The following is a 57,671-nucleotide window of genomic DNA, read 5'->3' as shown; positions in this document are numbered from 1 at the left end:
GAGGACGAAAGTTACCGACTGTGAGCGATACGGCAGTGGGCGCTCCGCCCAAGCGCCACCCCGACGACGGGCTGTCCGCGGCCGAGCTGGCCGCCAAGTACGGCCTCTCGGTGAGCGGCGCACGCCCCGGTCTGCCCGAATACGTGCGGCAGCTCTGGGCGCGACGCCACTTCATCATGACCTTCTCGCGCGCCAAGCTCACCGCGCAGTACAGCAAGGCGAAGCTGGGCCAGTTGTGGCAGGTGCTGACACCGCTGCTGAACGCCACGGTGTTCTTCTTCATCTTCGGCATCCTGCTCGGCGGCCGGGGCAACATGTCGAAGAGCGAGTACATCCCGTTCCTGGTGACCGGGGTGTTCGTGTGGACGTTCACGCAGCAGTCGGTGATGTCCGGCGTCCGTTCCATCTCCGGGAACCTCGGACTGGTGCGCGCGCTGCACTTCCCGCGGGCCGCGCTGCCGATCTCCTTCTCGCTGCAGCAACTGCAGCAGTTGCTCTACTCGATGATCGTGATGGCCGGGTTCCTGCTGGGCTTCGGCTACTACCCCCGCTGGTCCTGGCTGCTGGTGCCGGCGATCCTCGCGCTGCAGTACCTCTTCAACGCCGGGCTGGCGATGGTTTTCGCCAGACTCGGCAGCGACTCGCCGGACCTCGCCCAGGTGATGCCGTTCATCCTGCGCACCTGGATGTACGCCTCCGGCGTGATGTTCCCGCTGCACTTCATGCTGGTGGACCGGGCGGACGCCCCGCAGTGGGCCGCCGACCTCATCGCGATGAACCCGGCCGCGGTGTACATGGACCTCATGAGGTACGTCCTCATGGGCGACTACTCCGCGAACAACCTGCCGCCGTTCGTCTGGCTGCTCGGGCTGGGCTGGGCCGTCGTGATCGCGGCGCTCGGGTTCGTGTTCTTCTGGAAGGCTGAGGAGCGATATGGCCGTGGCTGAACATCCGACGAGCCGCGCCGAGGCCGCCGTCCCCGACGACGGGCGGGTGCCGACGGTCATCGCGGACGACGTGCACATCGTCTACCGGGTGCTGGGCGGGGCCCGGCGCGGCAAGGGCAGCGGCGCCGCCGCCCTGAACCGCATCCTGCGCCGGGAGAAGGACGACCGGGTGCGCGAGGTGCACGCGGTGCGCGGGGTGAGTTTCACGGCGTACCGCGGCCAGGCCATCGGCCTGATCGGCTCCAACGGCTCCGGCAAGTCGACGCTGCTGAAGGCCATCGCCGGCGTGCTGCCCGCGCACAGCGGCAAGGTGTACACCAACGGCCAGCCCTCGCTCCTCGGCGTCAACGCCGCGCTGATGAACGACCTCACGGGCGAGCGGAACGTGATGCTCGGGGGGCTGGCGATGGGCATGACCCGCGAGCAGATCCGCGAGCGGTACCAGAGCATCGTCGACTTCTCCGGCATCAACGAGAAGGGCGACTTCATCACCCTGCCCATGCGGACGTACTCCTCCGGCATGGCGGCGCGGCTGCGGTTCTCCATCGCCGCGGCCAAGGACCACGAGGTGCTGATGATCGACGAGGCCCTGGCCACCGGCGACCTGAGGTTCCGCAAGCGCTCCGAGGCCCGGCTGCGCGAGCTGCGCAAGCACGCCGGCACGGTGTTCCTGGTCAGCCACACCAACAAGTCCATCCGCGACACCTGCGACCGGGTGCTGTGGCTGGAGAAGGGCGAGTTGGTGCGGGACGGGCCGACGGACGAGGTGCTGAAGGAGTATCAGGAGTTCTCCAAGCGGTAGTCCTCCTGCGTGCCCAAGGGCCCCGCCGCGTGTCGCGGCGGGGCCCTTGGCGTACGTGCAGCGTGCTCACACCCCGGCCGGGGTGCGCTCCGGCTCCCGGCCGGGCGCCGCGCCCGGACCGGCCTCGCTCAGCCCCACGCGCCCGTGCACCCGGCGCAGCCAGCGCGGCGCGTACCAGGCGTGCGCGCCCAGCAGCCGCATCGCGGCCGGCACCAGCACACCGCGTACCGCGATCGCGTCGATGAGGATGGCCAGGCCGCTGCCCAGGCCGAACATCTGCAGGAAGCTGACCTCGCCGGTGCCGAAGGCGAAGAAGCTGACGGCCAGCAGCCCCGCGGCCATCGTCACGATCCGGCCGGTGCGCGCCAGCCCGTTCGTCACCGCCGTGGCCGGGTCCGCGCCCGCGTCGTGCAGCTCCTTGATCCGGCTGGTGAGGAAGACCTCGTAGTCCATCGACAGGCCGAAGGCGATGCAGAACATCAGCACGGTCATCGCCGTGTCCATCGGCTGCGGTGTGAAGCCCAGCAGCCCGCTGAGGTGGCCGTCCTGGAAGATCCACACCATCGCGCCCATGGCCGCGGCCAGGCTGACGGCGTTGAGGACGACCGCGCGCAGCGGCTGGACGACGCTGCCGGTGAAGAGGAACAGCAGCACGAACGTCGTGAGCAGCACCATCCCGACGGCCAGCGGCAGCCGGCTGCCGATGCTGTCCTTGGCGTCGACCAGCTCCGCGTCGGTGCCGCCGACCAGGGCCTCCACCCCGTCGGGCGCGGGCACCGCGCGGATGTCCCGCACCAGTTGCTGCGCGGGCCCCGACGCGGGCGCCGGCTCGACGGAGACCGTCAGCCGCTGGGCGCCGGGCCGGCCGAGCCCCGCGGCGGCCGGGCTCGCGGGCCCGGCGGCGCCGTCGGCGTACGAGCCGTTGCTCGCGTCGACCCGGACGACGCCGTCCAGCCGGGAGAGTCCGGTGGCGTAACGAGCGAGGTCGGGCCCGGCGACGGCGCCGGTGGTGACGACGTGGACGGCGCTGCTGTCGTCCACGGCGAAGTCCTCGCGCAGCGCGGTGGCGACCTGCCGGCTCTGGGCGGTCTCGGGGAGCACCCGTTCGTCCGGGGTGCCGTAGCTGACGCCCAGCAGCGGGGAGGCGGCCAGCAGCAGCACGCCGAGCACCGGCAGCGCGGTGAGCGCGGGCCGGCGCATGACGGCGCCGGCGACCCGGCCCCACAGCGGCGCGTCGGTGCGCCGCATGGCCCGGCCGGCGGGCACCCGGCCGCGGTTGACGCGGTGGCCGAGGACGGCGAGCAGCGCGGGGATGATCACCAGCGCACTTACCGCGGCGATGGCCACGACGCCGATGCCGGCGTACGCGAAGGAGCGCAGGAAGTACTGCGGGAAGACCAGCAGCGCGGCGAGTGCGGCGACGATCGTCGCGGAGGAGAACGCGATCGTGCGGCCCGCGGTCGCCACCGTGCGCCGGACCGCCTCCGGCACCTCGTCGCCCGCGGCCAACTGCTCGCGGAACCGGCTGACCAGCAGCAGCCCGTAGTCGATGCCGAGGCCGAGGCCCAGCGCGACGGTGAGGTTGACCGAGAAGACCGAGACGTGGGTGAGGCTGCCCAGCACCCACAGCTCGGCGAACGTGCCGAAGACGGCGACCAGGCCGATCGCCAGCGGCAGCAGCGCCGCGACGACGCTGCCGAAGGCGAGGACCAGCAGCACGAGGGTGACGGGTACGGCGATCGACTCGGCCAGCGCCAGGTCGGCGGCGACCTGCGTGGACACGTCGTTGCTCACCGCGGCGTTGCCGCCGGCCCGCACGGTGACGCCGTCGCGGGTGCCGGTGTACTCCTCGGTCAGCGTCCTGGCGTGGTCGGCCTCCTTCTCGTCGCCGCCGGTGACGTGGGCGAGGACGAGGGCCTGGCTGCCGTCCGTCGAGGTGAGCCCCTCGCCGCCGCGGTCCCAGTACGACGTGACGCCGCTGACGGTGGACTCCGCCCGCAGCCCTTCGGTCACCTCGAGCCCGCGCTCGCGGGCAGCGTCCCCGTCGAGTCCCCCGGACTCGGCGGAGACGAGCAGGACCAGGTTCGTATCGCCCCCGAATCTGTCGTCGATCACCTCCTGCGCCTTGCTCGACGGTGACCCCGGATCGCTGAAGCCGCCGCCGCTGAGCTTGCCGAAGGCCCCGAAGCCGAGCGCCGCCATGGCGACGACCGCGACGACGGCGAGCGTGAGCACGAGCCGGGTCCTGCGCAGGACGAGCTCCGCAATGCGTGTCAGCACGGGTGCCCCCCTTTCCATGTTTATAGCGTTAACATTGACCCTTGCAGGTGATGTTAATGCTGTCAACATGAGGCATGATGCGACTATGAGCGAGGTCAGGGGCTCGAAGGCGGGATACCACCACGGCGACCTGCGGAACGCGCTGGTCGACGCGGCATCGGAGCTGGCCCGCAGCGGCGGGCCCGAGGCGGTCGTGCTGCGTGAGGCTGCCCGGCGCGTCGGCGTGTCGCCGACGGCCGCGTACCGCCACTTCGCCAACCAGGCCGACTTGCTGCAGGCAGTCAAGGACGAGGGCCAGCGGCGGCTGGCGGACTCCATGGAGGAGGTGATCGCCGAGGCCGGACGGCCCTCCGGCGGCGAGCCCGCTGCGCCTGCCGGTCCCGCCGATGCCGCCGATGCCGCGGATCCCGCGGGGGCCGCCAAGGCCCGGCTGACGGCGCTCGGCCTCGGCTACGTCCGCTTCGCCGTCGCCGAGCCCGGCATGTACCGCGCGGCCTTCTGCCGGGTGGGGGCGGCCCCGGAGGCGTGGACCCAGGGCGACGGCGCCGGGGACCGCGGCCCGGGCGACGTCCGTTCCTTCCGGATGCTCGTCGGGGCCATGGACGCCCTCGACGCCGCGGGCGTGCTGCGACCAGGCGTACGGGACGGCGCGGAGTTCGCCGCCTGGTCCGCGGTGCACGGGCTGGCCATGCTCATCCTCGACGGGCCGCTGAGCGGCCTGCCGCCTGCGCAGCGGGACGCGATCGTCACCCGCACGCTCGCCATGGTCCTGGACGGCCTCACCGTATGACCCGGTAAATCTCTTGCGCACGAGGGCGTTTCGCCGTACTTCTCGTGCGTGCGAATTGAGGTGACCACCACATGCCGCGTCTTCGTCCTGTACGGCGTACGCTGGACCGGTGCTGTTTGGCGGCATGTGGGCGATAAGGGAGCTTGGGGGTCGCCCCGGACCTGCTCAGGGACACGACGCCGGCGGCGGCGTGTCCGGAATGGGCACATCTGGGTACGCGGTGTAGAACGGGAGGCGTGACGGCTTTGGCGAAGACGAAACCCCAGCTCGAAGTCGCGCCCGCCGTCTGCGCCCCGGGAGCCGCGGCCCAGGGCAGTCGCCGGTGACCGCGGCGGACGACGCTCCGTCGCGCGCCGTACTCGGCCAGGCCGCTGACGAGAACTTCCCCGTGGCCCCGTTCTTCCTGCCCCGTGCCTGGCGCGCCGACCTCATGGCGCTCTACGGCTACGCCCGCCTCGTCGACGACATCGGCGACGGCGACCTCGCCCCCGGCGGCGCGGACGCCGCCGCGCTGGGCCTCGGCCCGGACCAGGCCGACGACCCGCTCGCGCTCCTCGACGCGCTGGAGGCCGACCTGGACCGCGTATTCGCCGTCGGCACCACCGCTGTCCCCGGCCACCCCCTGCTGCGCCGGCTGCGTGTCACCGTCCGCCGCCACGGGCTGTCCCCGCAGCCGTTCCACGGCCTGCTCCAGGCCAACCGGCAGGACCAGAAGGTCCGGCGCTACGAGACGTACGCGGAGCTGGAGGGCTACTGCGAGCTGTCCGCCAACCCGGTCGGCCGGCTCGTCCTCGCCGTGACCGGCACCGAGAGTCCCGAGCGCATCCGGCGCTCGGACGCGATCTGCACCGCTCTGCAGATCGTCGAGCACATCCAGGACGTCGCCGAGGACCTCGGCCGGGACCGCATCTACCTCCCGGCCGAGGACATGCGCCGCTTCAGCGTCACCGAAGCGGACCTCGCCCGGCCCCGCGCCGGCGAGCCGGTGCGCGCCCTGATCCGGTACGAAGCCGACCGCGCCGCGCGGCTCCTCGACGAGGGCGCGCCCCTCGTCGCCAGCGTGCGCGGCCGGCTGCGGCTGCTGCTCGCCGGCTTCGTGGCCGGCGGGCGCGCGGCGCTCGCCGCCGTCGCCGACGCCGGCCACGACGTGCTCCCCGGACCCCCGAAGCCCACCCGGCGCAGGCTGCTGCGCGAGGTGGGGGCGATCCTGCGACGAGAGGGGTGACCGCACCGTGACCACACCGTCACGCGCGGCCTACGCATCCGCACAGGTGCTCTCCGCGTACCGGTACTGCGAGGCCGTCACCGGCCACCAGGCCCGGAACTTCGCGTACGGCATCAGACTCCTGCCGTACGACAAGCGGCTGGCGATGTCCGCGCTGTACGCGTTCTCGCGCCGCGTGGACGACATCGGCGACGGCGAGCTGCCACCCGAGACCAAGCTCGCCCGGCTGGAGGACACCCGGCGCCAGCTCGACCGCATCCGGGCGGGCCGCGTGGCCGAGGACGACACCGACCCCGTCGCCGTGGCCCTCGCGCACGCCGCGCACCGGTTCCCGATCCCGCTCGGCGGGCTCGACGAGCTGATCGACGGTGTCCTCGCGGACGTGCGCGGCCAGGAGTACGAGACCTGGGAGGACCTGAAGGACTACTGCCGCTGCGTGGCCGGCGCCATCGGGCGGCTCTCCCTGGGCGTGTTCGGCACCGTGCCCGGCGCGCGGGACTCCGAGCGCGCGCCCCTCTACGCCGATACGCTCGGGCTCGCGCTGCAACTGACGAACATCCTGCGCGATCTGCGCGAGGACGCCGACGAGGGCCGCAGCTACCTGCCCGCCGTCGACCTCGCCAAGTTCGGCTGCTCCGAAGGCTTCCACGGCGCCACGCCGCCGCCCGGCTCGGACTTCCCCGGGCTGGTGCAGTTCGAGGTGCGCCGCGCCCGCGCGCTCTTCGCCGACGGCTACCGGCTGCTGCCCATGCTCGACCGGCGCAGCGGCGCCTGCGTCGCGGCGATGGCCGGCATCTACCACCGGCTGCTGGCGCGGATCGCCGCCGACCCCGAGGCCGTGCTGCGCGGGCGGGTGTCGCTGCCGGGCCGGGAGAAGGCGTACGTCGCGCTCCGCGGCCTGGCCGGCGTCGACGCCCGGCAGGCGAGCCGGAGGTCCCGGTGAGCCCCGCGGCTGCGGCCCCCGCGGCGCTGCCGTACCTACGGGCCGCCCCTTCCGCACCCGCGGTGCGCGAGCGGGACCGGGAGCGCCCGGGGGCGTGCGCTGTGGCGTACGCGGCGCAGGGGTGTGCGCCGTGGCCCGGCAAGGTGTGCGGCGCGACGCGGCGGGCCAGACATAGTGGGGACCGAGACGGGTGGGGAGGTGGCCGGGATGGCTGACCCCGGCCCGGGGGGACGGCCGCGGGCCGTGGTCGTCGGCGGCGGTCTTGCCGGGATGACCGCCGCGATGGGACTCGCCGACGCCGGCGTCGACGTCACGCTCCTCGAAGGCCGGCCGCGCCTGGGCGGGCTCGCCTTCTCCTTCCGCCGCGGCGACCTCACCGTCGACAACGGCCAGCACGTCTACCTGCGTTGCTGCACCGCGTACCGGTGGTTCCTCGACGAGGTCGGCGGCAGCGGGCTCGCGCCGCTGCAGGAGCGTCTGGACGTGCCCGTGCTGGACGCCGCCACGCCGGCGCGCAGGGGACCGGGCCCGCGCTCCGGGCGGCTCGGCCGCACCGACCTGCCGGTGCCGCTGCACCTCGCCGCCGGCCTCGCCCGGTACCCGCACCTGTCGCTCGCCGAGCGCGCGAGCGTGGGCCGGGCCGCCCTGGCGATGCGGCGGCTCGACCCCGCGGACCCGGCCCTGGACGGCGTGGACTTCGCCGGCTGGCTGCACCAGCGCGGGCAGTCGCCCCGCGCCGTCGCGGCGCTGTGGGACATGGTGGGCGTCGCCACCCTCAACTCCTTCGCCCCGCAGGTCTCGCTGGGGCTGGCGGCGATGGTGTTCAGGACCGCGCTGCTCACCGAGCGCGGCGCCGCCGACATCGGCTGGGCCCGCGTACCGCTCGGCGAACTGCACGACACCCTCGCCCGCCGCCGGCTGGAGCGCTCCGGCACCCGCATCCTGCTGCGCACCCGCGCCACCGGACTGCGCCGTATCGCCGCCGGCGGCTGGCAGGTCGACGTGGCGACGGGACCCGAACGCGCCGGCGGCCCCGCCGCGTCGCTCGACGCCGACGCCGTGGTCCTCGCCGTGCCGCAGCGCGAGGCGCACGGGCTGGTGCCGGCCGGCGCGCTCGACCACAAGGACCGGCTGCTGCAGATCGGCACCGCACCCATCCTCAACCTCCACGTCGTGTACGACAGGCGGGTGCTGCACTCCCCGTTCGTCGCCGCGATCGGCACCCCCGTGCAGTGGATCTTCGACCGCACGGACTCCTCCGGCCTCGCCGACACCTCCCATGGCCGGGAAAGCCAGTACGTGGCGGTCTCCCAGTCCGCCGCACAGGACGACATCGAGCGGCCGGTCGGCGAGCTGCGCGAGCGCTACCTCCCCGAGCTGGCGAAGCTGCTGCCCGACGCCCGCGGCGCCGAGGTACGCGACTTCTTCGTCACCCGCGAGCGCACCGCGACCTTCGCCCCGGCACCGGGCGTCGGCCGGCTGCGCCCGGGTTCCCGGACCCACGCGCCCGGCCTCGCACTCGCGGGCGCGTGGACCGCCACCGGCTGGCCCGCGACCATGGAGAGCGCCGTTCTCAGCGGCCTCGCAGCGGTCCGCGAGACCCTCGGCGGCCTGGGTCGAGAAGTGCCGCGGAACCTGCTGGAAGCAGTGTGAGATCCGTCATCGGAGGAGAGAACGTGCCCCGTCCAGAACCGGACACCGACACCGCGGCCACCCCCGGCGCCGCCGAAGTCCTGGCGATGCTGGACCACGCCCGGGAGCTGACCAACCCCGTGCTGCACGCCGTAGTCGACCGGCTCGTACCTCCCATGGACACCGTCGCCGCCTACCACTTCGGCTGGATCGACGCGCAGGGCAACCCCGCCGACGGAGACAGCGGCAAGGCCGTGCGCCCCCTCCTGACGCTGCTCGCCGCCGAGGCCGCCGGCGCCTCCGCGGAGACCGGCGTCCCCGGCGCCGTCGCCGTGGAGCTGGTGCACAACTTCTCCCTCCTGCACGACGACCTGATGGACGGCGACGAGCAGCGGCGCCACCGTGACACCGTGTGGAAGGTGCACGGCCCCGCGCAGGCCATCCTCGTCGGCGACGCCCTCTTCGCGCTCGCCTGCGAACTGCTGCTGGAACGGGACACGCCCGAGGCGGCGCGCGCCGCCCGCCGGCTGAGCACCGCCACCCGCAAGCTCATCGACGGCCAGGCACAGGACATCGCGTACGAGCACCGCGAGAGCGTCACGGTCGCCGAGTGCCTGGAGATGGAGGGCAACAAGACCGGCGCGCTGCTGGCGTGCGCCTGCGCCGTCGGCGCCGTGCTCGGGGGCGCGGGCGACGAGGTGGCCGACGGTCTTGAGCGCTACGGCCTCCATCTGGGCCTGGCCTTCCAGGCCCGCGACGACGTGCTCGGCATCTGGGGGGAGCCCGCCGTCACCGGCAAGCAGACCTGGAGCGACCTGCGCCAGCGCAAGAAGTCCCTGCCGGTGTGCGCGGCGCTCGCGGCCGGCGGACCGGCCTCCGCGGAGCTGGCGAAGGTGCTCGCCGCCGACGCCAAACGGTCAGATGACCGAAATACCGATGCGGAAAACGACTTCGACGAGGAAGAATTCGCCGCCCGGGCCGCGTTGATCGAAGAAGCCGGCGGCCGTCGGTGGACCCAGGAGGAGGCACAGAGGCAGCACGAGACCGCTCTCGCCTCGCTGGACGAGGTGAAGATGCCCGACGACATCCGCGAACGGTTCGTCGCACTCGCCGACTTCGTCGTCGTACGCCGACACTGAGACCGACGCCCGGGCCGCGCGTCCGGACGTCCCTTCGAAAGGGGTGTGCATGAAAGCCACTGCCGATGGCGGCAACGCAACCGACACCGCCCCCGCAGGGGCGACGGCCGTTTTACTGGCCGCCAGGCAGGCGGTGGAGCGGGCGAGCGCCAACCTGCTCGACCGGCAGGACGTCGAGGGCTGGTGGAAGGGCGACCTGGAGACCAACGTCACCATGGACGCCGAGGATCTGCTGCTCCGTGAGTTCCTGGGCGTACGGGACGAGCACACCACCCGCGCCGCCGCGCGCTTCATCCGCCGCCAGCAGGGGCCGGAGGGCCCCTGGGCGACGTTCTACGGCGGCCCCGGGGACCTCTCCGCGACCGTCGAGGCGTACGTCGCACTCCGGCTCGCCGGCGACGCGCCCGACGAGGACCACATGGCCCGGGCATCCGCCTGGGTGCGCGCGCACGGCGGCATCGCCGGGACCCGCGTCTTCACCCGCATCTGGCTCGCGCTGTTCGGCTGGTGGCGCTGGGAGGACCTGCCCGAGCTGCCGCCCGAGCTGATCTACCTGCCGTCCTGGTTCCCGCTGAACATCTACGACTTCGGCTGCTGGGCCCGGCAGACGGTCGTGCCGCTCACCGTCGTCTCCGCCAAGCGCCCCGTGCACCCCGGCCCGTTCACCCTCGACGAACTGCACACCGACCCGGCCGTGCCCAACCCGCCCCGGCCGCAGGCGTCGCCGGCGACCTGGGACGGCATCTTCCAGCGGCTGGACCGGGCGCTGCACGCGTACCGCCGGGTCGCGCTGCGCCCGCTGCGCAAGGCGGCGCTGCGCAGTTGCGCCCGCTGGATCATCGAGCGCCAGGAGAGCGACGGCTGCTGGGGCGGGATCCAGCCGCCCGCCGTCTACTCGGTGATGGCGCTGCACCTGCTCGGCTACGACCTCGACCACCCGGTGCTCAAGGCGGGTCTGGAGTCGCTGGACCGCTTCGCGGTCTGGACCGACGGCGCGGAGAAGGCCGCGGCGGACGCCGACGGCGCGGGTGACACGGGAGACACCCGCGACGACGGCCCGGTCCGGATGATCGAGGCGTGCCAGTCCCCGGTCTGGGACACGTGTCTGGCGACCATCGCGCTCGTGGACGCCGGCGTGCCCGCCGACCACCCCCAGCTCGTCCGGGCCGCCGACTGGATGCTCGCGGAACAGGTGCTCGCCACCGGCGACTGGTCCGTACGCCGCCCCGGACTCGCCCCCGGCGGCTGGGCGTTCGAGTTCCACAACGACAACTACCCCGACACCGACGACACCGCCGAGGTCGTCCTCGCCCTGCGCCGCGTCGCCCACCCCGACCAGCCGCGCGTCGACGCCGCCGTGGAGCGCGCCGTGCGCTGGCTGTCGGGCATGCAGTCGAAGAACGGCGCCTGGGGCGCGTTCGACGCGGACAACACCTCGGTGCTCCCCAACAAGCTGCCGTTCTGCGACTTCGGCGAGGTCATCGACCCGCCGTCGGCCGACGTCACCGCACACGTCGTGGAGATGCTGGCCGGCGAGAAGCTCGGCGACGACCCGCACGCCCGCCGCGGCGTGGCCTGGCTGCTCGCCGAGCAGGAGGCGGCCGGCGGCTGGTTCGGCCGCTGGGGCGTCAACTACGTGTACGGCACGGGCTCCGCGGTGCCCGCGCTCGTCGCCGCCGGGCTGCCCACGTCGCACCCGGCGATCCGGCGGGCCGTCGCCTGGCTGGAGAGCGTGCAGAACGACGACGGCGGCTGGGGCGAGGACCTGCGTTCGTACCCGGATCCGGCGTGGATCGCCCGCGGCGACTCCACCGCCTCGCAGACCGGCTGGGCGCTGCTCGCGCTGCTGGCCGCCGGCGAGCACGCCAGCGCGGCCGTCGAGCGCGGCGTGGCCTGGCTGGCCCGTACCCAACTCCCCGACGGGTCCTGGGACGAGCCGCAGTTCACCGGCACCGGCTTCCCATGGGACTTCTCCATCAACTACCACCTGTACCGGATGGTCTTCCCGCTCACCGCGCTCGGCCGCTACCTGTCCGCGACAGCGGGGCTGACGCCGACCGCCGGTGACGGCCGGGGGGCCTGATGCCCGACACGCCCGCGCCGCTGCTCGTCGTCTGTGCGCTCGGCATCGAGCGGCGGGCGCTGGCCGCGGGCACCGGCAGCGCGGCCGGAGACGCGGGTCCGGCCGACGTGCTGCGCACCGGTATGGGCCCCGAGCGGGCCGAGCGGGCCGTGGCCCGCCGGCTCGCCGAGGAGCCGTTCCAGGACGCGCCCGTGATCGCCGCCGGCTTCTGCGCCGGGCTGCTGCCGGACATGCGCCCCGGCGACGTCGTCGTCGCCGACGCCGTACGGGCCGACCACCAGGGCGCCGAGACCACCGGCTGCCCGGACAACGGGCCGCTCCTCGACGCCCTCGCGCTCCTCGACGCCCGGGTGCACACCGGGCTGCTGCTGGGCACCGACCACGTCGTACGCGGCGCGGCCGGCCGCGCCCGGCTGCGCGAGCGCGGCGCGATCGCCGTCGACATGGAGTCCGCCGCCACCCTGCGCACGGCCGCGGCGGCCTCGCGGATACGCCCCGTTGCGGCCGTCCGGGTGGTCGTGGACGCGCCCGAGCATGAACTCGTCCGTTTCGGAACGCTGCGCGGCGGTCTTGCCGCGTACCGCGTGCTCAGCTCAGTTCTTCCTGCATTTTTCGAATGGCACCGTCATGTGATGATTCCCAGGAGGCGAACCTGATGGCCATGCCGCTGCGCCAGTCGCTCAAGGTTGCCGGTTATCTCTTCTCGCAGAAGACGCTCAAGCGACGGGAGAAGTTCCCCCTGATCGTGGAGTTGGAGCCGCTCTTCGCCTGCAACCTCAAGTGCGAAGGCTGCGGAAAGATCCAGCATCCCGCGGGGGTGCTCAAGCAGCGCATGCCGGTGGCCCAGGCGGTCGGCGCCGTGCTGGAGTCGGGCGCGCCGATGGTCTCCATCGCGGGCGGCGAACCGCTGATGCACCCGCAGATCGACGAGATCGTCAGGCAGCTCGTGGCCCGCCGGAAGTTCGTCTTCCTGTGCACCAACGCCATGCTGCTGCGCAAGAAGCTCGACAAGTTCACGCCCTCGCCCTACTTCGCCTTCGCCGTGCACATCGACGGGCTGCGCGAGCGGCACGACGAGTCGGTCGCCAAGGAAGGCGTCTTCGACGAGGCCGTGGCGGCGATGAAGGAGGCGAAGCGGCGCGGGTTCCGGGTCACCACGAACTCCACCTTCTTCAACACCGACACCCCGCAGACCGTCGTCGAGGTACTCGACTTCCTCAACGACGACCTCAAGGTGGACGAGATGATGATCTCGCCCGCGTACGCGTACGAGAAGGCGCCCGACCAGGAGCACTTCCTCGGCGTCGAGCAGACCCGCGAGCTGTTCCGGAAGGCGTTCGCCGGCGGCAACCGCAAGCGCTGGCGGCTCAACCACAGCCCGCTCTTCCTCGACTTCCTGGAGGGCAAGGTCGACTTCCCGTGCACGGCCTGGGCCATTCCCAACTACTCGCTCTTCGGCTGGCAGCGCCCCTGCTACCTGATGAGCGACGGCTACGTGCCGACCTACCGGGAGCTGATCGAGGACACCGACTGGGACAAGTACGGCCGCGGCCGGGACCCCCGGTGCGCCAACTGCATGGCCCACTGCGGCTACGAGCCCACGTCCATCCTCGCCACCACGTCGTCGCTGAAGGAGTCGCTGCGAGCCGCGCGGGAGACGGTGGGAGGCAACCGCAGCCGCGGGGAAGGGGAATGAGATGCCGCTCCTGGAGAGCATCGGCGGCCCCCACGACCTGAAGGCGCTGCCGCCGGAGCGGCTCGGCGAACTGGCCGCGGAGATCCGCGAGTTCCTCATCCACGCCGTCGCCCGCACCGGCGGTCACCTCGGGCCGAACCTCGGCGTCGTCGAGCTGACCCTCGCCCTGCACCGGGTCTTCGACTCGCCGGCCGACCGCATCCTGTGGGACACCGGCCACCAGTCGTACGTGCACAAACTCCTCACCGGCCGGCAGGACTTCTCCGGCCTCCGCGCCAAGGGCGGTCTGTCCGGCTACCCGTCGCGGGCCGAGTCCGAGCACGACGTCATCGAGAACAGCCACGCCTCCACCGTCCTCGGCTGGGCCGACGGCCTGGCCAAGGCCAACGAGGTGAAGGGCCGGAACGACGCGGTCGTCGCCGTCATCGGTGACGGGGCGCTGACCGGCGGCATGGCCTGGGAGGCGCTGAACAACATCGCCGCCGCCCGGGACCGCCCGCTGGTCATCGTCGTCAACGACAACGAACGCTCCTACTCGCCGACCATCGGCGGCCTCGCCGACCACCTCGTCACCCTGCGCACCACCGACGGCTACGAGCGCTTCCTGTCCTGGGGCAGGGAACTGCTCGACCGCACGCCGGTGGTGGGGAAGCCGCTGTACGACTCACTGCACGGCGCGAAGAAGGGCTTCAAGGACGCCTTCGCGCCGCAGGGCATGTTCGAGGACCTGGGGCTGAAGTACGTCGGCCCCGTCGACGGGCACGACATCGCCGCCGTCGAGTCGGCGCTGCGCCGCGCCCGGCGGTTCCACGGACCGGTCCTCGTGCACTGCCTGACGGAGAAGGGCCGGGGCTACCAGCCCGCGCTGGACGACGAGGCCGACCGCTTCCACACCGTCGGCGTCATGGACCCGTTCACCTGCGAGCCGGTCGCACCGCCCAGCGCGCCGTCGTGGACCTCGGTCTTCTCCGACGAGCTGGTGCGCATCGGCGCCGAGCGCGAGGACGTGGTGGCGATCACCGCCGCCATGCTCCACCCCACCGGGCTCGCCGCGTTCGCCGCGGCGTACCCCGGGCGGACCTGGGATGTGGGCATCGCCGAGCAGCACGCCGCGGTGTCCGCCGCGGGTCTGGCGACCGGCGGGCTGCACCCCGTCGTCGCGGTCTACGCCACGTTCCTCAACCGGGCCTTCGACCAAGTGCTGATGGACGTGGCGCTGCACCGCTGCGGCGTCACGTTCGTGCTCGACCGCGCCGGCGTGACCGGTCCTGACGGCGCCTCGCACCACGGCATGTGGGACATGTCGATCCTCCAGGTCGTCCCCGGCCTGCGCATCGCCGCGCCGCGCGACGCCGACCAGTTGCGCGCCCAGTTGCGCGAGGCCGTCGCCGTCGACGACGCGCCCACCGTCGTCCGCTTCCCCCGGGGCACGGTGGGCGATCCGATACCCGCGACGGCGCGCGTCGGCGGCATGGACGTGCTGCGCCGCGACGAGCGCGACGACGTGCTCCTGGTCGGCGTCGGCGCCATGGCCTCCGTCTGTCTGGAGGCCGCGGACCTGCTCGCCGGGCGGGGCCTGGGCTGCACCGTCGTCGACCCGCGCTGGGTCAAGCCGGTCGACGGGCACCTGCCGCCGCTGGCGGACCGGTTCGGCGTCGTCGCCGTGGTGGAGGACAACAGCGTCGGCTCGGGTGTCGGCGCCGCCGTCGCGCGGGCGCTGCGGGACGCCGAAGTCGACGTACCCTTGCGCACGCTCGGCCTGCCGGAGAAGTTCCTGCCGCACGGCAAGCGGGCCGAGGTGCTGGCCGAGGCCGGGCTGACCCCGGCCCGGATCGCCGCCGCCGTCGGCGGGGTGCCCGCCGCGAGGGCCGGGGAGCCGGTCCGTACGGGGGAACGTACGAGGGAGAGGGAAGAAAGCACCCGATGAGCTTCGACGTCGGGGCGCTGCTGGCCGAGCGCGGGGGAGAGCGCTACGACCTGCACGCCCGGTACCTCAACCACCAACTGCCGCGGATGCTGCACACGCTGGGCTTCGACAAGACGTACGTACGCGGCCAGGGCGCGTACTTCTACGACGAGGAGGGCCGGGACTACCTCGACCTCCTCGCCGGCTTCGGCGTCATGGGCCTGGGCCGCAACCACCCGGTGGTCCGCAAGGCCCTGCACGACGTGCTCGACCTGGACCTCGCCGACCTCACCCGCTTCGACTGCCAGCCGCTGCCCGGGCTGCTGGCGGAGAAGCTGCTGACGTACGCGCCGCACCTGGACCGGGTGTTCTTCTCCAACAGCGGCACAGAAGCGGTCGAGACCGCGCTGAAATTCGCCCGCTACGCCACCGGGAAGCCCCGCGTCCTCTACTGCGACCAGGCGTTCCACGGGCTGACCACCGGCTCGCTGTCCGTCAACGGCGTCGATGCGTTCCGCGACGGCTTCGCGCCGCTGCTGCCGGACACCGCGGTCCCGCTCGGCGACCTCGACGCGCTGGAGCGGGAGCTGCGCGCCGGGGACGTCGCGGCGCTCGTGGTCGAGCCGATCCAGGGCAAGGGCGTGCACGCCCCGCCGACCGGGTATCTGCGCGCGGCGCGGGAGTTGCTGCACAAGCACGGCGGGCTGCTCGTCGCCGACGAGGTGCAGACGGGCATGGGGCGTACCGGCGAGTTCTTCGCGTACCAGCACGAGGAGGGCGTGGAGCCGGACCTCGTCTGCCTCGCCAAGGCGCTGTCCGGGGGGTACGTGCCCGTCGGCGCCACCCTCGGCCGGGAGTGGATCTTCAAGAAGGTCTACTCGTCCATGGACCGCGTGCTGGTGCACTCGGCGAGCTTCGGCACCAACGCGCCCGCGATGGCCGCCGGGCTCGCCACCGTGCACGTACTGGAGGATCAGCGGCTCGTCGAGAACGCCCGGACCACCGGTGACCTGCTGCGCACCGAACTCGCCGGGCTGATCGACCGGTACGAGCTGCTGCACGACGTGCGCGGGCGCGGGCTGATGGTCGGCATCGAGTTCGGCAAGCCGGCGTCGCTGAAGCTGCGCGGTCGCTGGACGCTGCTCCAGGCCGCCCGCAAGGGGCTGTTCTCGCAGTTGATCGTCGTCCCGCTGCTGCAGCGCCACCGCATCCTCACCCAGGTCTCCGGCGACCGGCAGGAAGTCATCAAGCTGCTGCCGCCCCTGGTGATCGGGGAGGCCGAAGTGCGCCGGTTCCTGGACGCGTTCACGGCCGTGATGGACGAGGCGCACGCCGGCGGCGGACTGATCTGGGAGTTCGGCCGCACCCTGGCCAAGCAGGCGGTCTCCGGCCGCTGAACCGCCGGTTGTACGCTGCCGGGATGAGTGCGGACCCGGCGCAGACCACGGTACGGGCGGTGGGCGCCATGACGGCGCGCTGGGCGCGGGCCGTGGTGCGGGACGGCCGCCGCACGGTGTTCGCCGCCACGGGCCTGTGGCCGCCGGCGGCGCTGCTCGCCGGAACGGCGGCCGGGCCCGCCCGTGCGGAGCTGGCCGACGCCCTCGGCGTACCCGCGCACGACGCCGTCGCCGCCGGGCGCGAACTCCTCGCCTCGCTCGACGGGATGCCCGGCGTGGACGCCGCGCTCGGGCTCTGGGTCCGCGGCGACCGGATCGAGCTGCGGCCCGAGTGGGCCGGGCAACTGCCGCCCGGCGTACGCGGCCTGCTCACCGGCGACGCCGCGGCGGACCGCGCGGCGCTGGACGCCTGGGCCGCCACGCGCACCGACGGGCTGATCCCGGCCATGCCGGTGGCGCTGACGGAGCGGACCCGGCTGGTGCTGGCCTCGGCGCTGCTCGTACGGACCGACTGGGTCCTTCCGTTCCAGCAGCAGTGGACGGAGCGGCTGCGCCACGGGCCCTGGGCCGGGCGGCAGGTCAACGAGCTGCTGCACGCCCACGGCCGGACGGACCGGCTGCGCGTCGCCGCCACCCCGCTCGGCCCGGTGACCCTCTACGAGGTCGAGGGGGACAACGGCATCGACGTCCACCTTGCGCTCGGCCCCGAAGGCGCGCCCGGCGGCGAGGTCGTGGGCGCCGCCGTCGAGGCGGTCGCCGGCGGGTACGGCCTCACGCCCGGCGGCGAGTTGCCCGAGGGCAGGCCGGCGCCGGGGGTGGAGGTGACGTACCAGGTGTCGATGGACCCGGAGCCCCGGCTGGTCGTGCGCACCGTGCCGTTCACCGTGGCCGACGACCACGATCTGCTGGACCACCCGCGGCTGTTCGGCCTTGAGACCGCCTCCGACGACAGCCGCGGCCACTTCCCCGGGGTGACCGGCAGCGAGCCGCTGGCGGTCACGTCCGCGCGGCAGGCCGCGACCGCCACCTTCACGGCGCTCGGGTTCAGGGCCGCCGCGGTGACCGCGCTGGGCATGGCGGCGGCGGGGTTGCCGAGCCGGCGGGCGAAGCTCGTGCTGGCCCGCTACGACCGCCCCTTCGCGTTCGTCGCCGTGCACCGCGCCTCGGGGCTCGCGCTCGTCGCGGGCTGGGTCGCCGAGCCGGCGAAGGCGGCGCGCGAGTAGCGCCAGGGCCACTCGGGAGCCGCAGGGACGGCAGGGCAGCGCGGCGCAGCACGGCGGGCGGGACGGGCGCGGCTCTCAGGCCGTCAGCAGGTGCCCGCGCAGGCGGTCGCGGGTCGCGTCGCTCAGCGCCAGGGCTTCGCGGAAGTAGCGCTCGACGGTGCCCCAGCGCTCGGTGATCGTGGCGAAGGCCGCGCCGAGGTAGCTGGCCCGGGCGTCGAACAGCGGGCTGAGCAGCTCCATCACCTCCGGTGACGTGCCGCCCGGCGCCCCCTCGCCGCGCTGGACCCGGTAGCGCCGGTGCTGCGCATTGGACTCCAGGTAGTCCGCCTCGATCGCCTCCCGCTCGACGCCCACGGCCAGCAGCGCGAGTGCGACCGTCAGCCCGGCCCGGTCCTTGCCCGCCGCGCAGTGCAGCAGGGCCGGCGTGCCGCCGTCGGCCAGGGCGTGGAGGACCCTGGAGTGCTCCGTGTTGCGGTTGAGGATCATGGCGCGGTACGAGTCCTCCATGCGGGCCGCGGCCTGGCCGTCGCCGAGGATCGAGCGGAGCGTCGGTATGTCGCCGTCGCGGACCAGCTTCCAGAACTCCTTGCCCTCGGCCGGGTCGTTGAGCGGCACGTTGACGTTCCGTACGCCCGGCAGGTCGATGTCGGGGCCGTCGAGGCGGATGTCGGCGGCGTTGCGGAAGTCGAAGACCGTGTGCAGGCCGAGCGAGCCGAGGAAGACGGCGTCCTCGGCGGTGGCGTGAGCCAGGTGGCCGCTGCGGTAGAGCCGGCCGGGCCGGGTCTGCCCGCCGCCGGCGGCGGGCAGACCGCCGACGTCGCGGAAGTTGCGGACACCGGTCAGCTCCGGCTCGGTCGTCTGCGTCATCGGGGCTCCGTCATGTCGTCAGGTCGCGGCACTTCGACAGTACGACAAACGCACGCTGGACAAGGATCCTCTCCGGGTGCGATGTTGTGTATCTCTGTTGAGTTATGGGAGATGAGATGGTCGAGGTCGGTGGGAACGGTCGGATCTGGCTGCTGTCGGGGCCGCAGAGCAGCTACGCCCTGCGGCTGAACCGGCACGACGAGTTGCTGCACCTCCACTGGGGCCCGCGGCTCGCGCTCGCCGACGCCGAGGCGCTGGCCGCAGAACCGCTGCCGCGGTCCCGCTCCTTCGAATCGCGCCTCGACGGCCGCGAGGAGTACCCCGTCGAGGGCGGCCCGCGCTTCGTCCGGCCCGCGCTCGCCGTGCGTGCCGCGGACGTCGCCTCCAGACCGGGCAGCCGCGGCAGCGAGTGGGAGTTCCGCGGCGCCGAGACCGGGGACGACGTGCTCCGGCTCACCTTCCACGACCCCGTACACCGCCTCGCCGTCACCCTCCACTACCGCATGCGCGCCGGCGCCGACGTCCTCGAGCGCTGGGCCACCGCCGTCCACGAGGGCGGTCCCGACGACCCCGCGCTGGACCTGCTGCGGCTCGACTCCGCGGCCTGGACCCTGCCCCGCGCAGACCGCCGCCGGCTCTCCCACCTGCACGGCCGCTGGGCCGCCGAGAGCCTGCTCGCGCGCACCGAGCTGACCCCCGGCGAGACCGTCATCGGCAGCCGCCGCGGCCACACCTCCCACCGCCACCTGCCGTGGATCGCCCTCGACGACGGCACCGCGGGCGAGGAACACGGCGAGGTCTACGGCTGCGCCCTGGCCTGGTCCGGATCCTGGCGCATCGCCGTGCAGCAGCTCGACGACGGCGTCGTGCAGGCCGTCGGCGGCGCCGGGCACGACGACTCCGGACTGGTGCGGCTCGCGCCCGGCGAGTCGTACACCGCGCCCGTCTTCGCCGGCCTCTACACCGCCGGCGGCTTCGGCGCCGCGTCCCGCGCCTGGCACGCCTGGCAGCTCGCGCACGTCGTACCGGACGCGCACGTCCCCCGGCCCGTCCTCTACAACTCGTGGGAGGCCACCAAGTTCGACGTCGAGCTGGGCCACCAGCGCGAGCTGGCGCGGCGCGCCGCGGCGATGGGCGTGGAGCTGTTCGTCGTCGACGACGGCTGGTTCGGCGCGCGCACCCACGACCGGGCCGGGCTCGGCGACTGGACGCCCAACCCGGACCGCTTCCCCGACGGGCTGAAGCCGCTCGCCGACGAAGTCCACGGCCTCGGCATGCACTTCGGCATCTGGGTCGAGCCGGAGATGGTCAACCCCGACAGCGACCTCTACCGCGCCCACCCCGACTGGGTGCACCACCGGCCGGGCCGCCGGCGCACCGAGTTCCGCCACCAGCTGGTGCTGGACCTCGGCCGGCCCGAGGTCCGGACGTACCTGTGGGAACAGCTCGACGCCCTGCTGCGCTCCGCGCCCATCGACTACGTCAAGTGGGACTTCAACCGCTCCCTCACCGACCCGGGCGCGCACACCGACCCCTCCGTCCCGCACGTACAGGGGCTGTACGAGCTGCTGGACCGGCTGCGCGCCGCGCACCCGCACGTCGCCTTCGAGTCCTGCTCGGGCGGCGGCGGCCGGATCGACCTGGGCATCCTGTCCCGTACGGACCAGGTGTGGACCTCGGACAACACCGACCCGCTGGACCGGCTGCCCATCCAGCACGGCATCAACCAGATCCACCCCGCCCGGGTCACGGCCGCCTGGGTCACCGACAGCCCCAACGAGCAGATGCAGGACCGGGTCAGCAGCCTGCGCTACCGCTTCGTCAGCGCCATGGCCGGCGTGCTCGGCGTCGGCGGCGACCTCGCGCGCTGGGACGACGCGGAACTGGCGGAGGCCGGGCGCTGGGTGGAGCTGTACAAGCGCATCCGTCCGGCCGTCCAGCTCGGCCGGCTGTACCGGCTGCGGGAGCCGCAGGAGGGCCTGAGCGCGGTGCAGTACGTCCTCGGCGACGACTCCGCGCGCGCCGAGGAGGTCGTCGTCCTGGCCTGGCTGCAGGCCCAGCGCTACAACGAGCCGCTGCCGCCGCTGCGGCTCGCCGCGCTCGACACCGCCGCCGAGTACGAGGTGCTGGCCGGCGGCGAGCCCGGTGCGATGCTGCGCGGCGCGGTGCTCGCGCACCGGGGGCTGCACCCGGGGCTGGCCGGCGACCTCGACGCCACGGTGGTGCACCTGCGCCGCCGCTGACGGCCGCGCGAGGTGCGTGACCGCGCGGGCCGTCGCACAATGTGACGTGAGCGGGGGATCCCGACGGAGCGGAACCATGCGCTTCCACGACCGTACGGAGGCGGGCCGCGCGCTCGCCCGGCGGCTGCAGGACGACCAGGGCGCCGCCGGCCCCGAGCCGGCCGCGGACGCCGGGCCCGCGGCGGTGGTGCTCGCGCTGCCGCGCGGCGGCGTGCCGGTTGCGTACGAGGTCGCCCGCGCCCTCGACGCGCCGCTCGACGTCCTGCTCGTCCGCAAGATCGGCCACCCCTACCACCCCGAGTACGGACTCGGCGCCGTGGCGGGCGACGGCCCGCCGGTCTACGACCCCGCCGCGCTCGCCGGCGCCGGCCTCACCGAGGCCGACCTCGCGCCCGCCGCCGAGCGGGAGCGCGCCGAGCTGCGCCGCCGCGCTGCGGTCTACCGGGGCGGCCGGCCGGCGCCCGCACTCGCCGGCCGCTGGGTCGTCGTCGTGGACGACGGGCTCGCCACCGGCGCGACCGCCCGCGCGGCGCTGCGCGCGGCCCGGGAGGCGGGTCCCGCCCGGCTCACGCTGGCCGTGCCCGTGGCGTCGCCTGCCGGGCTGCGGGCCGTCAGCGGAGAGGCGGACGATGTGACGTGTCTGTACGCGCCGGGGGACTTCGGCGCGGTCGGACTCTGGTACGACGACTTCGAGCAGCTTACGGATGCCGATGTGCTCGAACTGCTCGGTAATGGCTGAAATCCGGTCGGAACCAGACTGCTGAGTGGCTGTCAACTAGCGTGAAAACGGCGTTGGTTGGACATGCTGAGAACTTATGCCAGCGGCAAGCGGAGCCCACTAGGCTGCTTGCGATGCTCAGTGTGACCACTCGGCGTCACACCGTCGTTCGACCCTGAGGACGCTCATGGATCCAGCGGGACCCGCCACCGGCCGGCGGACGGGATTCGTCCGCTGGTGGCTGATACCCACCGCCGTCGTGGTCGTGAGCACGGCCATCGCCCTGCCGCTCGTCTCCGCCGACGCGCGCACGCCCGTCGCCGTGTGCGGCGTCGTCGCCGCCCTCGTGGTCGCGTTCGCCGCCTTCGAGGCCGAGCGCCGCGGGCGGGCCGCCGGCGAGCTGTACGCCGGCCACGCCGACCAGCAGGCCGCGTGGGAGCGCCGGCTCGCCGCCCAGGAGGCCGAGATGGTGCGGCTCGCGGGCCTGCTGCCGCAGGCCGTCGCGCGGCTGCAGCGGGGCGAGTACGCCGAGGACGTGCTCAGCGGCATAGGGGCGGAGAAGTCGCTGACCCCGCAGGTGCGCGCCGCCCACGCGGCGGCGCTGCGCGCCGTCGTCGAAGCGGTGCAGAACGCCGAGGACCTGCGCGTCTCCGCCGAGCGCGGCTTCGTCAACATCGCCCGGCGGGTGCAGGCCATCATCCACCAGCAGGCGCGCAGCCTGCGGGAGATGGAGGACCGGCACGGCCGGCGGCACGAGTTCTTCGCCGACCTGCTCAAGCTCGACCACGGCACCGCGCTGGTCGGCCGGCTCGCCGACAGCATCGCCGTGCTCGGCGGCGACCGCCCCGGCCGCCAGTGGGGCAAGGCCATCGCCCTGTACAGCGTGCTGCGCGGCGGCATGTCCCGGATCATCGACTACCAGCGCGTCGAGCTGCACCCCGTGGCCGAGGTCGCCGTCGTCGGCTCGGCCGTCGAGCCGCTGATCCACGCCGTCGCCGAACTCCTCGACAACGCCACCCGCTACTCGCCGCCGCACGCCAAGGTCCACCTGTCCGCCACCGAGGTGCAGTCGGGCGTCGCCATCGAGATCGAGGACGGCGGCGTGGGCCTGAGCGAGGAGGCGCGCGAGCGCGCCGAGCGCATGCTCGCCGACGCCCAGGCCGGCATCGACCTCAACGACCTCGGCGAGACCCCGCGGCTCGGGCTCGCGGTCGTCGGCCGGCTGGCGCAGACGTACGACTTCCGCGTCTCGCTGCGCCCGTCCGCGTACGGCGGCGTGCGCGCGGTGCTCGTCGTGCCGCAGGTCCTGCTCACCACCACGCCCGCCACCGGCACCGCCCACGGCATCGGCGCCACCTCCGGGCCGCGCCCGCTGCGCAACTCCACGCCGGCGCCGGCCGGGGTCGAAGGCAGCCCCGACGCGCGCGCGGGGCTGCCGCGCAGCCGGGACCGGGTGCCGCCCGTGCAGCCGGCGGGCCCGCAGCCCTCGCCGCCCGCGCACGCCGACCCGGTCGCCGGCAGCCTGCCGCAGCGCCGCCGCCGGGCCCCCGCCGTGCCGCCCGCCGCCCCGGCGGCCGGTGAGCACGCGCCGGGACGGCGTACGGCCACCGCGTACCCGCCCGGGACCGAGAGCGGCGGCGCGGAGAACCGCGGCGTCGAACCGGGCCTGTGGCTCGGCGACTTCACCCGCGGTCTTGAAGGCGAGCCGCAGGCCGGGGACGCCGCCGCGGACAAGCCGGCGGAACCGGGCGGATCCGCGGCCGGCGCGGATGCGGCGGCGGAGATACACCCGGGCGGCTCCGGCCGCTCCGGGCGCGTCGACGGAGCAGCGGAACCGTCGAATCCATCATCGGGCGAGGAGGACTGACGTGGCGCAGCGAGCGGACATGGACTGGATGCTCCGGGATCTGGCCGAGAGCGTCCCCGAGACCCGGCACGTCGTGGTCCTGTCCTCGGACGGGCTGCGGATGGCGCAGCACGGCACGGAGCCGGACACGGCCGACCGGCTCGCCGCCGCCTGTGCCGGGCTGCAGAGCCTGGCGAAGTCGATCGCCAGCGTGTTTCCGCACAGCAACGGCAAGATGCGGATGCTGGTCATCGAGGTCAGCGGCGGCTTCTTCTATCTCATGGCCGCGGGCGCGGGAGCGTATCTGGCGGTCGCGGCCGACGAAGGAGTCGACGCCGGCCTGATGGGGCAGCGAATGCGCGATCTCGTCGCACGCATAGGGGCACATCTGACAAGCCCACCGCGGAGCGACGGACAGGCCATATGAAAGAAGCGGACCACGAGTGGCACGACGACGGTCCCGAACGGCTCTACGTCATCACCGGCGGGCGCAGCGGCACCGCCGTCCAGGGCGCACTCGACCTGGTCACCCTCGTCATCTCCCGGGCGCAGCCGGCGCCCGGGATGCAGCCCGAGCGCGCGGCCATCATCCGGCTGTGCCGCGCGCCGCTGTCCGTGGCCGAGCTGACCGCCTACCTGCGCCTGCCCTTCAGCGCGGTGGCGGTGCTCGTCGCGGACCTGATGGCGCAGGGTGCGGTCGAGACCCGCTCTTCCGTGCCGCCCGTGGCAGACCTGCGACTCCTCGAGGAAGTAATGCATGGACTCGAACAGCTTTGACGCCGTCGTGGGTCCGCGCAGCGAGGACCTCCTGCCGGCCTCCGCGACGACGTCGGTCAAGGTCGTGGTCGTGGGCGGGTTCGGCGTCGGGAAGACGACGATGGTCGGCGCGGTCAGCGAGATCGAGCCGATGACGACCGAGGAGACGATGACCCGGGCCGGCGAGGGGGTGGACCACCTCGCCGGCGTGCCGGACAAGAGCGAGACGACCGTCGCCATGGACTTCGGCCGGATCAGCCTCAACGAGCGGCTGGTGCTCTACCTGTTCGGCGCGCCCGGCCAGCAGCGCTTCTGGTTCCTGTGGCAGGGGCTCTTCGAGGGCGCGCTCGGCGCCGTGGTCCTGGTCGACACCCGCCGGCTCGAAGCCTGCTTCGACGTGCTGGGCCGGCTGGAGGAGGGCGCCGTGCCGTTCCTCGTCGCCGTCAACCGCTTCCCGGACGCCCCGCAGCACTCCCTCGACGAGATACGGGCCGCGCTCGACCTGCCCGAGCACGTGCCGCTCATCACCTGCGACGCGCGCGACCGGGACTCCTCACGCAGCGTCCTGAAGTCCCTGGTGCGCTTCCTGCACTCGATCGCCCTGACCACCGAGGCGTCGTAACGGGCAGGGGCCGTACGGCGGGAGCGCGGCCGGCCCCGCCGCGAGAGGTACCAACCGAGCCCGTGCGCCCCTATGTTGGTGCGGCCCCCCACGCGTCGCTCAGGACACAGGCACCGCATCACTGGGAGGCCCCTTGTCTCGTTTCGCCAGCACCCCGGGTTTCAGCCGCCGCCGTTTCCTCGCGCTCGCGTCAGGGGTGTCCCTGGCCGCCGCGCTGCCCGTCGCCGCCCTGTCCGCCGCGCCCGCCTGGGCCGAACCCCGCTTCCGCGGCGACCCGTTCGCCCTCGGCGTCGCCTCCGGCGACCCGGCGCCGGACGGGGTCGTGCTGTGGACCCGGCTCGCGCCCGAGCCGCTGGCCGCGGACGGCCGGGGCGGGATGCCCGGGTACCAGGTGCCGGTGCGCTGGCAGATCGCCGAGGACCCGCGGTTCATGCGGGTCCGGCGCTCGGGGTTCGAGATGGCGGTGCCGGAGCTGGGGCACTCCGTGCACGCCGAGGTCCGGGGGCTGGAGCCGGACCGGGAGTACTGGTACCGCTTCCGCACCGGCGGGCACGTCAGCGCCGTCGGGCGCACCACGACCGCGCCGGCCGCGGACGCCGCCATCGCCTCGATGTCCTTCGCCTTCGTCAGTTGCCAGAACTACCCCGACGGCCACTTCACCGCCCTGCGCCACCTCGCCGCGGAGGACGTCGACGTCGTCGTCCACCTCGGCGACTACGTCTACGAGGGCAGCGGGCAGGGCACCATCGGCCGCGGCCACCTGCCCGCGCACGAGCTCCGCACGCTCGCCGACTACCGGGTGCGCTACGGCCAGTACAAGCTGGATCCCGACCTGCAGGCCGAGCACGCCGCCCACCCCTGGATCGTCGTGCTCGACGACCACGAGGTCGACAACAACTGGGCCGACGGCCTCGACGGCAACGACGTCGGCGGCGCCGAGTTCGCGGCCCGCCGTGCCGCCGCCTTCCAGGCGTACTACGAGAACCTGCCGCTGCGCCGCTCCTCCCTGCCCGCCGGCCCGCACATGCAGCTCTACCGCCGGCTGCCCTACGGCACCCTCGCCCAGTTCCACGTCGTCGACACCCGGCAGTTCCGCGACAACCAGGCGTGCGGCGACGGGCGGCAGTTCGACTGCGACGAGCGGCTCGACCCGGAGCGCACCATGCTCGGCGCGGAGCAGGAAGCCTGGCTGCTCGACGGGCTGGCCCGGTCCCGTACCACCTGGGACGTGATGGCCAACCAGATCATGACCATGCAGGGCGACTCCGCCGAAGGCATCGAGCAGGCGTTCGGCATGGACACCTGGGACGGGTACGCCGCCGCGCGGCAGCGCCTCTTCGACGGCGTCGAGAAGCGCGGCATCGGCAACTTCGTCGTCGTCACCGGCGACGCCCACCGCAGCGTGGCCGCCGACCTCAAGCACGACTTCGACGACCCCGCCTCGGCCACCGTCGGCGTCGAGTTCCTCGGCACCTCCGTCTCCTCCGGCGGCAACGGCTCGGACCAGGACGAGTGGGGCCGGGTCTGGCTGCAGGAGAACCCGCACATGAAGTTCCACAACGTCCAGCGCGGCTACGGCGTCTGCGAGGTGACCCGCGAGCACTGGCGCACCGACTACCGCGTCGTCCCGTACGTCGCCACTCCCGGCGCCCCGGTCCTCACCCGCGCCCGTGTCTACGTCGCGGCGGGCGTGCCGGGCATCCAGGAGGTGGAGCAGCCGGGGCTCGCGCAGCCCTGAGCCGGAGCCCGGGCAGCGGGACGCGGCGGGCGGCGCCGAGACCGGCGCCGGGCACGCAAAAGCGGGTGCATTCGCGCGCGGCGGCGGTGCAGGGTGGGGCATGAGCTGGATCACGACGCACGACCTCGACGCCTTCACCGCCGCCGCCGGGCCGTTCCTGCGGGCGCAGCCCGCGCCGCACACCGTGCTGCTGACGGTCACCGCCTCGCTCGCCGCCGCCGGCCTCGACCGGTACGGCGACGAGCCACCGGAGTTCGGCTGGTGGCAGGGCCCGGACGGACAGGTGGCCGGGGCCTTCCTGGCCACGCCGCCGTACCCGCTGCTGCTGGGCCGTATGCCGCAGGCCGCCGCCGTCGCGCTGGCCGGGCTGCGCGCCGAGGCCGGGCTGCCGATCTCCGGCGTCAATGCCGGGTGCGAGGCGGCCGAGGCGTTCGCCGCCGCCTGGACGGAGCGCACCGGCACGGCCGGCACCGTGGCGGAGCGGCACCGGCTGTACCGGCTCGGGGAGCTGATACCGCCAGAACCGGCGCCGTCCGGGCACGCCAGGGTCGCGACCGAGGACGACCGGGAGCTGCTGACCGACTGGACCAGGCAGTTCACCGCGGAGGCCGGCGGCGGTGCCGGCGACCCGGTCCGCGCCGTGGCCGACCGGCTCTCCTTCGGCGGCGCGACACTCTGGGAGGACGGCGGCCGGCCCGTGTCGTACGCCGGCATCAGCCGCACGATCGCCGGCACGGCCCGCGTCGCGCCCGTCTACACCCCGCCGCCGCTGCGCCGCAGCGGCTACGCGGCGGCCGTCACCGCCGCCGTGAGCCGCGCGGCGCTGGCCGCCGGCGTCCGCGACGTGCTCCTCTTCACCGATCTCGCCAACCCCACCAGCAACGCGCTGTACCAGCGCCTGGGCTACGTGCCCGTGGAGGACCACCTCGTGATCACCTTCGGCGGCTGATCCCTCCGGCGGCTGATCTTCTTCCGCGGATGATCTGGTGTCCCGGGCCCCGGCGGGAGAGGCTGGAGCCGGGAAGCAGACCGATCGCGAGGAAGGCGAGCCGCATGCACTCCGACCACCTGCAGGCCGCGGACGGCACCCCCGTCGCCGCGTACACCTGGCTGCCCGACAGCGGCCGGCCGCGGGCCCTCGTGCAGATCGTGCACGGCGCCGCGGAGCACGGACTGCGCTACGACCGGTTCGCCCGCTACCTCGCCGCCCACGGCTACGGCGTCGTCGCCTCCGACCACCGGGGCCACGGCGCCACCGCCGCCGCCACCGGGTACGGGGTCACCGGCACCGGCGACGCCGACCCCTGGCGCACCGCCGTCGGCGACCTGACCGCCGTCGGCGACCGGCTGCGCGCCGCCCACCCCGAGCTGCCCTTCGTCCTCCTCGGCCACAGCATGGGCTCGATGCTCGCCCGCGACTACGCGCAGGAGCACGGCGAGGGGCTTTCCGGCCTCGTGCTCACGGGCATCCTGCGCAGCCTGCCCGGCGTGGAGACCGAGAGCGCGGTGCGCCGGCTGGCGGGGGAGGCCGCCGAGCGCGGGCGCGGCGGGCTCTCGGACTTCGTCCCCGAGATCTTCGCGTCGTTCAACGACCCGTACGAGCACCGCACCGGCTTCGAATGGCTCTCCCGCGACACCGCCGAGGTCGACGCCTACGTCGCCGACGAGCGCTGCGGCTTCCCGTTCGACGTCGCGCTGTCGCTGGGCTGGGTGCTCGGCACCCGGAAGATCAACGACCCGTACAACGTGGCCCGGATCCCGCTCGACCTGCCCGTGCACATCGCCGTCGGCGACCAGGACCCGTGCAACCAGGGCCTCACGCACGTCGCCGAGCTGCTGGAGGACTTCCGCTACGCGGGCCTGCGGGAGCCGACCTGGCACGCGTACCCCGGCGCCCGCCATGAGATCCTCAACGAGACGAACCGCGACGAGGTCCAGGCCGATCTGCTCGACTGGCTCGACAAGCACGTGTGACCGACGGGGGAGCACCGATGACCCTCACCGCCGAGGACGTACGCAAGACCGCCCTGGCGCTGCCGCAGACCGCGGAGAAGCTGGCGTGGGGCATGCCCACCTTCCGGGTGAAGGGCAAGATGTTCCTCACCCTGCCCGAGGACGAGACGTCGTTCGCGGTGCGCTGCCCCAAGGTGGAGCGGGACGAACTGGCGCTGGCGGAGCCGGAGAAGTTCTGGATCGCCGACCACGAGGCGTCGTTCGCCTGGGTGCGGGTGCGGATCGCGGCCCTGGACGACCGCGACGAGCTGCAGATCATCGTCGCCGACTCCTGGCGCCAGGCGGCGCCTCCCGGGCTGCTCGCGGAGCACCCGGAGCTGGCCGGCGAGTCCTGAAGGACCGGGGCGCGCACGTCAGGCGGCGCTCTGCGCCCCGGCCGGCACCGCGGCCGACGCACCCGTGAACGCCGCGATCCGCTCGCGCAGCGACGCCGGGTCCAGCTCGTGGGCGCGCAGGTGCTCCGGGACCGTGCCGTAGCGCCGCAGCTCGCGCCGCGCGGTGCCAAGACCCAGCACCCGGTGCGGCACGTCGGCCAGCGCGTCGTTCGCGTACGCCGTGGAGGTGCCGGCGAGGTAGGGCTCGACGAGGACGACGTCCGCCGCCCGCGCCGCGCCCACCGCGGCCCGCAGCGCGGCGGCGTCGAAGGGGCGCACGGTCGTGGCGTACAGCACCGTCACGTCCAGTCCCTCGGTCGCGGCCAGCACGTCGTCGAGCAGCGGGCCGACCGCCACGACCACGCCGGAGCGGCCCTCGCGCACGGTCAGGAACCCCCCGCCGGTGACCGGCCGCCCCGTCGTGTTCGTCTGCCCCGTGAGCCGCACGTACACCTTGTCGTCGCCCGCGGCGACCGCGTGCCGCAGCAGCGTTTCGGCCTCGTCCGGATGGCCCGGCACGTGCACCGTCCAGCCGTCGAGGGTGTCCAGCAGCGCCACGTCGCCGGGCGCCATGTGGGTGTAGCCGCCGGCCGGCCAGTCGTACGAGCCGTAGGCGCTGACCAGCACCGCACCCGCGTCCTGATGCCCGAGGTCGAGCTTGACCTGCTCGAAGGGGCGCTCGACGAGGAAGCTGGCGAAGGTGTGCAGGACCGGGCGCATCCCGGCCAGGGCGAGCCCGCCGCCGACACCGACGAGCAGTTGCTCGCGGATGCCGAGGTTGAGCACGCGGTCGGGGTGGCGCCGCTGTGCGGCGGCGAAGCCGTCGGAGCCGATCTCGGCGAGCACGACGGCCAGCCGGGGGTCCTCGTCCAGCAGCCGGGAGGTGACGGAGGCGAAGCGCTCGCGCATGGTGTCCATGGTCGGGTGTCCTTTCCAGATGCGAAGTGGCGCGGGTCTCTCAGGCGTACGCGGGCTCGACGCGGGCGACGACGGCGCGCGCCTGCCCGGGGTGCGGGGCGGTGAAGGCGGCGTACAGCGCCTCGTGGTCGCGGCCGTCGACGGTGGCGGTGGACCAGCCGGCGGCCTCGAAGCGGGCGGCGATGCCGCCGGGGAGCGCATGGGTCGCGGAGGCGTTGTCGATGACGAGGGCGTGCAACCGGTCCAGGCCGGTGGCGCCGGCGTAGGCGAGGGCCTCGTGGTTGCTGCCCTCGTCCAGCTCGGCGTCGCCGACGAGCACCCACACGCGCGGGTCCTGGCCCGGCCGGCCGTACCGCCCCCGGGCGCGCAGCCCGAGCGCGGTGCCGACGGCCAGCGGCAAGCCGTGGCCCAGCGAGCCGCTGCCGATCTCGACACCGGGCAGGAGCGTGCGGTCCGGGTGGTGGCCGAGCGGCGAGTCGTACGAGCCGAAGCCGGGCAGCCAGTCGGCGGGCAGGAAGCCCTTGGCCGCGAGCACGGCGTAGTACGCCATCGGGCCGTGGCCCTTGGAGAGCAGGAACCGGTCGCGGCCGGGCGCGTCCGCGGTCGCGGGGGTCACCCGCAGCACGCGGTCGTAGAGGACCCACAGGGCGTCGAGGGTGGAGGTGGCGGCGGGGCCGTGCTTCTCGTCGCCGGTCATCAGGCCCATGAGGCGCGGCAGATCGTCGTAGCCGGCGGGCGGCTGGCGGGATGCGGAGGTGGTCGTCGTCATGTGTCCACCGTGCAACCTGAACAATGGTTCAAGTCAACGACGGCAGGTCACCCGCGGTCCCGGCAGGGCCGGTGCCGGCTCAGGGCGTCCGGCGCAGCCGGACCAGGGCATCGATCGCGTCCTTCGCCGGCCCCGCCTCCTGCGCCACGGGCCGGCGCACCCGCTCGGCGCGTACGGGCTCCAGCGGCGCGTCCGCCAGGTCCGCCAGCACGTCCTGCGCGGTGAACAGCACCCGCGCGTCCTGCGGCCCGCCCGTGCCCTCCGTCAGGTTCGCCGTGTCGTGCCCGACGACCAGCAGCTCGCCGCCGCCGGTGAGCGCGGCGGCGGCGCGCCGCAGCACCCGGCGCCGCTCGGCGCCCGGCAGGTGCAGATACGCCACGACCACCAGCTCGTACGACGTCTCCTCGGGCGCGTACCGAAGCAGGTCGGCCCGTACCCACCGGATCCGCTCCGCGGCCTCGGGCCCCAGCTCGGCCGCCAGGCGCCGGCCCCGCTCCAGCGCGACCTGCGAGAAGTCCACCGCCGTCACCCGCCAGCCGCGGGCGGCGAGCCACAGCGCGTTGCGCCCCTCGCCCGCGGCCAGGTCCAGGGCTCGCGCGGGCGTGATCTCCGCCACCTCGCGGGCCACCCAGCGGTTCGGCTCACCGCCCCAGACAAGGTCATTCGCGGCATAGCGTTCGTCCCAGGCGCCACTGTCCATAAACCTGATCGCTCCCCGCTGCGTCTAACGAGTAGGAGATCACGTTCTCACAGCCGGGCGGAGGATCCGAGATGACCAGTCACCAACCCCACCAGCAGCATGCAACCGCGCTTGTGCCCGTGTGCCCGCGCTGCGGTCGCGTCCGCTGCATCTGCCCGCCCATGGCGGCCGCCTGAGCGGCCGCCATGGGCTCGCCCCACCGGGGTTCAGGGGTGTTTGCGCTGGTGCCCGAAGCGCACGCCGTCCAGCTTGAATCCGTGCACGGTGGGATCGACCCGGCGCTGCGCCGCGCGGCGCTCCGGAGCCGACTCGATCACCGGCTCCGGCTCGCCCGCGGCGGCGATCCGCGCCAGCAGGCGCGCACGCAGCCCGTCGGCGAGCGCGCGGTGCGAGGTGAGCCCGACAAGGTTGTCGAGCTCCCACGGGTCGTGGGCCAGGTCGTACAGCGCCGTCTCGACGTACCTGCTGCCGGAGCGGGTGCGCCAGCCGTCGGCCTCCGGGTCGACGACGTAGTACTTCCACCGTGAGGTGCGCAGCGCCCGTCCGCACTCGGACTCGCTGACCTGGACGAAGACGTCCTCCGGCCAGTCGGCACCGGGATCGCGGACCAACGGCAGGAAGGAGCGTCCGTGCATCTCCTCCGGGACGTCGAGCCCCGCGGCGTCCAGGAGGGTCGGCGGCAGGTCAAGGGTGCTGACGGGGGCGTCGAGCACCCGGCCGCCGTCGAAGCCGGGGCCGTGCAGGGCCAGCGGCACCCGGATAGAACCGTCGTGGCAGGAGCGCTTGTACTCGGAGTTGCGGGTACGGAAGTGGCTGCCGTGATCAGAGGTGAACGCCACGATCGTGTCGTCGAGCAGGTCCATGCTGCGCAGCGCGTCCAGCAGCCGGCCCAGGCCCTCGTCGACGCGCCGGATCTGGCCGCAGTAACCGGCGATGTGCCGGTGCGCTGTGCTGCCCGGGGAGGCTCCGGCAGACAGCGCGGCCAGGTCCGGCGGCAGCCAGCGGCCGGTGTAGCGCTCCTCGTAGCCGTCGGGGGCCGGATAGTCGTCGACCTCGTTCTGGTGGTGCGGCTCGATGAGGGACAGGAAGAGGAAGAACGGCTCGTCGTGGTGGTCCGCGGCGAACCGGATCGCCGCGTCGAACAGCGCGTCGGAGCGGTAGCCGGGCAGCCGCACCGGGTCGCCGTCCTCGTCGTAGAGCACCGTGCGGTACGCGTCCGAGGTGAACTCCAGGACGTTGGCGGCCAGCCAGTGCTGGTAGCCGCCGCGGTCCTCCGGCGGCACCGGGTCCTCGCCGGCCAGGTGCCACTTGCCGATGTACCCCGTGGTGTAGCCCGCGGCGCCGAAGTGGTGCGCGAGCGTACGGGCGTCGCGCGGCAGCGGGATCCCGTTGCGGAAGCAGCCGGTGTCGGTGGGCCACCGGCCCGTCTGCAGCGCCGCACGGGCCGGCGCGCAGACGGGCTGCGGGGTGATCGCTGCCGACGCGTACGTGCCCGAGCGGGCCATCCGGTCGAACGCGGGCGTGAGGCCGAGCGGGTTGCCGCCCGCGCCCGTGGTGTCCCAGCGCTGCTGGTCGGTGAAGACGACGATGACATGGGGACGCCGCTCGGGCATCGGGGTCCTTTCCGCACGGTGGGTGCCGGTCACTTCAGGCCGGTCAGGGTGATACCGCGGACGAAGTAGCGCTGACTGAAGATCAGCAGCAGGGCCGTCGGCACGAACATGATGACCGACCCGGCCGCGGTGAGGTGCCAAAGCTGGAACTGCTCGGCGCTGAACTGGGTGAGCCCCACCGGGATCGTGCGCATCTTCTCCGAGGTCGTCGCCACCAGCGGCCAGAGGAACTCGTTCCACTGGAAGACGAACGTGAACAGGCCCAGCACGGCCAGCGCCGGCTTGCACTGCGGCAGGATGATCCGCCAGTAGATGGTGAACTCGTTCGCCCCGTCCACCCGGGCGGCGTGGATGAGGTCGTCCGGGATGGGCTGGATGAACTGCCGCATGAGGAAGATGCCGAAGCCGTCCATCAGGAACGGCACGATGAGCGCCTGGTAGCTGTCCAGCCAGCCGAGGTCGGACATCATCACGTACAGCGGGATCATGCGGACGAAGAGCGGGATCATCAGGGTGGCGAGGATCGCGATGAACAGCGTGTTCTTGAACGGGAAGTCGAACTTGGCGAACACGTAGCCCACCAGCGGGTCGAAGATCAGGTGGGAGACCGCGATCGCGCCCGCGACCACCAGGGAGTTGATGATGAAGTTGCCGAACGGCGCCTCCTCGAACAGCGTGCTGTAGTTGCCCCACTGCGGGGAGTCCGGCCAGAGCACCGACTCCGCGGACAGCATCTCCGCCTCGGTCTGCAGCGACAGCGAGACCACGTAGACCAGCGGCACGACGGTGATCAGACTGGCGATGGTGAGCAGCAGGTAGGCGATCGCCTTGGACGCCCTGGCGGTCATCAGTACTGCACCTCCCGCTTCCGGCCGATACGTAGCTGCAGCAGTGTGAACGCCACGATGACGAGCAGCAGGAGCACCGAGAGCGCGGAGGCATAGCCGAAGTTGCGGGCGCGGAACGCCAGCTCGTACACGTGGAAGACGAACAGGTCAGACGCCTCGCCGGGACCGCCGCGGGTGATGATGTACGCCTGCCCGAACGCCTGCAGCCCGGTGATCACGGCCATCACGGAGACGAACAGCGTGGTCGGGGTGAGCAGCGGCACGGTGATCCGGCGGAACTGCTGCCAGCGGCTGGCGCCGTCGACCTTGGCGGCCTCGTAGTAGACGTCGGGGATCCCCTGCAGCCCGGCCAGGAAGAGGATCATCGTGTGCCCCGTGGTCATCCACAGCGTCACCGCCACGATGGTGGCCACCGGGTGGGTGTTCAGCCACTCCTGGGTGGGCAGGCCGAGGTCCGACAGGATCCGGTTGAGGATGCCGAGTTCGGGGTCGAGGATGTTGCGCCACATCAGGCCGACCACGGCGATCGAGGTGAGGTACGGCACGAGCAGCGCGAGCTTGAACGCCAGGCTGCCGCGCAGCCGCTGGTTGATCAGCACCGCCAGGCCCATGCCGAGCGCGATGGCGCCGACCGTCGTGCCGACGGCGAACTGGAGCGTGACCTTGAAGGCGTTGCGCGCCTGCGGGTCCTCGAAGGCGTTGGTGTAGTTGTCCACCCCGGCGAACTCGTCGGTCCGCTGGCCCGTCAGCATGCTGGTGTTGAGGATGTCGGCGATCGGGTAGTAGAAGAAGATTCCGAAGAAGATGAGCGCCGGCGCCAGGAACAGATACGCGGTCCGCGCCTGGCGCCGGGCGATCGGTGAGCGCTTGGAGCGCCTCGTGCGCTGCGGGAGCTTCACGGGCTCCGCAGGCTGGGTGAGTTCTGCCGGCGTTGCCATGTGCACTTAGCCCTTGAGGATGTTCTTGGCCGCGTCGTCGTAGGCGGCGAACGCCTCCTCGGCGTCGGTCCCCTCGATCAGCATGCTCTCGTAGAGCGTCTTGTAGATGTCCTCCAACTCGCCCGCCTTGCCGGTGGTGTAGACGCCAGAGCGGAACTCCTCCGCGTACGGCAGCCCCTCGGTGAAGGGCTTGACCTCCGGGTTCTCCAGGACCGCCGACTGCTTCGCCCACGACTTGCGCGGCATCAGCATGCTGGCCTGCTCCGTCGCCGCGGTCTCGGTCTTCAGCGCCGTGATCCGCTTGATGAAGTCCCACGACAGATCCGGGCTCTTGGCCTTCGCGGGGATGAACAGCGTGGTGCCGCCGGCGATCGTCGACTGCCGCTTGCCCGTCAGCGCCTGCGCGATCCCGTAGTCCAGATCGGGGTTGGACTCCTTGATGATCGGGATGTCCCACGGGCCGGTGAGGATCATGGCGGTGCGCTCGGCCGCGAAGAACTTCGCCGCGCGGGTCACGTCGAGGGCGGTCGTGGGCTTGGGGGAGACCTTGTGCTTGTGGACGAGGTCCTGCTGGAACCGCATCGCCTCCATGGCGGCGGCGCGCGGCTGCAGCAGCTTGCCGCTGTCCGCGTCGTACTCGTGCACGCCGTTCTGCAGCATCCACGGGTAGGAATAGCTGAGCCCGTCGTTGAGCACGGTGCCGCTGACGTCGCCGTCGGTCAGCTCCCGGGCCGCGGCGAGGAAGTCGTCCCAGGTGGTGGGCGGTTCGATGCCCGCGTCGTCGAGCATCTTGCGGTTGTAGAAGAGCAGCGTGCAGGTGTAGTGCATCTGGATGCCGTACACCTGGCCGTCGTGGGTGTTGTCGGCGACGGCGACCTCCAGCCAGTCGTCCGGGAAGCCGATCTCCGCGCCGTCCTTGTCGATGTACTTCTGCAGCGACAGCGCGTCCCCGCTGAGCGCGAACTCCTGCACCCAGCTGCCCGGCTCCTCCACCACGTCCGGCACGTTCCCGGACTGGAGGTCGGAGACGAGCTTGGTGCGCAGGTCCTCCCACTGGAACTTCTGCAGCTCCACGGTGACGTCGTGGTCCTTCTCGAACTGGGCCACGACGTCCTTGTACGCATCGAACTCGTGCGCGTTGTTCCAGTAGGCGAGGAACGTGCCGCCCCCACCGCCGCCGCCCGACTCGGCCTCGGGCGCGCCCGAGCCGCAGGCGGCCAGGGGGAACGCCGCGGCGACACCGCCGGCGACGCCCAGCATCCTGCGCCGGGTCATCCACGGACCGTTGCTGGCTGGCCTTGCTGACATGCGGGTGCTCCTCTCGCCGTGCATTCGGTTGGTCGCGCGCTCGTCGCACGCGCGCTCGTTCACGCCGACTCCCTGGGTATGAAGGACCAGGGCAGGACGACCTCGCGGGCCGCCGGCGGCTCCGCCGCCGCCAGCCGTTCGAACAGCAGCCGGGCGACGCGGCTGAAGTCGGTCTGCCGCTGCCCCACGGTGCTCAGCGCGGGGCGGATCACCGAGCCCTCCTCCAGATTGCCGACGCCGAGGACGGCCACGTCCGCGGGCACCGTGCGGCCGGTGTCCCGGACCGCCCATATCGCGCTGATGGCCGCCCGGTCGGAGGCCACGAACAGCGCGTCCGGCGGCTGGGGCAGGGCCATGAGCGCGGCGGTGGCGCGGTAGCCCTCGACGCGGCTGTCAGCGCCGGCGGCGACGAGCCGGCGGTCCGGCCGCAGGCCGTGCCGCCGCAGCGCATCCCGGTACGCCGTCAGCCGCACGGACCCGCCGCCCAGCTCCAGGTCGTGCCGGTGGCCGAGGAAGGCGACCCGCCGCCGGCCGGCGGCCAGCAGGTGGTCCAGCGCCTCGCCGCACGCCTTGTACTCCGGGGTGCGCACCACGTCGAAGCCGTCCGGCGCCACGGAGTTGTCGACCACGACCATCGCCAGCCGGCCGCGGGCCAGCTCGCCGAGGTCGCCGAAGTGGCGCGCGGAGTCGAAGAAGACGGCGCCGTCCGCCAGGCCCTGGCGCAGCAGCCGGGCGGCGTGCGCGGCGTGCGGCGGGGAGTCGACGATGAGGGTGAGGACGCCGTAGCCGTCGGCGTCGGCCGCCGCGTGCAGATCGCGTACCAACTGCTCCTGCACGGGGCTGCCCAGCGAGCCGATCACCAGGCAGACCCGCTCGGTGCGGCGCTTGCGCAGGCCGCGCGCCGAGCTGTTCGGCACGTAGCCGAGATCCCGTACGGCGGCCAGCACCCGTGCGCGGGTGTCGGCGCCGATCCGGCTGTCCCGCCCGTTGACCACGTAGCTCACCGTCGCGACGGACACCCCCGCGAGGGCGGCGACGTCGCGGACCGTGGGACGTGTCTTCTTCGGCATGATGATACGTTTAACCACCCGGACCGCGGCAAGGTCAAGCCTTCGCGCGTGAAGTCTCGTGACGAATCGTCAAATGCCAGGTCAGCGCGGTGCGCGTGTGGGCTAGATGTGCACCCCGTGCGCGCGCAGATAGCGCAACGGGTCGATGTCGGACCCGTAGCCCGGCCCGGTGCGGACCTCGAAGTGCAGGTGCGGGCCGGTGGAGTTTCCGGTGGAGCCGGAGCGGCCGATGCGCTGGCCGGCGTTGACTGGCCGGCCGGCGCTCACGGTGATCGCGGAGAGGTGCGCGTACTGGCTGTAGCGGCCGTCGCGGTGCCGGATGACCACCTCGTAGCCGTACGCGCCCGCCCAGCCGGCGCTGACGACCTCGCCGTCCGCGACGGAGCGCACCCCGGTGCCGAGCGGCACGGGGAAGTCGGCCCCGGTGTGGTAGCCGCTGGACCAACTGCTGCCGCTGGCGCCGTAGGGGGTGCCGACCGAGGTGCTGGCGACCGGGGAGGTGTAGTCGGCGGCGGGCTTGGGGTCGGGCTTGGGCTCCGGCTTGGGTTTCGGCTTGGTCTCGGCCTGGGGCGCGGGGGCGCGCTTCTGCGCGTCCGGCTTCGTCCGCGCCGGCCCGGACTTGCGGGGCTTGGCCTTCCCGGGCTTCGCCTTGCCCGAGGTCTTCTGGGACTTCGTCCCGTCCGGCTTCGCCTTCCCGCCGCCGGACCCCTTCGTCCCCGCGGCGGGGGAGTCCTCGCGCGGCTTGGGCGGGGCCGCGGCTGCGCCGCGGAGGGTGAGGCGCTGGCCGGGGAGGATGAGGTCGGGATCGGCGCCGACGACATCGCGGTTGCGTTCGTAGAGCGTCGGCCACCCGCCGCGTAAGCGGTGCTGGTCGGCGATGCCGGACAGCGTCTCCCCGGCGGTGACCTCGTGGTGCCCGGGCTTCCTGCCGACCGTGCCGGCCCGCCCGCCATGCGGCGCGGCGGCATTGGTCTCGGGTGCCGTGCGGGTGTCGGCGCCGTCGGCCGGCGTGCCGTCGGACGGAGGCCGCAGCCCCTCCTGCGCCCGGTCCTTGGCCGGGCTGTGCACGGAGTCCGCGGGCGCGCCCGCGGCCGGCGCGGCGGCGCCGGCGACCAGCGGCAGCGCGAGCCCCGCGCCGCTCGCGGTGACGGTGAGGGAGGCCCGCGACACCGGGCCGGGGCGGTAGCGGCGGTGCCGTCCGCGCCCTGTGCGCTCTGCCATGACCGAGTCACTTTCCGTGCGCCGAAACCTGAGCGAACGATAGAAGTGCCCACGCGGCAGGACAAGAGGGCGTATCCAGCCGGCTCCCTGGCCCCGGCCGCGGCAGGTGCCCCGGGCCTCCCACGGGCCCCGACCCGGATGGCGTAGCCCGGCAGGACTTTAGACAAAGTCTAATGTAGGATGGGATCCATAGGAACGAGCAAGGAGGCGCCCACTCATGACCACGATCCTCGACAAGAAGGCCCTGGACGTCACCGGCGAGGCGCTGCAGGGCGCGCTGGTCGATCTGCTGGATCTCTCCCTGCAGGGCAAGCAGGCGCACTGGAACCTCTCCGGCCCCCTCTTCCGTGAGCTGCACCTGCAGCTCGACAAGATGGTGAAGATGGCCCGCGGGCACGCCGACACGCTCGCCGAGCGGGCCGCGGCCCTGGGCGTGAGCCCGGACGGCCGGGCGAAGACCATCGCCGCCGGCAGCCCGCTGCCCGACATCGGCCCCGGGAAGATCTCCGACCAGAAGGTCATCGACGACGTCACCGACATGCTGGAGAAGGCGTCCGCGCGCATGCGGCAGCGGGTGGCGGACACCGACGACACCGACCTCATCACGCAGGACCTGCTCATCACCGCGACGCAGGACCTCGAAAAGGAAGCCTGGTTCTTCCGCTCGCACCGCATCGGCTGACGCGGATCCCCGGCCGGCCGCGGATCCGTCCCCCGTCGGGTCCGCGGTCCTCCCGGCCGCGACCGGCGGCGGTACCGTCACCGTCCCCCGCCGTCCGCCGCGGCCGTCCCCCAGCCCCGGCCCGCACGCTCCCCCCGCGTGCGGGCCGGTGGCGCTTCCGGCCGGGCTCTCCGCGTGGGTCAGGGTCTGCCAGGCGACGAAGAGGTTGTTCGATCCGGCGGGCCGGCTCTGCTCGGTGCAGCGGCCGGTGTTGGTCATGACGATGCCCATGCGGTGGTGCAGGGCGTTGTAACCGACCTCGGTGACCGCGCCGGGGCCGCGCTCGACGCTGCCGCCGCAGAGCCAGCTCGGCGGGGCCTCGCCCAGCCCGAAGCGGGACTGGAAGCCGAGCGCGTGCCGCAGCCGGGATCCGGCCCGCGGTCAGTCCCGCCCGTCCGGCCGTACCACCGCCGCCGCGCCGCCGCCGCGGCGCTCCGGCTCGGCCGCCGCGACCCAGCGCCCGTCGGGCAGCCGCTCGACGCCGGTCGCCGCGCCGATCTCGCCGCCGTCGGCGAACTCGTGCCCCAGCGCCGTCAGTTCCCCGCTCTCCGGCAGGCCGAGGAACGCCGGCTCCGCCGACGTCGCGGCGGTGTTGCGCTGGCTCGCGCGCGGCGCCGCGATGGCCTCCGGCAGGCTCAGCCCGCGGTCGATCCGGCCGGTCAGCACCTGCAGCACGGTGGTGATGATCGTCGAACCGCCCGGCGAGCCGGTCGCCAGCAGCGGCTCGCCGTCGTCGAGCACGATCGTCGGCGCCATCGAGGACCGGGGCCGCTTGCCCGGGCCCGGCAGGTTCGGGTCGGGCACGCCCGGCACGGACGGGGTGAAGGAGAAGTCCGTCAGCTCGTTGTTGAGCAGGAAGCCGCGGCCGGGCACGGTGATGCCGCTGCCGCCGGTCTGCTCGATGGTCAGGGTGTACGCGACGACGTTGCCCCACTTGTCGGCGGCCGTCAGGTGCGTGGTGCTCGGCCCCTCGTACGATGTGCCCTCCGGCGCCCGCTCCGCCTCGCAGCCGGTGTCCGGGCGGCGCGGGTCGCCGGGGGCGAGCGGGCTGGTCAGTACGGCGTCGGGGGAGATGAGGCAGGCGCGGGAGTCCGCGTACGACTGGGAGAGCAGCTCCCGTGTCGGCACCTTCGAAAAGCGGGGGTCGCCCACCCACCGGCCGCGGTCGGCGAAGGAGATGCGGGACGCCTCCAGGAAGTGGTGGAGGTACCGGGCCTGCGACAAGCCGTCGAGGTCGGTGCCCTCAAGGACGTTCAGCGCCTCGCCGACGGTGGTCCCGCCGGACGACGACGGCGCCATGCCGTAGACGTCGAGGCCGCGGTATCCGACGCGGGTCGGCTGCTGCCGCAGCACGCGGTACGCCCGCAGGTCGGCGGTGCGCAGGTCGCCGGCGCGTACGACCCGGTCGGCGTCCGGGTCGACGGGCGGGCGGCGCACGGTGTCCGATACGTCCGCGCCCAGGTCGCCGCGGTACATCGCCCTGGCGCCCTCGTCGGCCAACAGCCCGTAGGTGGCGGCCAGGTCGGGATTGCGCAGGGTGCTGCCCACCTCGGGCAGTTCGCCGCCGGGCAGGAACAGCTCCCGGGAGGCGGGGAAGTCGCGGAAGCGCGCCTCGTTGGCCGCGGTCTGCGAGCGGAACGTCTCGTCGACCGTGAAGCCCTCGGCCGCCAGCCGCGTCGCCGGCGCCAGCGCCTCGCCCAGCGAGGTCGTGCCCCACTGCCGCAGCGCCTGCTCCCAGGTCGCGGGCGTGCCGGGGACGCCGACCGACAGGCCGCTGGTCACCGCCTGGTCGAACGGGATGGCCTCGCCGTCCTCGGTGAAGAGGTCCTCGCCGGCGGTGCGCGGAGCGGTCTCGCGCCCGTCGAGGGTGGACACGCGACCGCTCTTCGCGTCGTAGTACACGAAGTAGCCGCCGCCCCCGATCCCGGACGAGTACGGCTCGGTGACACCGAGCGCGGCGGCGGTGGCGACGGCGGCGTCGACCGCGTTGCCGCCGTCGCGCAGCACCTCGATGCCGGCGGCGGTGGCGTCGGGGTCCACGCTGGCCACGGCGCCGCCGTAGCCCGTCGCCACCGGCGACTTCGGCGGCGCCGGCGCGTGCGGCCGGGCGGCCGTCGGCGGGGCGGAGGCCGCGGCGGTGGCGGTGACGGTGGCGATGGCGAGGATCGCGGCTAGGGGGACGGTGGGGCGCAACCGCATCGGTGCCTCCCGGGCGGGGTGGGCGTCAGGACCCGGCCATTGTCGTGACCGCGACGGCAATCGTCACCGGGGCGTGCCCGAGCCCCCGGGAGTGGCCGGCCGAATGTGTTAGACGAATCGTCTAAGGTTGGACACTATGACTCATCTGGTGGACGAGCGATCCGGCCGTACGTACCCCTTCGACGCCCTCCGCTGGCGCGCCGACGACGGCACCCCCCTCCAGGTCGGCGGCGTATCCGGAATCGGCAGGGACGACATCGACACCGGCGAGCGCTCCCTGTGGCGCTACCGCGCCGCGCTGCCCTTCGGCATCGAGACGCCCGTCTCCCTCGGCGAGGGCCGCACCCCGCTGCTCGCCCGCCGCTGGGGCGAGGGCGAGGTGCTGTTCAAACCGGAGTGGTTCGGCCCCACCGGCAGCTTCAAGGACCGCGGCACCACCGTGATGATCTCCGCGCTCGCCCGGCTCGGCGTCCGCGAGGTCATCGAGGACAGCTCCGGCAACGGCGGTGCCTCCGTCGCCGCCTACTGCGCCGCCGCCGGCATCCGCGCCCGCATCCTCGCCCCCGAGGGCACTTCCCCGGCCAAGGTGCTGCAGACCCGCGCCTACGGCGCCGACGTCGAACTCGTCCCCGGCGGCCGGGACGCCACCGCCGCCGAAGCCGTACGCCGGTCCGCCGGCACCCCGTACGCCGGACACAACTGGCACCCGCTCTTCCTCCAGGGCACCAAGACCCTCGCCTACGAACTGTGGGAGGACCTCGGCTTCGCCGCGCCCGACTGCGTCGTCACCGTCGCCGGCGCCGGCAGCACCGTCCTCGGCCTCGACGCCGGCTTCGGTGAACTCCTGGCCGCCGGCCAGATCCGCAGCCGCCCCCGCATCCTCGCCGCCCAGCCCGCCAACTGCGCGCCGATCCACGCCGCCTTCCACGCCGGCGCCGACGGCCCCGTACCCACCGACTACGCCCCCACCATCGCCGAGGGCACCGCCATCCGCGAGCCAGTCCGGCTGCCGGAGGTGCTGCGCGCCGTGCGCCGCTCCGGCGGGGACATGGCGGCGATCGGCGAGGACGGCATCCGCGCCGCCGTCGCCCGCCTCGCCGCCCTCGGGCTCTACGTCGAGCCGTCCAGCGCCACCGCCGCCGCGGCCGTCGACGTCTTCCGCGCGCGCGGCGCCATCCGGCCCGGCGAGACGACGGCCGTGCTGCTCACCGGCACCGGGCTGAAGGCGGCGCCCGCCATGACCGAGATCTTCGGGGGCGGGGCGTGAGCGCGGAGGACGAACTGCTGCTGCGCGAGGCCGAGAAGATCGCCACCGCCCTGGGCCGGATGTTCCCCGGCGTCTGCGAGGTCGTCCTGCACGACCTGCGCGATCCGCGGCACGCGGTCCGTACGGTCGAGAACCCGCTCTCCGGCCGCGGCCCCGGCGCTCCCGCCACCGAGCTGGGCCTCGCCCGCATCGAGGACCCGGACTACCCCGAGGTCATCCAGAACTACCCGAACCGCTTCCCCGACGGCCGCCCCGCGAAGAGCACGTCGATCGGCATCCGGAACTCGTCCGGCGCGTACGTCGGCGCCCTCTGCCTCAACCTCGACGTCTCCGTCCTCGACCGCACGGCCCGCACCCTCCAGGCGCTCACCGCGGTCGAGGACCCCGGGCTCCCGCTGACCGAGACCCTGCGGGCCCGGACGGCGGAGGAACTGCGCGCGGCGGTGGAGGAGTTCGCCGCCGGCCGCGGGCAGACGCCGCGGGCGCTGGCCTCCGCCGACCGCCGCGCGCTCGTCCGTGACCTGCGTGAACGCGGGCTGCTTGAGGTCAGGAGCGCGGTCCGGCTGGTCGCGGAGCTGCTGGGGATCTCGCGGGCGACGGTCTACAACTACCTGCGCTGACGCGGGGGCCGGGCCGGCGCCGGCCACGAGAGGCGCCGGCCGGGAGAGGCGCCGGCCGGGAGAGGCGCCGGGCAGGAGAGGCATCGGCCGCGCCCCCGTTCGGCCCCGCTGTGGATGCGTACGGACAGCGGGCGGCCGAGGCTGACGGTGGAGGTGTGCCATGGCACCCAGTCGATTCCCCCGCAGCGCCGCGGTCCTGTTCCTCGCCCTGCTCACCGTCGTCGTGGCCGCCGGCCCCGCCGAGCCGCTGCCCCGCGGGCGGCACGACCGCGCGCCGGCCCCCTTCCACCACCCCGGGGTACTCCTCAGCGGCCCTCAACTGCGGGCCGTACGGGCCCGGGTGCGGGACGGCGACCGGCCCTACCGCGCGTTCCGCGCGATGCGCCGCAGCCGCTACGGGCAGCTCTCCTACGTCCCCCGGCCGGTCCCGGTCGTCGCGTGCAAGCCCAACGTCAACCCCGGCGTCGGCTGCCTGGACGAGCGTGAGGACGCCCTCGCCGCGTACACCCACGCGCTGATCTGGGCCGTCACCCGCGACCGCGCCCACGCCGACAAGGCCGTGCGGATCATGAACGCCTGGTCGGCCCGGCTCACCGGCCACACCGAAGGCAACGCCCCGCTGCAGGCCGCCTGGGCGGGCTCCTCCTGGGCGCGGGCCGCCGAGCTGGTCCGCTCCACCTACGACGGCTGGCCGCGCGCGGACGTACGCCGCTTCGAGCGGCTGCTGCGCGACGTCTACCTCCCCGAGGTCACCCGCGCCGTCCCCGACTACAACGGCAACTGGGACCTGACGATGACCGACGCGGCGACCGGCATCGCCGTCTTCCTCGACGACCGCCGCGCCTACGACGAGGCGCTGCGCCGCTTCCGCGCCCGCGTGCCCGCGTACTTCTACGTACGCGCCGACGGCCCGCTGCCCAAGCCGCCGCCCGGCGGGCAGATCGACACCCCGGAGGAGATCACCGCCTACTGGTTCGGCCAGCGCACCTACCCCGAGGGCCTGGCCCAGGAGACCTGCCGCAACCTGATGCACGTCGGCTACGGCCTCGCCGCCACCGCGCACATCGCCGAGACCGCCTGGCACCAGGGCACCGACCTCTACGCCGAGGTACGGCCGCGGATCACCGCCGCCCTGGAGCTGCACTCCCGCTACCAGCTCGGCGAGCGCCCGCCCGCATCGCTGTGCGGCGGGCGGGTGGAGCGCACCATGGGCCCGGATCTGGAGGTGGCGTACCACCACTACCACGACCGGCTCGGGGCCGGCCTGCCGCAGACGGCGAAGCTGCTGGCGCGGCAGCGGCCCGCGGGCACGGACGACCTGTTCGTCGCCTGGGAGACGCTGACCCACGCGGCCGGCCCCGGCTGAACCGGCCACCCGCCGCCCGCCCGCCGCCCGCCGGACATCCGCCGGACATCCGGCCCGCCCCGCCCCGCCCGCCCTGATCCGAGGAGCCGCCCCCATGCTCACGACCGCCGGCACCGCCGCCCAGCCGGACAGCCAGCCCCCGCACGCCGACGCAGCGCACGGGCCCGCGGTCACCGCGACCGCGGTGGTGCAGGACCGCGCCGGCCGGGTGCTCGTGGTGCTGCCCGCCAAGCCCGCCGCGGACGCCGAGCCCGTGCTGCCCGGCGTCGCCGTCTCCGGCCGGCAGACCCCGGAGCAGGCGCTGACCCGCGCGCTGCGCGACGCGCTCGGCACCGACCTGCCCGCCGGGCGGCTGCTGGCAGTGGACTCCGTCCCGCCCGCCGCCGGCCGCTCCGGGCTCGCCCACCTCTACGCCTGCGCGCCGCCGACCTCCGCCCAGCAGGCGGCGATCGACGCCGCCGGCGCCGGGGACGCCGGCCCCGCCCTCCGCTGGCTGGACCGCGACACCGCCCTCGCCGCCCTGCCCGCACCCGCCGCCCGCCGGCTGCGCGCCGCACTCGACGCCTGGGACACCGGCGCCGTCGCCCACCTCGTCGGCGGCGAACCGCAGCCCGGCTCGTCCGCCGCGCTCTCCGCGGGCCGCCGCGCCGAGCTGGAGCACGCCGCCGCCCTGGACCCGTCCTCGTACCTGGCCGTGCGCCCCCGCGTGCTCGTCGGCGCCGGTGCGCTCGTGCGCGACGCCGCCGGGCGGCTGCTGCTGGTCCGCGCCGGCTACCGCGACGACGGCCGCTGGCAACTGCCGGGCGGCGGCGTGGACAGCGACCTGGGCGAGACCCCGCGGCCCGCGGCGCGCCGGGAGCTGCGCGAGGAGACGGGGCTCGACCGGCCGCTGGGGCGGCTGCTCGCCGTCGACTTCGCCTCGCGCAGGCCCGCGCCCGCGCTCGTCGTGTACGTGTACGACGGCGGGGTCCTGGACACCGCGGACCTGGCCGGCGTCCGGGTCGACGGCACCGAGATCGTCGACTGGCGGCTGGCGGGACCCGACGAGTTCGACGACCTGCTCCCGCCGCGCGGCGCCGCCATCGCGCGGGCCGGGCTCGGTGCACTGGAGGACGGCGGGGGCCCGCTCGACCTCGTCGCGGGCCGGCCGGCCTGAGCCGGGGGGCCGGTTCGCAGCGTACGGACCGGACGGCCGGGCGGCGGCGCGGACGGGCCGCTGCGTGCCGTACCAGCCGGGCGCATCCGCGGCGCACCGGCCCGTACTCCCGCCGCCCTACGCGCTGGTAACGTCCGGCCATGAGCGGACACGTACGCACCGAGCGCACCGGCCCCGTCACCACCGTCGTCCTCGCCCGCCCCGAGGTCCGCAACGCCGTCGACGGCCCCGCCGCCGCCGCACTCGCCGCCGCCTTCCGGGACTTCGAAGCCGACCCCGGCGCCCACGCCGCCGTGCTGTGGGGCGAGGGCGGCACGTTCTGCGCGGGCGCGGACCTCAAGGCCGTCGGCACCCCGGAGGGCAACCGCGTCGAGGCCGGCGGCGACGGGCCGATGGGCCCCACCCGGATGCGCCTGACCAAGCCGGTCATCGCCGCCGTCAGCGGCCACGCCGTCGCCGGCGGGCTGGAGCTGGCGCTCTGGTGCGACCTGCGGGTCGCGGAAGAGGACGCGGTCTTCGGCGTGTTCTGCCGCCGCTGGGGCGTGCCCCTGATCGACGGCGGCACCGTACGGCTGCCCCGGCTGATCGGCACCAGCCGCGCCCTGGACCTCATCCTCACCGGCCGCCCCGTGCCGGCCCCCGAGGCGTACGGGATGGGCCTCGCCAACCGCCTCGTGCCGCCCGGCCAGGCGCGCGCCGCGGCCGAGGAACTCGCCGCGGAGATCGCCCGCTTCCCGCAGACCTGCCTGCGCGCCGACCGCGCCTCGGTGCTGGAGCAGCACGGCCTGGCGGAGGCGGAGGCGATGGCCGCGGAGCTGCGCCACGGCAGCGCGGCCCTTGGCGAGGGCCTGGCGGGAGCGGAGCGCTTCGCCGCGGGGGAGGGGCGGCACGGGGCGTTCTGAGCCGTCCCGCCGCGGGGCCGAGTACTCCTCGCCGCGGGAGGCTCAGCCGGGGACCGGGAGCCTGAACGACCCGCGCGGCGCGCCCCAGTGGCCCCCGGCGGCGATGTGCGACACCACCGCCCGTTCCAGCGTCGTACGCGCCGGCAGCGCCGCGACGTCCGCGGGCGTACGCACCACGCGCCGGAACACGAACTCGACGATCCCGCGGTCGGGCACGGCCAGCCCGTGCTCGTCCGGCTCCGGCACGCGCGCCCGCTCTCCCGGATCGAGGGTGAACCGGCGCTGGAAGCGGATGATGTTGCTCTCGGCCGGCAGGAACTCCGCGAGGTGCGGATCCAGCAGCCAGGACGAGCAGTTCAGCCGCAGCTCGCCGCCGGCAGTGCCGTCTGCCGAGCCGTCCGGGGTGCCGCCCGCCGTGCAATTCAGGAAACTGCCGAAGCGGCGCGGGAAGAACTCCGCGGCCCGCGCGAACGATTCGTCGCACGCCCGCGGGTCCAGCGGGCCGTCCTCCGGGATGTGCACCTCAAGGCCGCGGCCGGCGACCGGATCGCGGTCGAGGTTGAACTGGAGGCGGCCGAGCCGGTAGAGGATGCCGCCGTACGGCAGCGTTATCCACCACTGCTTGTCCATGCCGCCGACGCCGTGCATCCGGCGGTGGACGCCCACCTTGTTGCCGAGGTCGGCGAGCGTCGCCCAGGACACGTCGTCCGGCACGTCGTGGCGCGCGTGGTACGCCCGCACCGCCGGCACGGCGGCGAGGAACGCCGCGGTGTGGAACCAGCGACCCGCCGCACCCAGCGCCGCCGGCAGGCCGGGGCCGCTCCCCGGACCGCTGCGGTCGTCGCCGGCCGACCCGATCCCCGCGGCCAGCGCGGCGACGGCGCGGTCCAGCAGCCACGCGTACGGCGAGCCGGCTGCGGTCACCTCCGCCAGCGCGGCGGTCAGCTCCGCGTCCTCGCACTCGGGGACGCCGACCGCGCGCAGCAGGGCGGCCAGCTCCGCACCGCGCGGCACGACGGCGGGCGGCGGCGCGGGGTGGGCGGTCTGCAGGGCGTCGGTCCACGGGGCGTACGTGCCGTCGAGGCCGAGCTGGTCGCGTACGGCGGCGGCGTTCAGGTGGGTCACGGCACGATCATCTCAGCACACCGGCAGGCCGGGGACGGGGGCGTCGTTGTCCCCGCCCTTGACGTAGACGACGCTGACCCAGACGCCGGCGTTGCCCGAGTCGTCGTCGGTCCTGCCCCACCAGACGTTCGTCCACTCGCCGGACGTCTCGCGGTAGGACTTCTTCTCCTGGCAGAAGAAGTAGTTGGTGCCGGCGTAGAGCGTGCCGACCGGCCGGTGCGCCGAGTCGTACGACGAAGCGGTCTGCCACACCTCGCAGTTGTACTTCCCGCCGCCGATGGGCGTGCACGACGGGTCGGGAGCCTGGCCGCCGTCGTCGCCGCCCGACGCCGTCCCGCCGCCGCTCCCGTCACCGTCACCGCCGCTGCTGCCGCTGCCGCCGTCGTCCGATCCGGTGCCGCCGGAGCCGTCGTCCGTGCCGCCGCTCCCGCCGTCCGTACCACCGGTGCCGCCGCCGGCCGCGGCATCGTCCTGACCGGCGGGGGAGTCGTCGCCGTCCGCGGCCGGCCCGTCCTGCGCGTCCCCGCCCTCGTCCTCCTTGCCGCCCTCCCCGTCCTTGTCCCCCTTCTCACCCTTGCCGTCCTGCTCCCCGCCCTCGCCGCCCGCCCCGGCCGACGGCGCCACGCCCTGGGCGGCGGGCTCCTCGGTCTCCTCGCTCGCGGTCGTCTCGCCGTCGTCGCCGCCGGCGAGCGCGTACGTCACGCCGCCGCCGGCGAGCAGCACCGCCGCCGCGGCGGCGGCGACCGGCAGCCAGCGGCGCCCGCCGCCGCGACGCTGCGGGGCCGTCTGCCCGGCGGTGCGCGACCGCGTGTCCGGCGGCCCGAGCTGCGGCGGGCCGAACCGCCCCTGCGGGGCGGCCTGCCCCGGCGGCACGGGCGCCCCCGGCCCGTACGCGCCGGGCGGCGGCGCGGCCGGCACCCGGCCCAGCCGCATCGTGTCCGGCCCCGCCGCCGGTGGCCCCGCCGTCCCGGCGAGCGGCTCCAGCAGGGCGCGGGCCCGGTCGGCATCGGCGCGCACGGCCGGGTCCTTGGCCATCAGCGCCTCCAGCACGGGCGCGAGCGGCCCGGCCCGGCGCGGCTCCGGCAGCGGGTCCACGATGATCGCGGTGATCGTCGACCAGGTGGACGTACGGCGGAACGGCGAGATGCCCTCCACCGCCGCGTACAGCGTCGCACCCAGCGACCACAGGTCGGAGGGCGGACCGGGCTGTTCGCCGCGCGCCCGCTCCGGCGCCAGGTAGTCGAGCGAGCCGACCAGCTCGCCGCTGCGCGTCAGATGCGTGCTGTTGCCGTCGGCCGGCTCCTCCATGGCGGCGATGCCGAAGTCGCTGAGCACCACCCGGCCGCCGCGCTCCAGCAGGATGTTGCCCGGCTTCACATCCCGGTGCAGCACCCCCGCGCGGTGCGCGGCGCCGAGGGCGTCGACCACCTTCAGCCCGATGCGCGCGGCCTCCGCCGGGGTGACACCGCCGCGCTCGCGCAGCACGTCGTCCAGCGACGGCCCGTCGACCAGCTCCATCACGATGACCGGCCGGCCCTCGTGCTCCGTCACGTCGTGCACGGCGACGACGCCCGGGTGCCGCACCCGCGCCGCGGCGCGCGCCTCCCGTTCCGTACGCAGCCTCAGCTCGGCGAGGTCGCGCGCGTCCGAATCGCTGAACGCCCGCAGCTCCTTGACCGCGACCTCACGTCCCAGCCGCTCGTCGACAGCCCGCCACACGGTGCCCATGCCCCCGCGTCCGAGCTGTGCCACTACCCGGTAGCGCCCGGCGAGTACCCGCCCAGGCGCTTGTGCCCCGTTGTCCCCCGTGTGCATGTCCGCCCCGTATCACGTGTCCAGGAAAGGGCAGTTTACGTGTCGCGGGGCTCGGGGGACGGGTGACTGATCAGTAGATACGCGAAGACGGCGGGCGGGCCGGAGACCTGCGCCGCGGGCTCTGCTTGTTTGCGTTCTGGTGCAATCCCCGGCCCCGGCGTCCCGCGCCGGGCGATCCTGCCGTGACTGAGCAGAACACAGGGGGAAGCAGATGAACTCGTGGCAGTACCGCACACTTCTGGGCGCGGCCGCGCTGGCGGCGCCCTTCGTGCTGGCGTCGCCGGCACCCGCCTCCGGGCCCGCGGACGGCGCCGGCACCGGCGGCGCGGTGCCCGCCGCGGAGGCGGTGCCGAACAGCGACCCGTCGTTCCTCCAGGTCTACGACGCCAACGTGGAGAACCTGCCGACCACGACGGAGTCCTGTCCCGGCGACTGGCACGACCTCATGTACTACATGCGCCTGCAGGAGTACCGGCCGGACATCTACCTCGTCCAGCAGATCAGCAACCGCGCGCAGCTCGACCTGCTGCTGACGCGGATGGAGGAGCACTTCGGCGAGAGCTACGCCGGCGTCCTCGCCGAGGACAACCCTGCCGACTACGACAACGGCTGCTCCGGGAAGGTGAAGCAGACCAACGGCGTCATCTGGCGCACCGACCGGCTCTCGCTGAAGACGTCCGCCTCCCCGGACAACCGGTGGCAGGCGCAGCGCGAGTACCCCGCCGGCTCGAAGGAGTGCGTCAACAACGACCAGCCGCGGACCAAGGGCGTCAAGGCCCTGCTCCTCGACAAGCTCTCCGGCAGGACCGTCACCGCCGCCTCCTTCCACTGGCCGACGCAGGAGCACGGCGGCACGTACTGCAACGTCTCCAATGCCGGCGAGCTGAGCAACGAGCTGACCGAGGACGGCTACGGCGTCGCCGACCTCTTCGTCGCCGGCGGCGACACCAACCACTCCGCCAGCAGCACCAACGGCGAGGACAACTGGACCACCTGGTACCGGGCGGCCAACGGCGACATCGGCGGCGAGCACCGCTTCCGCGACGCCGTCTACGCCGGCTGCGCCGACGCGGGCGGCTCGATCCCGGACTGCCTGGCCGACAAGTGGACGCTGCACACGACCGGTCCGCGCCGCGTCGACTTCCTCCTCACCCGCAACCCGGCCGGTGCGCCGCCGCGCACGAGCAACCCGGTCGTCCCCGCCTTCGACGAGGGGGACGCGGCCGACCTGGAGCTGACCGGCAGCGACAACCAGGACATGGACTACTCCGACCACCGGTCGGTGGGGGCGCGCATCCACTACTGACAGTGTCCGCCCCGGGCAGGGGACACACGCCGGCGGACGCCGCGACCGGCGTGCGTGGCCGGGGCCCACCGGAGCCGGGACGTTCCGGCTCGGGTACGGGACCGGGGCCGGCGGCCCACGCGGCTGCTGCCCCCGGTCCCCGCACCCTTCCGCCTCTGCGCGGGCAAGCCCCGCGCCACCGCCCGGCACGGGGCGGGCGGTGGCGCGGCCTGCCGCCCGCAGGCCGCTCAGCGCAGCAACTGAAGGACCGACCCCACCGTGTCCGCGTCCGCGGCCGTCTTGTCCTCCCGGTACCGCACCACCCGGGCGAACCGCAGCGTCACCCCCTCCGGATAGCGCGGCGAGCGCTGCACCCCGTCGCACGCGATCTCCACCACCAGCTCCGGCCGCACCACCACCCCCCAGTCCTCCTGCGCCACCGCCAGCTCCTGCAGCCGCACCGTCTGCCACGCCAGCAGCGCGTCCGTCATCCCCTTGAACGTCTTGCCGAGCATCGCGAACGAGCCGTCCTCGCGCCGCGCGCCGAGGTGCAGGTTCGACAGCGTGCCCGTACGCCGCCCGTGGCCCCACTCCGCCGCGAGCACCACCAGGTCCAGCGTGTGCACCGGCTTGACCTTCAGCCACGCCGTCCCGCGGCGGCCGGCGCTGTACTGCGAGTCCAGCGCCTTGACGACGACACCCTCGTGGCCGCGCGCCAGCGTCGCGGCGGTGAACTCCCGCGCCGCCGCCCGCTGCCGCGGGTCCTGCGGGTCGGCGACCTCAAGGCGGCGCACGCGGCGCGGCGCGGGCGTGATCCGGGCCAGCTCGGCGTGGCGCTCGCGTACGGGCGCGGACAGCAGGTCGCGGCCGTCCACGGCGAGCAGGTCGAAGAAGACCGGGTACACCGGCAGCGTCCGCTGCGCGCCCGCCACGTCGACCCGGGAACCCACGCGGCCGGCGACCTCCTGGAACGGCCGCGGGTCACCCCTGTCGCCGAGGGCGATCACCTCGCCGTCCAGCACGGCCGCCGCCGCGTCCAGCTCGTGGGCGGCGGCCACGATCTCGGGGAGCCGGCCGGTGATCTCGTCGAGCGTGCGAGTGTAGATCCGTACGTCGTCGCCGTCCCGGTGCACCTGCACCCGGATGCCGTCGAGCTTCTCCTCCACGGCGCACGGCCCGAGCCTGCCGACCGCCTCGTCCACGTCCGCCGCGGTCTGCGCCAGCATCGGCTGCACGGGACTGCCGACCGTCAGCCGGAAGTCAGCCAGCGCCTGCGGGCCGCGGGCGAGCACCGCCTCGGCGACCGTGCCCACCGAGCCGGCGAGCATCACCGCGCGCCGCACCTGGGCCGGGTCGGCGTCCACCGCGCTCGCCAGGCCCTCGGCCGCGAGCGCGTCCAGCGCACCCTGCCGCAGCTCGCCGCCGATCAGCCCGGCGAGGAAGCGCTGCTCCTCCGCCGTGGCGGCCCCCAGCAGCCCGTGCAGCAGCCGGCGCCGCTCGGCCTGCGCGCCCTTGCCGGAGACGTCGGCGATGGCGTCGAACGCCTCGTGCACCTCGCGCACGGTCAGCCGCGGCTGCTGCGCGGCTGCGGGCGCGCCCTTGAGCGCACTCCAGCCCACACCGGTCCTGCGCTGCGGCAGCCGCCCCGCCAGATACGTGACCACCAGGGGCGCGTCGGCGGGCTCGGCCTCGCGGAACAGCGCGGCGAGCAGCGCGGTCTTCTCCGAGCGGGCCCGGGTAGCGGCGATCTCCCGCGAGGTACGGGCGAGGTCGGCGAACAGCATGCTCCCATCGTCACCCACCCCGCTGACATCCGCCCCGCGACCGGCCGGAGGGACCGCGCCGGTCAGCCTCCGCCCATGAGCCGGCCCAGCGGCGCGACCAGCTCGCCCTCCTCGTAGGCCAGGTGCGACAGCAGCGCCTCCGCGAGCAGGTCGACCGCGCCGCGCAGCTCCGCCGTCCCCTCGGGCTCCGTGACGAAGGCGACCAGCGCGCGGTCGACGTTCTCCAGCACGTCGTCTATGACCCGGTGCTCTTCCGCCAGCCGGTCGAGCACCGGCGCGAGCCGCGGGTCGAACCGGCGCAGCTCCGGGAACAACTGCCGGTCCTCGGCGGTGTGGTGAAGGGTGAGGACCCGGCAGTACGCGGCGCAGTGGGCGCCGAGGGACCAGTTGTTCTGGCGCAGGGCCATCGTCGCGATGTGCGAGCGGGCGGCGGAGGGGGGAAGGGTGCCGTCGGCCACCTGGACGACCAGCTCGCGCAGCCGCTCCAGCTCGTCGCGCAGGTGGTCGTGGACCTCGACGAGGTGGTGGCCGGCGGAGACGTCCTCGCCGGGGCCGGCGGTGCGGGCCTCGGGCACGGTGGGGCGGGTGCTCTCGTTCCAGAGCGCCGGTCCCGAACCGGACTGCTGCTCTCCGCCGTCCGGCCGCACCTGTATCCGGGCCCCGTCCCGCTCGTCGTGCTCGTCGTGCACCGACGCGGCGTCGTGGCCACGCTCCTTGGCGACGAGTTCGCGCACGGCCGGGGCGACCTCGCCGGCGAAGCGGCGGATCTGCCGCGGGTCACCGGTCATGATCAGGAACGTGCCCGTGCCGTACGTGAGCGCGAACTCCGCGAGCTGCTCGGCCGGGTGCTCCTCCGCGAGGTTGAGCAGGCGCCGCACGTCCCCGGGCGTACGCCCCGCCGCCTCCGCCGCCTCGTCGATCACCGTGTTGCCCTCGCCGAGGGCGCCGGGCGATTCGAGGAAGGGCAGCGACGGCAGCCACCCGTCCGCCGCGCGGCCGATGAGGCGCAGCATGCGCGGTTTGAGCGCGCCGACCCAGATCTGCATGTCATGCGCCGGCCGGGGCCCGCGCTTGGCGCCCCGCACCTGGTAGTGCTGCCCGTCGAAGCGGATCCCGCCGCGGGCGCCGGTGTCCCACGTCTCGCGGATGATCCGGATGCCCTCGCCCAGCGCCTCGACCGCCTCGCCCGGCGAACGCCGCGGCCCGCCGAGGGCCGCGATGGCGTCCCAGAACCCGCCGGCGCCGAGCGCCAGCTCGAACCGCCCGCCGCTGAGCAGGTCCAGGCTCGCCGCGCTGCGCGCCAGCAGGGCCGGCGGGCGCAGGGGGAGCGGGTGGACGTTGCCGGACAGCGTGACCGACTCCGTGTGGGCGGCGACGAAGGAGAGCAGCGTCCAGGTGTCGAGGAACGCGGGCTGGTACGGGTGGTCCTGGAAGGTGATCAGGTCGGCGCCGGCGCGCTCGGAGAGCTGCGCCAGGGCGACGGTCGCCTCCGGGTCCTGGCTGGAGGGGATGAGGTTGATGCCGAAGCGGAGATCGTGGCCGTAGTCGGGCATGGCGCTTCCTCAGCGGAGGGAAGAATGGTTCGTGCTGCGAACCAGTTTAGACTATTTCGCGCCGCGAACTAGTGTCAAACTGGACGGGTCCCCGGGAGGTGTCATGACGAGCGAGCGGACAATGCCGGCGCCGGTGACCGGTCCGGCGGCGCACGCGGAGCCGGCGGCGCAGGCCGCCGACGCCGCCGCGGCCGGGCTGGCGAGCGCACTGGTGCGGCTGACGCAGATGCTGCAGCACGTCCTCGCCGAGGCCGGGCGCGGCCACGGCCTCACCGCGCAGCAGGCCCAACTGCTGTGCGCACTCAGCAGCGGCCCGGTGGGGATGAGCGAGCTGAGCCGCTGGCTGCGCCTGGGCAAGTCGGGGCTGACCGGCCTGGTGGACCGCGTCGAGCGCCGCGGCCTGGTGGCCCGTACGCCGGACGCCGACGACGGCCGCGCGTGCCGTATCGCACTGACCGGGGCGGGGGAGGAGCTGGCGCGGCGTACCCACGCCGAGGTGACGGCCCGGGTTGCCGCCGTGGCCGCGGGGCTGACCGCCGGCGAGCGCACCGCCCTGACGGACGCGGTGACGCGCGTCCTCGACGCCGCCCCCTGCCACGCCCCGTCGCCGAAGGCGTGGCCGGAGCAGGCGTGAGCCCGGTCCGTACGAAAACGGTGCGGACCAGGCGGGGCGGGCTCGGTGCCTTCGTCGAACGGTGCCCTCGTCAAGCGGTGCGGCGGCTGCTACGTTCCTCCGCCATGACGCTCTGGGGAACTCTGAGCCGTACAGCCGCCGCCTGCCTCAGCGCGGCGACGTTCGCCGCCGCCCTCGGCCTCGCCGCCGGCCCGGCCCACGCCGGCAGCGGCACCGGCCGCACGCCGGAGCGGGACCTGCCCGGCCGGGACCTGCCCGGCTGGGAGCTGCCCGGCTGGGAGCTGAAGGACACCGGCAGCCAGGCGCGGCTGCGCGGCCTGTCGGCGGTCAGCCGCGACACCGCCTGGGCGTCCGGCTCCGGCGGCACGGTGCTGCGTACGACCGACGGCGGGCGGAACTGGCAGGACGTGTCCCCGCCGGGGACCGAGGCGCTGGAGTTCCGCGACATCGAGGCACTGGGAGCGCGCAGCGCGGTCATCCTGTCCATCGGCCCGGGCGAGGACTCCCGCATCTACCGCACCGACGACGCCGGCGCGACCTGGACCGAGACCTTCCGCAACGACCACCCCGACGCCTTCTACGACTGCGTCACCTTCTTCGCCGGCGGCCGGAACGGACTGGCGCTGAGCGACCCGGTGGACGGCCGGTTCCGCATCCTGTCGACGTCCGACGGCGGGCGCTCCTGGAAGGTGCTGCCCGACGACGGCATGCCGCCGGCGCAGCAGGGCGACGCGGGGTTCGCGGCGAGCGGGCAGTGCCTGGTGAGCGCGGGCCGCTCGGACGCCTGGTTCGCCACCGGCGGCGGTGCGACGGCGCGCATCCTGCACTCCGCCGACCGCGGCCGTACGTGGACCGAGGCCGAGTCAGGCATCCCGGCCGGCGACCCGGCGCGCGGCGTCTTCGCCCTCGCCTTCCGCGACGCCCGCCACGGCCTCGCGGTGGGCGGCGACTTCCTGCCCGGCAACCCCTCGCCGGACGCGGCGGCCCGTACGGCAGACGGGGGCGCGAGCTGGTCGGGCGCCCGCAAGCCGCCGCCCGGGTACCGCTCGGGCGTGGCCTGGCTGCCGCACAGCCGCACCGCCGCCCTGGCCGTGGGCCCGACTGGCTCGGACGTCACGTTCGACGCCGGGCGCACGTGGCACGGTTTCGACTCCGGTTCGTACGACACCGTGGACTGCACCGCCGGCCTTAGCTGCTGGGCGGCGGGGGAGCAGGGCAGGGTGGCACGCCTGGAATAGCGGGGTACGTCGGGACCTAAGACGGTGGCCGCCGGGCCGGCGGCTTCCGTAGGTTTGACCGGTCCCGAACGGTGCCGAACGGCTGGAGCCCTCCGCGTGACCACCCGCACAGCAGCGCTGATGCGCCGTCTCGACATCGACCCGGGGATGCTGCGGGTGCTGTCGGTGACGTTCCTGTGGGTGGCGCTGACGTGCACGGCGCTGCTGATCCCGATCGGCCTCACCCTGCTCCCGGGCTACGCGGCGTGGAAGTTCTCCACCCGCGACCTCGCCCCGGCCCTCGGCCTGGCCGCCGCATTCACCCTCGTCGCCGCGCTCCTGGCCGGGTCCCGTACGTCCCTGAAAGCCGCCGCCGCCCGCCTCACCACCGCCCTGGGCCTGCGCCCCGGCACCCGCCGCACCGCCGCCGTGAGCCTGGCCGCGGGCCTCGCCGCGGGCGCCCTGTGCCTGGCCGCCGCCGAACTCCTGGTCCGCATCCCCGCCCTGTCGTCCACCCCCGCCGAGGAGGATCCCCGCTACACCGCCGTAGCCGGCACCTCCACAGCCGTCCGGCTCCTCGACGGCGCCCTGTCGGCCCCGGTCCACGAGGAACTCCTCTTCCGCGCCCCCCTGCTGCTCCTCCTGACCTTCCTCGCCACCCCCCGGGGCCACGAGACGGTCCCCACCCCTCTCCTCCGCCGCACCACGTTCACCGCAGCCGCGGCCCTCTCCGCCCTCGTCTTCACCACGGGCCACGAGCTCGGCGGCCCGGTCAACCTGATCTTCGCCGCCTTCCTGGCGGCCGTGACCACGGCCCTGCTCCTGTGGCGCCGCTCGATAGTCCCCTGCATCGTCGCCCACATGGTCCACAACACCGCGATCACGGCCCTCTGGGTCTTCTGACCCCCGAGAAGGGGGCGAGACAATCGGCTTTGCGGGACCTGGGGGTGGATGCGGTATGGTTCTCGTGCGCGATCGGCCGGGGCGAAACCCCAGGTCGTCCGGGCACCGGGACGTGGCGCAGTTTGGTAGCGCACTTGACTGGGGGTCAAGGGGTCGTGGGTTCAAATCCCGCCGTCCCGACGGTGCTGAAGAGGCCCTTTGAATGGGAGAAATCCCAGGTCAGCGATCCAGCGCACCTTCGGTGCGCGCCGGGGGCGTGGTAAATCTCGTGGCGCGCGCCGGAAGTGCTTCTGTCCGCTCTGACGGGGCTGATGCCGGTCCGGGATGCTGGTGGGGTTCGTTCCGGCCGAAACCGATGCCTCTGTGATGCCGGTGAGCTCGCAGGTCAGCGTGGTGCTGGGGGCCTTCCACGGGAACCGTGGAGTGTTGCTGCGAAGCACGTGCGTCAGAATTCCTGATTCACCCTGGCCCTCCCGGAACGGCGTACTTCTCGGCCGTG

General features: G+C 74.1%; 49 protein-coding genes, 1 tRNA gene and 1 pseudogene. 34 read left to right on the top strand and 17 right to left on the bottom strand.

What is annotated here, in order from left to right:
* The first annotated feature begins 35 nt into the window (after positions 1-35).
* Complete coding sequence (locus tag B124_RS18860; RefSeq protein ID WP_496504092.1) at positions 36-947, top strand: ABC transporter permease; 912 nt, start codon at positions 36-38, stop codon at positions 945-947.
* Positions 934-1,749: an ABC transporter ATP-binding protein gene (locus B124_RS18855; protein ID WP_496504048.1), complete on the top strand. Its 816-nt coding sequence runs from the start codon at positions 934-936 to the stop codon at positions 1,747-1,749. The genes B124_RS18860 and B124_RS18855 overlap by 14 nt, the downstream gene beginning before the upstream one ends.
* A 66-nt stretch (positions 1,750-1,815) precedes the next feature.
* Here B124_RS18855 and B124_RS18850 read toward each other — a convergent pair whose 3' ends face one another.
* Entirely contained in the window at positions 1,816-4,029 is a 2,214-nt protein-coding gene (locus B124_RS18850) for an MMPL family transporter (protein ID WP_496504047.1), read from the bottom strand.
* 85 nt (positions 4,030-4,114) lie between these two features.
* Here B124_RS18850 and B124_RS18845 point away from each other — a divergent pair, with 85 nt between their 5' ends.
* The 11 genes from B124_RS18845 to B124_RS18795 all read left to right on the top strand — a co-directional run bounded on the left by B124_RS18845 (position 4,115) and on the right by B124_RS18795 (position 18,063).
* Positions 4,115-4,819, top strand: coding sequence for a TetR/AcrR family transcriptional regulator (locus tag B124_RS18845; protein ID WP_496504046.1), 705 nt, complete (start codon positions 4,115-4,117; stop codon positions 4,817-4,819).
* A 322-nt stretch (positions 4,820-5,141) separates the two neighbouring features.
* Positions 5,142-6,044, top strand: coding sequence for a squalene synthase HpnC (gene hpnC / locus B124_RS18840; RefSeq protein ID WP_496504045.1), 903 nt, complete (start codon positions 5,142-5,144; stop codon positions 6,042-6,044).
* A gap of 7 nt (positions 6,045-6,051) precedes the next feature.
* A complete protein-coding gene (gene hpnD, locus B124_RS18835) occupies positions 6,052-6,987 on the top strand; it encodes a presqualene diphosphate synthase HpnD (protein WP_496504044.1) in 936 nt (311 codons plus the stop codon).
* A gap of 207 nt (positions 6,988-7,194) precedes the next feature.
* Complete coding sequence (hpnE, locus tag B124_RS18830) at positions 7,195-8,640, top strand: hydroxysqualene dehydroxylase HpnE (RefSeq protein WP_496504043.1); 1,446 nt, start codon at positions 7,195-7,197, stop codon at positions 8,638-8,640.
* A gap of 23 nt (positions 8,641-8,663) precedes the next feature.
* A complete protein-coding gene (locus B124_RS18825) occupies positions 8,664-9,758 on the top strand; it encodes a polyprenyl synthetase family protein (RefSeq protein WP_496504042.1) in 1,095 nt (364 codons plus the stop codon).
* A gap of 49 nt (positions 9,759-9,807) precedes the next feature.
* Positions 9,808-11,841, top strand: a complete 2,034-nt coding sequence (gene shc / locus B124_RS18820; RefSeq protein WP_496504041.1) for a squalene--hopene cyclase — start codon at positions 9,808-9,810, stop codon at positions 11,839-11,841.
* Entirely contained in the window at positions 11,841-12,497 is a 657-nt protein-coding gene (locus tag B124_RS18815) for a phosphorylase family protein (protein WP_496504040.1), read from the top strand. The genes shc and B124_RS18815 overlap by 1 nt, the downstream gene beginning before the upstream one ends.
* On the top strand, positions 12,497-13,537 hold the full coding sequence (hpnH, locus tag B124_RS18810) for an adenosyl-hopene transferase HpnH (protein WP_496504039.1): 1,041 nt from the start codon (positions 12,497-12,499) through the stop codon (positions 13,535-13,537). The genes B124_RS18815 and hpnH overlap by 1 nt, the downstream gene beginning before the upstream one ends.
* Before the next feature lies 1 nt (position 13,538).
* Positions 13,539-15,464, top strand: coding sequence for a 1-deoxy-D-xylulose-5-phosphate synthase (dxs, locus tag B124_RS18805; RefSeq protein WP_496504038.1), 1,926 nt, complete (start codon positions 13,539-13,541; stop codon positions 15,462-15,464).
* A complete protein-coding gene (locus B124_RS18800; RefSeq protein ID WP_496504037.1) occupies positions 15,461-16,840 on the top strand; it encodes an aspartate aminotransferase family protein in 1,380 nt (459 codons plus the stop codon). Before dxs ends, B124_RS18800 begins: the two co-directional genes overlap by 4 nt.
* A 23-nt stretch (positions 16,841-16,863) precedes the next feature.
* Complete coding sequence (locus B124_RS18795) at positions 16,864-18,063, top strand: serpin family protein (protein ID WP_496504036.1); 1,200 nt, start codon at positions 16,864-16,866, stop codon at positions 18,061-18,063.
* A gap of 75 nt (positions 18,064-18,138) precedes the next feature.
* Here B124_RS18795 and B124_RS18790 read toward each other — a convergent pair whose 3' ends face one another.
* Entirely contained in the window at positions 18,139-18,930 is a 792-nt protein-coding gene (locus B124_RS18790; protein WP_496504035.1) for a tyrosine-protein phosphatase, read from the bottom strand.
* A gap of 116 nt (positions 18,931-19,046) precedes the next feature.
* On the opposite strand from B124_RS18790, the gene B124_RS18785 reads away from it, so the two are divergent.
* The 10 genes from B124_RS18785 to B124_RS18740 all read left to right on the top strand — a co-directional run bounded on the left by B124_RS18785 (position 19,047) and on the right by B124_RS18740 (position 29,201).
* A complete protein-coding gene (locus tag B124_RS18785) occupies positions 19,047-21,173 on the top strand; it encodes an alpha-galactosidase (RefSeq protein WP_496504034.1) in 2,127 nt (708 codons plus the stop codon).
* 76 nt (positions 21,174-21,249) lie between these two features.
* Positions 21,250-21,912 (top strand): phosphoribosyltransferase, encoded by a 663-nt coding sequence (locus tag B124_RS18780; RefSeq protein ID WP_496504033.1) that lies wholly within the window; start codon positions 21,250-21,252, stop codon positions 21,910-21,912.
* A 166-nt stretch (positions 21,913-22,078) separates the two neighbouring features.
* Complete coding sequence (locus B124_RS18775; protein ID WP_496504032.1) at positions 22,079-23,758, top strand: sensor histidine kinase; 1,680 nt, start codon at positions 22,079-22,081, stop codon at positions 23,756-23,758.
* 19 nt (positions 23,759-23,777) lie between these two features.
* The gene (locus B124_RS18770; RefSeq protein WP_496504091.1) at positions 23,778-24,164 is read left to right on the top strand and encodes a roadblock/LC7 domain-containing protein; all 387 of its coding nucleotides are present in this window, start codon (positions 23,778-23,780) and stop codon (positions 24,162-24,164) included.
* Positions 24,161-24,514 (top strand): DUF742 domain-containing protein, encoded by a 354-nt coding sequence (locus tag B124_RS18765; RefSeq protein WP_496504031.1) that lies wholly within the window; start codon positions 24,161-24,163, stop codon positions 24,512-24,514. The genes B124_RS18770 and B124_RS18765 overlap by 4 nt, the downstream gene beginning before the upstream one ends.
* Complete coding sequence (locus B124_RS18760) at positions 24,495-25,115, top strand: GTP-binding protein (RefSeq protein WP_496504030.1); 621 nt, start codon at positions 24,495-24,497, stop codon at positions 25,113-25,115. The genes B124_RS18765 and B124_RS18760 overlap by 20 nt, the downstream gene beginning before the upstream one ends.
* Positions 25,116-25,248: 133 nt before the next feature.
* Positions 25,249-26,853: an alkaline phosphatase D family protein gene (locus tag B124_RS18755; protein ID WP_496504029.1), complete on the top strand. Its 1,605-nt coding sequence runs from the start codon at positions 25,249-25,251 to the stop codon at positions 26,851-26,853.
* 100 nt (positions 26,854-26,953) lie between these two features.
* On the top strand, positions 26,954-27,802 hold the full coding sequence (locus B124_RS18750; RefSeq protein WP_496504028.1) for a GNAT family N-acetyltransferase: 849 nt from the start codon (positions 26,954-26,956) through the stop codon (positions 27,800-27,802).
* A gap of 104 nt (positions 27,803-27,906) precedes the next feature.
* Positions 27,907-28,827 (top strand): alpha/beta fold hydrolase, encoded by a 921-nt coding sequence (locus B124_RS18745; RefSeq protein ID WP_496504027.1) that lies wholly within the window; start codon positions 27,907-27,909, stop codon positions 28,825-28,827.
* A gap of 17 nt (positions 28,828-28,844) precedes the next feature.
* The gene (locus tag B124_RS18740; RefSeq protein WP_496504026.1) at positions 28,845-29,201 is read left to right on the top strand and encodes an MmcQ/YjbR family DNA-binding protein; all 357 of its coding nucleotides are present in this window, start codon (positions 28,845-28,847) and stop codon (positions 29,199-29,201) included.
* A gap of 18 nt (positions 29,202-29,219) precedes the next feature.
* On the opposite strand, the gene B124_RS18735 is transcribed toward B124_RS18740, so the two are convergent.
* From B124_RS18735 to B124_RS18695, 9 genes are all read right to left on the bottom strand, one after another.
* Positions 29,220-30,158, bottom strand: a complete 939-nt coding sequence (locus B124_RS18735) for a transketolase family protein (RefSeq protein ID WP_496504025.1) — start codon at positions 30,156-30,158, stop codon at positions 29,220-29,222.
* A gap of 40 nt (positions 30,159-30,198) precedes the next feature.
* Complete coding sequence (locus tag B124_RS18730; RefSeq protein WP_496504024.1) at positions 30,199-30,927, bottom strand: thiamine pyrophosphate-binding protein; 729 nt, start codon at positions 30,925-30,927, stop codon at positions 30,199-30,201.
* A 79-nt stretch (positions 30,928-31,006) separates the two neighbouring features.
* Entirely contained in the window at positions 31,007-31,627 is a 621-nt protein-coding gene (locus B124_RS18725) for a class I SAM-dependent methyltransferase (protein WP_496504023.1), read from the bottom strand.
* Positions 31,628-31,833: 206 nt separating this feature from the next.
* A complete protein-coding gene (locus B124_RS18720; RefSeq protein ID WP_496504022.1) occupies positions 31,834-33,240 on the bottom strand; it encodes a sulfatase family protein in 1,407 nt (468 codons plus the stop codon).
* 29 nt (positions 33,241-33,269) lie between these two features.
* Positions 33,270-34,088, bottom strand: coding sequence for a carbohydrate ABC transporter permease (locus B124_RS18715; protein ID WP_496504021.1), 819 nt, complete (start codon positions 34,086-34,088; stop codon positions 33,270-33,272).
* On the bottom strand, positions 34,088-35,026 hold the full coding sequence (locus B124_RS18710) for a carbohydrate ABC transporter permease (protein WP_496504020.1): 939 nt from the start codon (positions 35,024-35,026) through the stop codon (positions 34,088-34,090). Before B124_RS18710 ends, B124_RS18715 begins: the two co-directional genes overlap by 1 nt.
* Positions 35,027-35,032: 6 nt before the next feature.
* Positions 35,033-36,334 carry a sugar ABC transporter substrate-binding protein gene (locus tag B124_RS18705; protein WP_496504019.1) on the bottom strand — a complete coding sequence of 434 codons (1,302 nt, stop codon included), beginning with the start codon at positions 36,332-36,334 and terminating at the stop codon, positions 35,033-35,035.
* A 59-nt stretch (positions 36,335-36,393) separates the two neighbouring features.
* A complete protein-coding gene (locus B124_RS18700) occupies positions 36,394-37,404 on the bottom strand; it encodes a LacI family DNA-binding transcriptional regulator (protein ID WP_496504018.1) in 1,011 nt (336 codons plus the stop codon).
* Positions 37,405-37,506: 102 nt separating this feature from the next.
* Positions 37,507-38,574, bottom strand: a complete 1,068-nt coding sequence (locus tag B124_RS18695) for a M23 family metallopeptidase (protein WP_496504090.1) — start codon at positions 38,572-38,574, stop codon at positions 37,507-37,509.
* Positions 38,575-38,842: 268 nt separating this feature from the next.
* Here B124_RS18695 and B124_RS18690 point away from each other — a divergent pair, with 268 nt between their 5' ends.
* A complete protein-coding gene (locus tag B124_RS18690; protein ID WP_496504017.1) occupies positions 38,843-39,307 on the top strand; it encodes a Dps family protein in 465 nt (154 codons plus the stop codon).
* A 159-nt stretch (positions 39,308-39,466) separates the two neighbouring features.
* On the opposite strand, the pseudogene B124_RS18685 reads toward B124_RS18690, so the two are convergent.
* A pseudogene (locus B124_RS18685) lies at positions 39,467-39,718 on the bottom strand (alginate lyase family protein); the annotation flags it as partial.
* 9 nt (positions 39,719-39,727) lie between these two features.
* On the bottom strand, positions 39,728-41,545 hold the full coding sequence (gene ggt / locus B124_RS18680; protein WP_496504016.1) for a gamma-glutamyltransferase: 1,818 nt from the start codon (positions 41,543-41,545) through the stop codon (positions 39,728-39,730).
* 148 nt (positions 41,546-41,693) lie between these two features.
* Here ggt and B124_RS18675 point away from each other — a divergent pair, with 148 nt between their 5' ends.
* The 5 genes from B124_RS18675 (at position 41,694) to B124_RS18655 (ending at position 46,856) form a co-directional block, all read left to right on the top strand.
* Positions 41,694-42,812 carry a threonine synthase gene (locus tag B124_RS18675; protein WP_496504015.1) on the top strand — a complete coding sequence of 373 codons (1,119 nt, stop codon included), beginning with the start codon at positions 41,694-41,696 and terminating at the stop codon, positions 42,810-42,812.
* The gene (locus B124_RS18670; protein ID WP_496504014.1) at positions 42,809-43,432 is read left to right on the top strand and encodes a helix-turn-helix transcriptional regulator; all 624 of its coding nucleotides are present in this window, start codon (positions 42,809-42,811) and stop codon (positions 43,430-43,432) included. The genes B124_RS18675 and B124_RS18670 overlap by 4 nt, the downstream gene beginning before the upstream one ends.
* Before the next feature lie 160 nt (positions 43,433-43,592).
* A complete protein-coding gene (locus tag B124_RS18665; RefSeq protein WP_496504013.1) occupies positions 43,593-44,798 on the top strand; it encodes an alginate lyase family protein in 1,206 nt (401 codons plus the stop codon).
* Between the two features lie 94 nt (positions 44,799-44,892).
* Positions 44,893-45,954, top strand: a complete 1,062-nt coding sequence (locus B124_RS18660; RefSeq protein ID WP_496504012.1) for an NUDIX hydrolase — start codon at positions 44,893-44,895, stop codon at positions 45,952-45,954.
* Between the two features lie 140 nt (positions 45,955-46,094).
* The gene (locus B124_RS18655) at positions 46,095-46,856 is read left to right on the top strand and encodes a crotonase/enoyl-CoA hydratase family protein (protein WP_496504011.1); all 762 of its coding nucleotides are present in this window, start codon (positions 46,095-46,097) and stop codon (positions 46,854-46,856) included.
* Positions 46,857-46,898: 42 nt separating this feature from the next.
* On the opposite strand, the gene B124_RS18650 is transcribed toward B124_RS18655, so the two are convergent.
* Both B124_RS18650 and B124_RS18645 read right to left on the bottom strand, forming a co-directional pair.
* Positions 46,899-47,981 carry an acyltransferase domain-containing protein gene (locus B124_RS18650; RefSeq protein WP_496504010.1) on the bottom strand — a complete coding sequence of 361 codons (1,083 nt, stop codon included), beginning with the start codon at positions 47,979-47,981 and terminating at the stop codon, positions 46,899-46,901.
* Positions 47,982-47,993: 12 nt separating this feature from the next.
* The gene (locus B124_RS18645; protein WP_496504009.1) at positions 47,994-49,796 is read right to left on the bottom strand and encodes a serine/threonine-protein kinase; all 1,803 of its coding nucleotides are present in this window, start codon (positions 49,794-49,796) and stop codon (positions 47,994-47,996) included.
* Positions 49,797-50,007: 211 nt separating this feature from the next.
* Between B124_RS18645 and B124_RS18640 the strand changes: the two genes are divergently transcribed.
* Positions 50,008-51,102 (top strand): hypothetical protein, encoded by a 1,095-nt coding sequence (locus tag B124_RS18640; RefSeq protein ID WP_496504008.1) that lies wholly within the window; start codon positions 50,008-50,010, stop codon positions 51,100-51,102.
* 227 nt (positions 51,103-51,329) lie between these two features.
* Here B124_RS18640 and B124_RS18635 read toward each other — a convergent pair whose 3' ends face one another.
* Both B124_RS18635 and B124_RS18630 read right to left on the bottom strand, forming a co-directional pair.
* Entirely contained in the window at positions 51,330-52,865 is a 1,536-nt protein-coding gene (locus B124_RS18635) for an ATP-dependent DNA ligase (RefSeq protein WP_496504007.1), read from the bottom strand.
* A gap of 62 nt (positions 52,866-52,927) precedes the next feature.
* Entirely contained in the window at positions 52,928-54,418 is a 1,491-nt protein-coding gene (locus B124_RS18630) for an LLM class flavin-dependent oxidoreductase (RefSeq protein WP_496504006.1), read from the bottom strand.
* Positions 54,419-54,521: 103 nt separating this feature from the next.
* Here B124_RS18630 and B124_RS18625 point away from each other — a divergent pair, with 103 nt between their 5' ends.
* The 4 genes from B124_RS18625 (at position 54,522) to B124_RS18610 (ending at position 57,352) form a co-directional block, all read left to right on the top strand.
* Entirely contained in the window at positions 54,522-55,052 is a 531-nt protein-coding gene (locus tag B124_RS18625) for a MarR family winged helix-turn-helix transcriptional regulator (RefSeq protein ID WP_496504005.1), read from the top strand.
* A gap of 104 nt (positions 55,053-55,156) precedes the next feature.
* The gene (locus B124_RS18620; RefSeq protein ID WP_496504004.1) at positions 55,157-56,290 is read left to right on the top strand and encodes a WD40/YVTN/BNR-like repeat-containing protein; all 1,134 of its coding nucleotides are present in this window, start codon (positions 55,157-55,159) and stop codon (positions 56,288-56,290) included.
* A 96-nt stretch (positions 56,291-56,386) separates the two neighbouring features.
* Positions 56,387-57,172, top strand: a complete 786-nt coding sequence (locus tag B124_RS18615; RefSeq protein WP_496504003.1) for a CPBP family intramembrane glutamic endopeptidase — start codon at positions 56,387-56,389, stop codon at positions 57,170-57,172.
* A 106-nt stretch (positions 57,173-57,278) separates the two neighbouring features.
* Positions 57,279-57,352, top strand: a tRNA-Pro gene (locus tag B124_RS18610).
* Positions 57,353-57,671: the final 319 nt, after the last annotated feature.

The organism is Streptomyces sp. CNP082, from assembly GCF_059570535.1.
The sequence above is the reverse complement of the archived record's forward strand: the minus strand, read 5'-3'. Positions and strand labels throughout refer to the sequence as shown.

Coding starts and splice junctions, on each gene's coding strand:
- B124_RS18760 (WP_496504030.1), top strand. CDS start 24,495: ATGGACTCGAACAGCTTTGACGCCGTCGTGGGTCCGCGCAGCGAGGAC.
- hpnH (WP_496504039.1), top strand. CDS start 12,497: ATGGCCATGCCGCTGCGCCAGTCGCTCAAGGTTGCCGGTTATCTCTTC.
- B124_RS18730 (WP_496504024.1), bottom strand. CDS start 30,927: ATGACGACGACCACCTCCGCATCCCGCCAGCCGCCCGCCGGCTACGAC.
- shc (WP_496504041.1), top strand. CDS start 9,808: ATGAAAGCCACTGCCGATGGCGGCAACGCAACCGACACCGCCCCCGCA.
- B124_RS18660 (WP_496504012.1), top strand. CDS start 44,893: ATGCTCACGACCGCCGGCACCGCCGCCCAGCCGGACAGCCAGCCCCCG.
- hpnE (WP_496504043.1), top strand. CDS start 7,195: ATGGCTGACCCCGGCCCGGGGGGACGGCCGCGGGCCGTGGTCGTCGGC.
- B124_RS18775 (WP_496504032.1), top strand. CDS start 22,079: ATGGATCCAGCGGGACCCGCCACCGGCCGGCGGACGGGATTCGTCCGC.
- B124_RS18790 (WP_496504035.1), bottom strand. CDS start 18,930: ATGACGCAGACGACCGAGCCGGAGCTGACCGGTGTCCGCAACTTCCGC.
- B124_RS18795 (WP_496504036.1), top strand. CDS start 16,864: ATGAGTGCGGACCCGGCGCAGACCACGGTACGGGCGGTGGGCGCCATG.
- B124_RS18655 (WP_496504011.1), top strand. CDS start 46,095: ATGAGCGGACACGTACGCACCGAGCGCACCGGCCCCGTCACCACCGTC.
- B124_RS18645 (WP_496504009.1), bottom strand. CDS start 49,796: ATGCACACGGGGGACAACGGGGCACAAGCGCCTGGGCGGGTACTCGCC.
- B124_RS18785 (WP_496504034.1), top strand. CDS start 19,047: ATGGTCGAGGTCGGTGGGAACGGTCGGATCTGGCTGCTGTCGGGGCCG.
- ggt (WP_496504016.1), bottom strand. CDS start 41,545: ATGCGGTTGCGCCCCACCGTCCCCCTAGCCGCGATCCTCGCCATCGCC.
- B124_RS18735 (WP_496504025.1), bottom strand. CDS start 30,158: ATGGACACCATGCGCGAGCGCTTCGCCTCCGTCACCTCCCGGCTGCTG.
- B124_RS18765 (WP_496504031.1), top strand. CDS start 24,161: ATGAAAGAAGCGGACCACGAGTGGCACGACGACGGTCCCGAACGGCTC.
- B124_RS18635 (WP_496504007.1), bottom strand. CDS start 52,865: ATGCTGTTCGCCGACCTCGCCCGTACCTCGCGGGAGATCGCCGCTACC.
- B124_RS18625 (WP_496504005.1), top strand. CDS start 54,522: ATGACGAGCGAGCGGACAATGCCGGCGCCGGTGACCGGTCCGGCGGCG.
- B124_RS18740 (WP_496504026.1), top strand. CDS start 28,845: ATGACCCTCACCGCCGAGGACGTACGCAAGACCGCCCTGGCGCTGCCG.
- B124_RS18780 (WP_496504033.1), top strand. CDS start 21,250: ATGCGCTTCCACGACCGTACGGAGGCGGGCCGCGCGCTCGCCCGGCGG.
- B124_RS18710 (WP_496504020.1), bottom strand. CDS start 35,026: ATGGCAACGCCGGCAGAACTCACCCAGCCTGCGGAGCCCGTGAAGCTC.
- B124_RS18770 (WP_496504091.1), top strand. CDS start 23,778: ATGGACTGGATGCTCCGGGATCTGGCCGAGAGCGTCCCCGAGACCCGG.
- B124_RS18630 (WP_496504006.1), bottom strand. CDS start 54,418: ATGCCCGACTACGGCCACGATCTCCGCTTCGGCATCAACCTCATCCCC.
- B124_RS18620 (WP_496504004.1), top strand. CDS start 55,157: ATGACGCTCTGGGGAACTCTGAGCCGTACAGCCGCCGCCTGCCTCAGC.
- dxs (WP_496504038.1), top strand. CDS start 13,539: ATGCCGCTCCTGGAGAGCATCGGCGGCCCCCACGACCTGAAGGCGCTG.
- B124_RS18800 (WP_496504037.1), top strand. CDS start 15,461: ATGAGCTTCGACGTCGGGGCGCTGCTGGCCGAGCGCGGGGGAGAGCGC.
- B124_RS18720 (WP_496504022.1), bottom strand. CDS start 33,240: ATGCCCGAGCGGCGTCCCCATGTCATCGTCGTCTTCACCGACCAGCAG.
- B124_RS18725 (WP_496504023.1), bottom strand. CDS start 31,627: ATGGACAGTGGCGCCTGGGACGAACGCTATGCCGCGAATGACCTTGTC.
- B124_RS18690 (WP_496504017.1), top strand. CDS start 38,843: ATGACCACGATCCTCGACAAGAAGGCCCTGGACGTCACCGGCGAGGCG.
- B124_RS18845 (WP_496504046.1), top strand. CDS start 4,115: ATGAGCGAGGTCAGGGGCTCGAAGGCGGGATACCACCACGGCGACCTG.
- B124_RS18700 (WP_496504018.1), bottom strand. CDS start 37,404: ATGCCGAAGAAGACACGTCCCACGGTCCGCGACGTCGCCGCCCTCGCG.
- B124_RS18815 (WP_496504040.1), top strand. CDS start 11,841: ATGCCCGACACGCCCGCGCCGCTGCTCGTCGTCTGTGCGCTCGGCATC.
- B124_RS18855 (WP_496504048.1), top strand. CDS start 934: ATGGCCGTGGCTGAACATCCGACGAGCCGCGCCGAGGCCGCCGTCCCC.
- B124_RS18665 (WP_496504013.1), top strand. CDS start 43,593: ATGGCACCCAGTCGATTCCCCCGCAGCGCCGCGGTCCTGTTCCTCGCC.
- B124_RS18640 (WP_496504008.1), top strand. CDS start 50,008: ATGAACTCGTGGCAGTACCGCACACTTCTGGGCGCGGCCGCGCTGGCG.
- B124_RS18715 (WP_496504021.1), bottom strand. CDS start 34,088: ATGACCGCCAGGGCGTCCAAGGCGATCGCCTACCTGCTGCTCACCATC.
- B124_RS18750 (WP_496504028.1), top strand. CDS start 26,954: ATGAGCTGGATCACGACGCACGACCTCGACGCCTTCACCGCCGCCGCC.
- B124_RS18745 (WP_496504027.1), top strand. CDS start 27,907: ATGCACTCCGACCACCTGCAGGCCGCGGACGGCACCCCCGTCGCCGCG.
- B124_RS18705 (WP_496504019.1), bottom strand. CDS start 36,334: ATGTCAGCAAGGCCAGCCAGCAACGGTCCGTGGATGACCCGGCGCAGG.